Genomic DNA, 56321 nt, shown 5'->3' with positions numbered 1-56321 from the left:
AAGTCTAGCATGGGATGCAGGCTGCCGGGAGGCTTCTGCCGTGCTATCTTATAGACCTTTTATTTTTGCCGGATACGGAGCAATTATGGCCGCGAAACGAATTCTGCTGGGGATCACCGGTGGTATTGCAGCCTACAAGAGTGCGGAACTGGTGCGGTTGTTGAAGAAAGCCGGGCACCCGGTGCGCGTGGTGATGACCCGGGGCGCCGAGGCTTTCGTAACACCCTTGACCTTTCAGGCCCTCAGTGGCGAGCCGGTACGCACTTCACTTCTGGACCCGGAAGCGGAACAGGGCATGGGGCACATTGAACTGGCCAAATGGGCGGATCAGGTGGTCATTGCCCCCGCGACTGCCGACTTTATTGCTCGCCTGGCTCAGGGTATGGCGGACGATCTGTTAACCACGCTTTGCTGTGCTACCGAAGCCCCCATCGTGGTAGCGCCTGCGATGAACCAGGCCATGTGGAATAACAGCCGGACCCGGCGCAACATCGGATTGCTGGAATCGGATCCGCAAGTCACGCTCTGGGGGCCGGATCAGGGCTCCCAGGCCTGTGGGGATACCGGGCCCGGCCGTATGCTGGAACCCCAGGAATTGTTTGAGCGCATTACCGCAGTCTGCAGCGGGCCTCTGTCGGGCAAGCGGGTCGTTATTACCGCCGGTCCGACCCGTGAGCCGATCGATCCGGTTCGCTACATCAGTAACCACAGTTCCGGGAAAATGGGGTATGCCATCGCAGCCGCCGCCAGGGATGCCGGCGCTCAGGTGGTGCTGGTCAGCGGTCCGGTGTCGATCCCGGAACCCACCGGTGTGGACGTGCGTGCGGTGGTTACCGCCGATGACATGCTGAGTGCCGCGGGGCAAGCGGTGGATGAGGGCTGCGATGTTTTCATCGCCACCGCTGCTGTAGCCGATTACCGGCCGGATAACTGTGCCGGTGACAAAATCAAGAAAACCAGCGAGGACATGTCACTGGCGCTGGTGCGCAATCCCGATACCCTGGCCACCATCGCGGCCCGTCCCGATGCGCCGTTCACGGTGGGCTTCGCTGCCGAAACCCGCGACGTGGAACACTATGCCCGGGATAAGATGCAGCGCAAGAAGCTGAACATGATTGTGGCCAACGATGTATCGACGCCCGGGATCGGATTCAACAGCGATGATAATGCCGTCACGGTGTTCTGGCGTTCGGGGCAGCAGGTCCTCGGGCCGGAAAGCAAAGCAGCCATCGCTCGCCAGTTGGTGGCACTGATTGCCGAACAGATTCAATGACAGACCTTCGCACAGGAAATTCCATGACACGACAAACTTTCCAGGTCCGCATTCTGGACCCACGCATCGGGGACAGCATTGCGTTTCCGGAATACGCCACGGCCGGATCGGCAGGGCTGGACCTGAGGGCCTGCCTGGACGAACCGTTAACCTTGAAGCCCGGAGATACCCAGCTGATCAGGACCGGGCTTTCCATCCATATTGCCGATCCATCACTGGCGGCCATGATTCTGCCCCGCAGCGGTCTGGGGCATAAGCACGGCATCGTACTGGGTAACCTGGTGGGACTGATTGATTCCGATTACCAGGGCGAGCTTATGGTGTCCTGCTGGAACCGGGGGCAAAGCGACTTCACTGTGGATGTCGGGGAGCGTCTGGCACAACTGGTGCTGGTGCCAGTTGTACAGGCCGATTTCGAAGTGGTGGAGTCGTTTGATGCCAGCGTCCGCGGCGCCGGTGGTTTTGGGTCAACGGGGACCCTCTGACGGGGTAACGGAGCCGGTAACAGTCTGTAAACGCGGAGACATTGCCCGACGTCTATACTTGGGTAACTCAATGCCGCGGGCGAATAATATAAGTACAGGATGGACTATGAAGCTGGGTAGGAAGAAATCGGACGAAGCTGCCACGGAGACAGCGGGTCAGCCGGCTGGCAAGCAGAAGCTGAAAAGCCGGGAAGCCAAAGGGCCTCGCTTGAAGCGGCTGGGAGCCGTGGCTGGTGTCCAGGCTGCCGCAGTGCTTTTGGCAGGACTGCTGGCAGCAGCCCTGCTCTATCTGCTGGTGCTGGGTCCAGCGGAATTGCGCCGCGCTGACAGTCTGGCGGCACAGGAGGTTGTTGCAGCTGCCAGTCGGATGAACCAACACCTTGCTGTCTTGCAATCTGCAGTAGAAGGCCTTGCTGTCCAGCGCCATGTACGTGAGGCCCTCGACAGCGGTGAGGGGATAGATGCCGTGGCTGAGGAACTCGGCCGCACCCTTCCGGACGTCCGGGCCGTTCACCTGTTTCCCTACGGAGATATCCCGCGCAGGACTGGTGGCTCTGACACCCTCGGTTTTGCCGGCCTGGACCTGGCACGCCGGGCTGAATCCGGCAAGCCGCTTCACCCCGACGCCTTCCCGCGGGACGGCCAGTGGTACTTCCAGATGGCAGCCGCCATCCGCAAGCCCGAAAACCGCGCCATGGCGGGCAGCATGCTGGTGGTCTTTGATGCGTCCGAATTGCAGCCGTTGCTGGCGGTGAATAATCGTGAGCTGGGCGGAAAAATGGCGCTGGTACAAAGTGTCAATGGCTCTTCCCGTGTGGTGGTCAGCAGGGGTACTGGTAGTGGCGATACGGTGGAGCAGGCACTGGCTGCGCCGGGGTGGTCTCTCAGCTACCAGCCCGCTTCGTTGCCCGCGCCAGTGTTGAATGCCGTCCTGGCCATGATCCTGATCCTGGTTCCGGCCCTGGTCGCCGCCATTGTGGTCTGGGTAGTGCTGGGGAATGCCCAGCGCAGTCTCCGTCAGGATATATCGGTACTGACCCAGTGGGCCCATAAGGTGTTTAGTGGTGAGCGGCTCAAGTTGCCAGTATTGAAGTGGGATCTGGTGGCTTCAATGGGGGAGGTGCTGCATCGCTTGTCCCGGATGGTGGATAAGCGTGTGGTCAAGAAGGGGGAGTCCACGCGTTCCGGTACTCCGGAGGGAGAAGACAGCGCCACTGATGAGCCGTTGTTCCAGGACAAGGACATGCTGGATATCGACATGCTGGACGGTGACGATGATGTCCTGGGCCTCGGAAGTGGCGCTGATGACGATGATTCGAATGCCCCTGCAGTGGAGGAAGTGACTCTGCCCCAGGTCGACATATCAGCAGGCATCTTCCGTGCCTATGACATTCGGGGTATTGTCGGCGAAACCCTGTCGGAGGAGATCGTTCAGGTTATTGGCCGGGCCATCGGCAGTGAAGCAGCAGAGCGTGGCATAGACAGCCTTTGTATTGGTTATGACGGGCGGCATTCGAGTCCGGATCTGGCCGACGCCCTGGCACGGGGCATTATGTCTGCCGGATGTAACGTGATTCACGTGGGCGCCGTACCCACACCGGTGTTGTATTTTGCCACCCATCACCTGCAAACCGGGTCTGGTGTCATGGTGACTGGAAGCCATAACCCCGCCAACTATAACGGCCTGAAAATTATGCTGGGGGGAGACACACTCTCCGGGGACGCCATCCAGAAGCTTTACCAGCGCACCCAGACCGGAGACTTGGTCAGCGGTCAGGGCGCACAATCGTCGGAAGATGTACGTCGTGCCTATCTGGACAGGATCGTCGGGGACATTGCCGTCGCCGCGCCATTGAAAGTGGTGCTTGACGCTGGCAACGGTATTGCCGGTGAACTCGCACCCATATTGGTGGAAGAGCTTGGCTGTGAGGTGATTCCTCTCTACTGTGAGGTGGATGGCGATTTCCCCAATCATCATCCGGATCCGGGTAAGCCTGACAACCTGGTGGACCTGATTGCACGGGTGAAGTCTGAACAAGCGGATATTGGGCTTGCATTTGATGGTGATGGGGATCGCCTCGGGGTGGTCACCAACAGTGGCAAGATTATCTGGCCTGACCGTCTGTTGATGCTGTTTGCCAGGGATGTCGTGTCCCGCAATCCTGGCGCCGATGTGTTGTATGACGTGAAGTGCAGTCGGCGTCTGGCAGGGGTGATTTCCGAGGCGGGCGGTCGCCCGATCATGTGGAAAACCGGTCATTCCCTGATGAAGGCCAAGATGAAGGAAACCGGAGCTCTGCTGGCCGGAGAGATGAGCGGGCACATCTTCTTTGGTGAGCGCTGGTATGGATTTGATGATGGTCTTTACTCGGCGGCGCGTCTGCTGGAGATCCTCGGGGTTGAGGATCGTCACAGTGACGAGGTGTTCGAGGACTTCCCGGAAGATATCAGTACCCCGGAACTGAATGTCGAAGTCACTGAAGACAGTAAGTTCCAGTTGGTGGAGCGTCTGGGCAGCGAGGGTAAATTCGGTGATGGTAGCATCAGCACCATTGATGGAATCCGGGTGGATTACGCCGATGGCTGGGGCCTGTGTCGTGCTTCCAACACCACACCGGTGTTGGTGCTCCGGTTTGAGGCAGAAACCGAAGAGGCTCTGGAGCGGATCAAGAGCGTTTTCCGCGACCAGCTGAAGATAGTCGCTCCTGACCTTCGTGCAGACTTTTAATTGACAAGAGTATCAAGGCAACAATATGGCACTGGATCGTGAAACAGCAATGCAGGTGGCATCCGTTCTGAGTAGAGGGTTGCCCTATATTCAGCGGTTTACTGGTAAAACCGTCGTCATCAAGTATGGCGGCAACGCCATGGAGAACGAGGACCTGAAGAGCAGCTTTGCCCGGGACGTGGTCCTGATGAAGCTGGTGGGTATTAATCCGATTGTGGTGCACGGTGGTGGGCCCCAGATCGGCGGCCTGCTGGAACGGTTGAATATCCAGTCACGCTTCGTCAACGGCATGCGGGTGACGGACAGCGAAACGATGGATGTCGTTGAGATGGTTCTGGGCGGCCAGGTCAACAAGGAGATCGTCTCACTGATCAATGCTCATGGCGGCACTGCGGTGGGGCTGACCGGTAAGGACGCCAACCTGATCCGGGCGCGTAAGCTGGAGGTGGTCAATAGCTCCGCCGAGCTTGAGCGTCCGGAAATCATCGACATTGGTCATGTGGGTGAAGTTGACAGTGTGAATGTTGAAGTGATTGAGATGCTGACCCGTAGCAACGTCATTCCAGTAATTGCACCGATAGGTGTAGGACCCGATGGCGCCTCCTACAATATCAACGCCGATCTGGTGGCAGGTAAGGTGGCTGAGGCCATGAAGGCGGAGAAACTGATCCTGTTGACCAATGTCTCTGGTCTCAAGAGTAAGGAAGGCAAGGTCCTGACCGGACTGACGGCCCAGCAGGTCAACGATCTGATCGAAGATGGCACCATCCATGGTGGCATGCTGCCGAAAATCCGTTGCGCTCTCAACGCGGTGGAAAATGGCGTGCGCACGTCACACATTATTGATGGGCGGGTTGCCCATGCGACCCTGCTTGAGATATTCACGGATGAGGGTGTGGGAACTTTGATCTCCCGCAATTGAAACAGCCCTCAGAGCTGGCATGTGGTGGTGCAGTCTGGCGGGCCAATCCCGGTCGGACACAAGGATAAATGAATGAAACGCCTGCTGACCTTTATTGTTGTTGTGGTTCTGCTGGGCTGGCTGTTGTTCAAGGCGGCGGTCTGGTGGCTGGCTGACCAGCGTCTGGCTGAAGCCAGGGATGCGATGGAGAGCATCGGGGTCATTGAGCGGGGCAGGATCAGCTCCGGAATAGAAGGACGTCTGTTGTTGATCGGTGCCAGTTATCAGGACTTCCGCCTGGCACAGTCGGTGGACATCGGCCGGCTGGTGTTTGATGCAGGCTCGCCGCTGGCACTCCTGATGGTTCTGGCGGACCCTGGCCGTGTGCCGGCCGCCTGGTCCCTGCGGGCCGAAAATGTCGAATTGAGCCTGGAAGCGACGATGTTCCGTAACTGGGTCACCACTTCCGGAGAGGCGACCCCGGCGTTGTTTGCCCCCGTGTGTGGTCCCGACCATCGCCAGCAGTTGGGGAGCGGAGACCTTGTCCGCATGGGCGTGAATGGCATCGCCGGTGAAGCCCTGATCCGTCAAACTCCTGAACGGTTGTATCTGGAACTGACGACTGCGAGCACCGGTAGCCTGGAGATCAACTGGCCCGGGGCGCGGGTGGACGTCATGAATCGCGAACGAATGGTGCAGGGCGGTGACGGTCCGATGACCGTGACCCTACGCGACGGTGGTCTGATGCGCCGGGTTGCAGCCTACTGTGCCCGTGAGTCCTCGGTGGCGACCACCGAATGGACCAGTATCGTCATGGATGCCTTCCGCCAGGCATTGAATGCCCGCGGCTACGAAGCCAGTGCCCAGTTGCTGGCACTATACCGGCAGTGGTTGACCGAGGGTGGTGAACTGACGTTAGTGCTGGATCCCGAACAGCCAATCGTTGGCGTACCCGTGCAGCGTGTCGAGCAGGAACGCCCCCTCGGGCTGCGGGTCAGTTACAATGGTCAGGCGGTGCCGGATGTCTATTTGAAGGAGGTTGAACCACCGGAGCCGGTGGTTTCCGAGAAGGCATTGCAGCCTGTAGTACCGGAAGACACGAATAACCGGATGGCTGGTTGGTACCCTGCGGAGGTGGCGAAAGCCGGCCGTTGGATTGGGCACACAGTGAGAGTTACGCTGTCCAATGACAATGTGGTTGAGGGCCGGCTGGTTAGTGTAGGCGAGCAGACCCTGGAGGTTGCCCGAACGGTCGGTGGTGGCGAAATCGCCTATCCAATGATGATTCGTGCAATCGATATGTTTGAGGTCTGGCAGCGTGGCCAGACCCGGTGACCCCTGAACGGGCCAGGAATTCTGATATGTCTGAGTCCACGAACAAAGCCGACGTGGTTCCCGGTATCCGCGAGATGCTGACCCGACTGATTGCCCTGCCATCCATCAGCAGTGCAACACCGGACTGGGATCACAGCAACGAGGCGGTAGTAAGAACGTTGGCGGAATGGCTGGAGCCGCTGGGGTTCTCGGTGGAGCTGATGGAAGTGCCTGGCATGCCAGGCAAGTTCAACATGATTGCCACCCTGGGCAGTGGGCCGGGTGGGTTGGTGTTGTCCGGGCACACCGATACCGTGCCTTTTGACGATAAGCGCTGGCAGAGCGACCCTTTCACCCTGACCGAGCGTGATGATCGATGGTACGGATTGGGTACCTGCGATATGAAAGGGTTTTTTCCGCTCGCCATTGAGGCGGCTCGCGAGTTTGCCGACAAGAATCTGAAGCAGCCGCTGATCATCCTGGCTACGGCGGATGAGGAAAGCTCGATGAACGGTGCCAGGGCCCTGGCGGAAGCGGGGCGCCCTCAAGCCCGTTACGCGGTAATCGGGGAGCCGACCAATCTCAGGCCGGTACGAATGCACAAGGGCATCATGATGGAGCGGCTGGCGTTCGAGGGCCAGTCCGGTCATTCCTCAGATCCCTCCCTTGGCCGCAACGCCCTGGAAGGAATGCACGAAGCGCTGGGAGAGCTATTGTCCCTGCGCTCTTTCTGGCAGGAGAAATACCGGAACCCGAATTTCAGGGTTGAGGTACCGACCATGAACCTGGGATGCATTCATGGTGGCGATAATCCCAACCGGATCTGTGCCAACTGTGAGTTGCATTTTGATTTGCGGCCCCTGCCGGGGATGGATATGGCATCCCTGCGCCAGACAATCCTCGACAAACTGCAGCCGGTTGCTGAGCGTCGCGAGCTGTCCATGGTGTTTGAGCCGTTGTTTGATGGCGTGCCGCCGTTCGAAACGCCCGCGGATGCGCAGCTGGTCAGGGCCTGTGAGAAATTGACCGGTCATACCGCCCATGCCGTGGCGTTTGCTACCGAGGCACCCTGGCTGCAGAAGCTGGGGCTGGAAACACTGGTCATGGGGCCAGGATCGATTGATCAGGCGCACCAACCGGACGAGTTTCTGGAACTGTCGCAGCTTGATCCGACCGTACGTATCCTCAACGGATTGATCAAACAGTTTTGCCTGTAAGATGCAGGTCATCAGGAGAAACGATTGAAATCTAACGACTGGCTGCATGGGTTCCGCCATTCTTCCCCTTATATCAACACCCATCGTGGGCGCACAGTGGTGTTGACCATCGGCGGGGATGCGATCGCCCATGAAAACTTCATCAACATTATCCATGACATCGCGCTACTGAGCAGTCTTGGTGTGCGTCTGGTGGTCGTGTTCGGAGCCAGGCCTCAGATTCAGCAGAGGCTGGATGAAGCCGGGGTTGAGTCGTCATTTCATCGCGATCTGCGAGTAACCCGGGAACAACAATTGCCGCTGGTGTTGCAGGCGATCGGCGGGCTGCGAGCATACCTGGAAAGTCAGCTGTCCATGGGGCTGGTAAATTCGCCCATGCACAATGCCCGCATTCGCGTCAGTGGTGGCAATTTTGTGGCTGCGCGCCCGGTTGGCGTTCTCGACGGTGTCGATTTCGGGTATACCGGTCGCGTTCGTCGGGTGGATGTAGCCGGCATCGAGAAGCTGTTAGAGCTCGGTCATATCGTCCTGTTGCCGCCTCAGGGGTATTCCCCCACCGGAGACGCCTTCAACCTGTCCTACGAGGACGTCGGCAGTCAGGTGGCGGCGGCCCTGCAGGCTGAAAAGCTGATCATGTTCATCGACGATCAGGGGCTACTGGAGTCTGATGGCTCACTGATTCGCGAATTGTCCGCACGACAGGCCAATGAACGGCTGGCCGCAGGCGCTGTCACCGGCCACGATGCGGCATTACTGAAGGCCGCCTGCGACGCCTGCGTCAAAGGCGTGCGGCGGTCCCACATCATCAGCTACGTGAATGACGGTGCGCTGCTGGAGGAACTGTTCACCCGTGATGGTTCCGGTACGCTGGTCAGTGGTGACCATTACGAGCAGATCCGCCAGGCCCGGGTGGAGGATATTGGTGGGGTGCTGGAACTGATTCAGCCACTGGAAGAGCAGGGCATTCTGGTGCGCCGCTCGCGGGAGATGCTGGAAACAGAAATTGACCGGTTCGTGGTCGCAGAGCGGGACGGCACCATTGTCGGGTGCGCCGCGCTGTATCATTATCCTGATGAAGGCGCGGGTGAGTTGTCGTGCTTTGCGGTGGATCCGAACTATCGTCGTTCCGGGCGGGGGGACGATATACTCGCAATGGTTGAAAAGCTGGCACGCGGGCAGGGCGTTCAGCGGTTGTTTGTGCTGACGACCCAGACGGAACACTGGTTCCGGGAGCGGGGCTTCCAGCCCTCTACAGTGCAGGCGTTGCCGGGGCCAAAACTGGCGTCGTATAACACCCAGCGTAATTCAAAGGTATTCGTCAAAGCGCTGTGATAGCTGCTCGAGTATCTGTACACGTTGTTCTTCGTCCTGTTCAGACAGCGCCATGACCCGGTCAAAAAAGTCGTCAAAGCGGTAATCCTGTTCTTTCAGCAATTGTCGAAAGCCCGGGACGTACTGGTTGTATTGACGGAACAGGGCAATGTTGGCGTTGTTGAGTGACTCAAGCTGTTTCCCCAATGGCCCGGGCTCCTCCCAGTGCATGGCCCGCCGGTTGTATTCGCTGACCAGTTCCGCGAACAGCTGTTCTTTTTGCTGCCTCATGGCGTCCCTGGTTAGCTCTCCCTTGCGTTGGTAAAGGGCTTCGAGCTCCCGGGACGTTTTCTCCACCATGGCCAGGGTCTGATTACGCTGTGCCTGACGTTGCACTGCGGCTTCGAATTGTTTGCCCTCGCCCCGCTTCTCCAGCCACAGCCGAAGACCTTCCAGTTCCACGGCGGTAGCAAAGCTCTCGTTGAACGCGGTGTCTTCGTCGATGTAGAGCACTCGATGGGCCAGTTCATGGAATATCAGTGCGACCATGCGATCATCGGACAGGCTCGTGAATCCGCTGTGGAGTGGGTCGTCAAACCAGCCCAGGGTTGAATAGGCGGTCACGCCGCCGATGAAAGTGTCATAGCCGAGTTCTTGGAATTGACGCTGCTCTGTTCGTGCCCCGTCAAGGTTGAAATAACCCCGGTAAGCCTGGCACCCGAGTACCGGATAGCACCATTGATGGGGGGTGAGGGAGAATTCCGGTACCGCCACGAGGTTGACCACGACCCAGGGTCTACCCAGTTCGGAGTAGTCGGTATAGGCATCCCCTGTGGGCAGAGCGAGCCGATTCTCGGCGAAGCGTCGAGCCTGGTTCGCCAGGGTCAGCTTGCGTTTCAGTTCAGTATCGGTGTCGGGATCGGCCACCAGGTGGTCGATCGGCTGAGCGGCCAGCATTAACGAGACGTGACCACTAATCGCCTGGCTGTAGTAGCCAATGGTCGAACACCCTGGGAGCACGGTTACCAGTAGCAAAAGAAGATAGATCTGATTAAGCTGTATCATGGTTCACAATGTTATGGTGAGGCTGTCTCGCAACGGGGTTGTCCACTATATTACAGACATGTTCCCCGTATAGTAGCAGGTGGCTCTGGCCACCTTTTCAGGGACGCTGGTCAGGGTGGATGAGTCAATCACTCTGTCATTGCCGAATATCAGGTAGTTCATGGATCCCAGAGAACGTCGCACAAGCCCCCGACAGCCGATCAAACTTGCGGCCCAGCTGGACCTTGGGGCAGGGGAGGCGTGGCCCTGTCAGATTGCGGATTTTTGTGCTGAAGGGTTGTTTATTCGTTACTCTGGAGAAACGTCGCGCAAGCTGGAGCGCGCGATAGCCCGGGGTGCCCCCGACGAAATCACCGTTCGTTTCCGCTCCGCCGACGGGAACCGCCGTCACGAGTTGCATGTCAGTATCGTTCGACGCATTGAAGGCGCGATGGGGGTGCATTTTATCCGTGCCAATCCTGATGCTGTCAGTGCGATGCTGAAGCAGTGTGGTGGCAGCCGCCATCAGGAGCGCGCCGCCCTTCGCGCACCCAGTGATCGGGTGCAGTTTATCCTCCACCAGTCCGCCCGTGCGGTTGTCCAGTTTATTGAACCGCTGATGGATAGCTGTCTCGCGCAGATGATCGTGGCGCTGAAGCAGGCGGCTCAGAAAGCCTGCAGCGATCAGATGGCCAATGAGTACATGGATGCTTCCGGCCAGCTCCAGGCCCGGCAGCGGGTGATTTGGCACCAGATGGCACAAAGTCTGGAGTCACCCCTCAAACCCGCCCCCAAAGGATTTCCCGGCTCTGAACTATCGGTGGTGGATAAGGGGGAGTTCGAAGACTGGCTGACGATCCGGGTGATGGTCACCAAGGCCGACACCCAATACAGGGGGGAGCTGCTGCAGCTCAAGTTGCGACTGGACAAGTTAGGCATTGCCAATTCCACTGGTCACCACAATCCGCTGGGACCGTCGCTGGTCTGCGAATCATTTCATGCCGGACTGAGTCACCTGAAAGCCAGTCGTGAAGTGGAGAAAGTCTGTTTGAAGGTTTTCGAACAGTCGGTGCTGCAGCAGCTGAATCCGCTCTATCAAGAGTTGAATAACATCCTGATCCGTCATGGGGTCATGCCGGATCTGGACTTGAGTAAATATCTGTCCGAACGGTCCACGGAGAGTGATGATCGAGTCCGGGAAGTGGCCACCAGTCAAGCGAAGGCCAAGAATGAGTCCCGTCAGCATACGGCTTCAGTCACTTCGGCGGCGCTTGACTCCGGGCAACGGTCCGGGGGCGCCACTTCCGGTAAAACCGCGCCCGCCGAGTTTCGCAGTTACGCCAATGCTGCGCAGACAGCTTTCGCCACGGTTCGTAACCTGATCGGAACGCTGGCGGCGAGTCGACAGGCCCGGGGAGACACCGAACCCCTGGCCTTCGCTCCCAATGCCCGACCACTGTCGGTCGGAGAATTACACCGGGAGCTGCAGCATTTGCAGGTAGAGTCGCCAGCGTCATCAGACGAGCCGGGTTCACTCAGGGAACGCGTCGTCGAACACATCAGGGACAGCGGCGATGTTGCCCTCAACGACGAGCAGCAGGAGACCCTGGATGTGGTCGATCGCTTTTTCCGCAGTGTGGTGGAAAGCCCAAAGCTCAGCGATTATGCCCAAAGCCGTGTGCGTCAACTGGAAGTGCCGGTGTTGAAGGTGGTGATGCGGGATCCGGCGTTTTTCGACGACCAGGAGAGCCCTGTTCGCGGCGTTATGAACCGGTTGGCCCAGCTCGGTGTCAAGGGTGGACGTATAAACCCCGTAGTGCAGCGTCGGGTTGACGAACTGATCCATCGCATTGTTACTGATTTTGAACAGGATACCGGTGTCTTTGAAGCCACGGTCCAGGAACTGGATACCCTGATTGACCGTCAGAATCTGGTTTATCGTCGCAATGTAGAGCGGGTCACTGCAGCTGCGGAAGGTGCGCAGAAAGTGTCTGACTCCAAGGCGGCCGTTACGGAGGTGCTCAACCGGAAGCTGGCCGGGCGTAAAGTGCCCAAGGCGCTGTTGAGTTTGTTGGAGGGCGGATGGCGTGACCTGCTTTCACTGACCTGGATTCGTCAGGGACCGGACAGTCAGTTGTGGCAGGACTATCTGTCCGTGATCGACTTGCTGCTGGCGTTCGCGGATGATCCCCGTGCGGGTATCAATCTGCCCGAATTGTTGCGGGTGATTCAGGACGGTTTGTCTTCTATCTCAAGTAACCATATGCCCTCATCCCAGATTCGGGAAGAGTTGAAACAGTTCCTGGTGCGCAGAACCGATAAACCGCCGGAAATGGTTGAAATGCCTCCCGTCCAGACCGAAGACGACAAGCGTAAGGTGCTGTCCGAGCGGGAACGGCGCAGTCTTCAGCGCTGGGTCCAGCGTGCCCAGCAATTGCGTACCGGCGACTGGCTGAGGGATCAGGAGGATCCCGAAGATCCCCAGTACATCCGCCTGGTGTGGATTGCCCGGGGTTTCAGTCGTTTCGTATTTGTGAATCACCAGGGTATGAGAGTGGTGGAGCTGGACCTGGATGCCCTGGCACGACAGATGCGCAAGGGGGTTGTCGTCCCCGACGCTCAGTATGAGCGACCATTGGTGGATGAAAGCCTGGATCGAATGGTCCGCAAGGTCTATGACCAGTTATCCTGGGCCTCCACCCATGACGAATTGACCGGGCTATTGGGGCGTCGGGAGTTTGAGCGGATGCTGGACCAGCAACTGGCCCGCCATGAAGACGAACGGGCCCTGGTCCGATTGGATCTGCGACAGTTCCGGTTGCTGAATGATACGGCCGGTTATCAGGCCGGTGATGATGCGCTCCGCAAAGTAGCGGACCTGCTCCGTGACCGGGTGGGTGATGGCATGCCACTGGCGCGCTTGTCCGGGAATGAATTTGCCTGGCTGCTGCCGGCAGAAAGCGCATTGGCAACCGCTCAGGCCATTGTGGCTGATATTGAAGCCACGGAATTTGCCTTTGACGATCGCTGCTACAAATTATCGGCCAGTGTCGGACTGGTGCCGGAGTTGCCGGCACTGACGGCTGCTGAGCGTTGGCTGCGGGCGTCCGAACACGCCTTGAAGGCTTCTAAAGCGCAGGGGAATGGCAGGGTCATTGAGTATTCTCCGGATGCCACGGATCAATCCCGGCAGGAACAGATTGCCGCAAAAGTGGCCAGTCTGGGCAACCTGGATGAAGAACGCATGCTGTTGCGGTGTCAGAAGATCATTCCGTTGCATGCCAATACCCGCATGTTGTCGCAGTACGAAGTGCTGATCAGCATGTACGATGATCGTGGTGAGCTGATCACCGGCAGCGATTTTGTGCGTATGGCCGAACGTTATGATCGCATGCAGGTGGTCGACCGTTGGGTGGTCGGGCGCATGCTGGACTGGTTGCATGACAAGGCCCCGGACCCGGATCACCTTGGTGGGGTGTGTATTAATCTGTCCGGTTACTCTCTCAATGATCAGTCATTGCTGGAATTTATCTATGACAAGCTGAGTCAGAAGGAAGCGCCCATTGAGAGGCTCTGGTTTGAAATTACGGAAGCGACAGCCATCAATGACGTCAATCTCCTGGCGGAGTTCATGTCGGAGATGAAGGAGTTGGGCTGTCGTTTCTGCCTGGGCAATTTCGGTAGCGGTCCGGTGTCGTTCCAGTTAATGCGCAGTCTTCCTGTCGATCTGATCAAGCTGGACAGCGTGTTCACCAATCAGGTGGATATCAATGAAACCGACCGGGCGATGGTGCAGTCGATGGTGGATATGGCGCACTATATGAAACGGGAAGTGATCGCCTCTCAGGTTGAATCCCGTGAAGTTCTCGATATGCTGAGGCATCTGGGTGTGGATTATGCTCAGGGTTTTGTGATCGAAAAGCCTCGGCTGCTGGACAGCCTACACTAACGCCTGACCACGGTTTGCCATGTCGAAACGTCATCCTGTAATTGCGGTCACTGGTTCTTCCGGAGCTGGCACCACAACCACCGGCCAGATCTTCAGCCGGATTTTCGCCAGCGAGGGGCTGCGTGCTGCCATGGTCAGTGGTGACAGCTTCCACCGCTACACCCGGGAACAAATGGCCCGCCTGGCGGCCAAGGGGCAGTTCGGGGAGCGTAACCATTTCGCCCTGGCCGCCAACCACATCGACAAGCTTGAAGCCCTGTTATACGACTATGGCCATACCGGCAATGGCCAGTTTCGACAGTATGTCCATGATGAAGATCGTGCGCTGGTGGCAGCAGGATACAAACCAGGAACCTTTACCCCCTGGGGGCCGCTACCGGCGGATACCGACTTGCTGTTTTATGAAGGATTGCATGGTGGCGTCGTCGGTGATACCTACAACATTGCCCAATACGTTGACCTGCTGATTGGTGTGGTGCCGATCGTGAATCTGGAATGGATACAGAAGATTCACCGCGATACCAACAAGCGGGGCTATTCCCAGGAAGCGGTGGTGGAAACCATCATTAACCGTATGGACGATTACGTCCACGACATCGTGCCGCAGTTTGCCCAGACCCACATTAATTTCCAGCGGGTACCCCTGGTTGATACGTCCAATCCGTTTGTCGTGCGGGACGTGCCCACGGAGGATGAGAGCATGGTGGTGATCCGGTTCCGGGATGCTTCGGAAGTGGATTTCCCCTACCTGTTACAAATGATCGGCAATAGCAGTGTGTCCCGGCATGACACCCTGGTCATTCCGGGAACAAAGCTGGGGCTAGCCATGGATCTCATCCTGAGACCCATGGTGATGAGGTTGATGGCGCAAAAGCCCTTTGCGTGACGAGGGGAAGGGGGCTAACCAGAGCATTCCGCCCAGCAAGCCTTGGCGATCCGTTCAACCCGCTTCCGCATCCAGAGGCTACCGGGGTCCCGATCGTGCCGGGTGTGCCAGACCAGGTACAGGCTGAGAGGGTCAATCGCAATTGGCACTTCGGTAGACCACATGCCCCGGTTGAAGCCGGTGTCGTTGGTGGCTATCCGGGGCAGTGTGGCAATCATATCTGACTGGCGCAGTAGCCGGGGCACCGCAGGAAAGTGGTTGACGGCGACGGCCACCCGGCGTTTGAGGCCCCGACGTCCCAGGGCCTGGTCGACGAAGCCATTTACCTCCCCGGACAGCGACACCATCAGGTGACGAGCGCCGATGTAGTCGTCCACCGTCAGCGGTCGGCCCGCCAGAGGATGGTCTTGCCGCATGACGACGGTATGGCCACTGTCGAACAGCCAGTTACTGCGCAGGCTCCGATCGTGCTCCGTCAGCATGCCGAGGGCAAGGTCCACGTGCGCTTCACGGAGTTGGGTGAGGGCGCTCTCCTCGGTAAACGGCACCGCGTGCAGGTCCACACCGGGTGCTTGTTGCTCGAGTTCGGCTACCAGTGGTTGCCAGATCAGTTCCAGCATGGCGTCAGTGACCGCAACCCGGAACTGTCGTCGGGCATGAGCCGGATCGAAGCGGGTTACATTCACCGCGTTGCTCAGGTCGTACATGGGGCCGCGAATCTGGTCCCAGAGACTGCGGGCGTAGGAGGTCGGCCTGATGTTCCTGCCCTGCTTGACGAACAGTGGATCGTGCCAGGTCTCCCGCATGCGGGAGACCGCATTCGAGACCGCCGGCTGGGTCATTGCCAGTCGCTCGGCGGCACGGGTGATCGATCCCTCGGTCATAATGGCATCGAATACGTAGAGTAGCGTCAACTCCTGATTCTTCACCCGCCGAAATCTCCCTGAATGCGCAAGGTCAAGCCTCCACCCTATGCCAGGTATTTCTGGCCGGCAAGGGAAACTTCTGCAATGCATCATTTCAGGTGATGTGTTGTATGCGAAGAAATCATTGGTCGTCCGCCCTGGTGAATGGGCATCCTGTGCTTGTCCAATCAACCGAAATGAGGGCAAGAGTGTTATGACCAACACCATTCAACACCTGAACGACAGCAATTTTAACGACACTATTAAGGGCTCGGCCAAGCCGGTTCTGGTGGATTTCTGGGCCGAGTGGTGTGGACCCTGCCGCGCCATCGCCCCGCTGCTGGAGGAGCTGGCCGACGAGTTCACCGGTGAACTGAGCGTGGCCAAAGTGAATGTGGACGAAAATCCGGACCTGGCGGCAGCCACGGGTATCCGGGGCATTCCCGCCCTGGTGATCTATCGTGACGGCAAGGCTGCGGCACAGCACACAGGCACTGCGGGGCTCGGCCAACTGCGGAGTTTTATTTCCGGGGCGCTTTAAGGGTGTATTGAGCCGTGTCAATTCAGAGAATTGATCTAGTATGGTTATATTGGCCTTGACCGGTTCACGAGGTGGGCTGGCAAGGGATTGTACATTGGGCGAGAAGGAGGGGCTAAATTGAACCTGAAATGATTGTCTTTAACGTATTGGGTTTTTAGGGCAAATGGACACTAAAGGGATTTTAGAATGAGCGTATTGTCATTATTTTCTGCGAAAATCAATGGTGGTGACGGATTTGATTCACCGGCGCCTATAGTAGACCTTCCTGGATGGACTGTTTTCAAGCAGCAGCAAACGGAAATCTATGTAATCACCCACAATCTGGGGCTGTGTGATCCTGATCGGGACATGCACGTTGTCGTGACGCCGATGAGTCCGCACTGTATCGCGGTTGTTGAGAGTGTGGATGAGAATTCCTTCAGGGTTTCTACCTGGCGAACGAATGAAGCTCCAATGCAAAGCGATTTCATGTTCATTGCCAAGCTAACAATTTAAGCTGGCATCCCGGCTCCGGGGACGGAAAAACAATGGATTGGTGAGCCATGGACTACACTTCCCCTAGGGAGGTGTAGTCCATGGCCAATCGTACATTGTGGGCCCAGCGGCTTGTGGCGTTGTTTTTGCTGGGCTGCCTGTTGTTCAGCTACCCCCTGTTGGCATTGTTCGATAGCCGCGGAGAGGTGTTCGGCATTCCGCTGCTGTTTGCCTATCTGTTTGCCGCCTGGGCGCTGCTGATCGTATTGATGATCTGGGTAGTCGAAGGCTCCAGGCGATGAGGGAGCGTTGCCCATGCCGCTGGGTGGCTTGATACTGCTGACCTCCTGCGCCTATCTGGGCGTCCTCTTCGCTATTGCCTATTGGGGCGACAAGCGGGCCGATGCTGGTCGGTCGATCATTGCCAACCCCTATATTTACGCCCTTTCCATGGCGGTGTACGCCACTTCCTGGACTTTTTACGGCAGTGTCGGCCGGGCGGCGGTCAGCGGTGTCGGTTTCCTGCCCATTTACCTCGGGCCAACCCTGATGGCGGCTCTGTTCTGGCTGGTGCTGCGCAAGATGATCCGCATCAGCAAGGCCAATCGCATCACCTCGATCGCCGACTTCATCGCCGCGCGCTATGGCAAGAGTGCGTTGCTGGGCGGGCTGGTTACCCTGATCGCGGTGGTGGGGGTGATTCCTTACATCGCCCTGCAGTTGAAGGCGGTGTCCAGCAGCTTCCTGATTTTCTGGCAGTATCCTGCCATCCAGATGCCCAGCCAGAGTGAGGCCATGGGGCCGCTGCAGGACACCGCGCTTTATGTGGCCCTGCTGCTGGCATTGTTCACCATCGTGTTCGGTACCCGCCACCTGGACGCGACCGAACGCCATGAGGGCATGGTGGCCGCGATTGCCTTCGAGTCCCTGGTCAAACTGCTGGCCTTCCTGGCAGTAGGCATTTTCGTCACCTTCGTACTTTACGACGGTTTCGCCGATATCTTCGACCGGGCCGCGCAGTTGCCTGATATCGGTCAGTTGCTGACTCTCGGCGGCCCGGCAGGTACATACAGCTCCTGGGCGGCGCTGATTTTCCTGTCGATGCTGTCGATCCTGTTCCTGCCTCGTCAGTTCCAGATCAGCGTGGTGGAGAACGTCAATGAGAACCACCTGGCCAAGGCGATCTGGCTGTTTCCCCTGTACTTGCTGGCGATCAATATCTTTGTGCTGCCCATCACGTTCGCTGGGTTGATGCACTTCTCCGCCGGTACGGTGGACGCCGATACCTTCGTGCTGACCCTGCCCATGGTCCATCGGCAGGAGGCCCTGGCGTTGCTGGTTTTCGTCGGTGGGCTGTCTGCCGCCACCGGGATGGTCATTGTGGAAACCATCGCGCTGTCCACCATGATCTGCAACGATCTGGCGATGCCGCTGCTGCTGCGCTGGAAGGCCCTCGGGCTGGCCCAGCGCCGGGATTTGTCACGGCTGCTGCTGGGCATCCGCCGTGGCGCCATCCTGCTGCTGATGCTGCTTGGCTACATGTATTACCGGGCCGCTGGCGAGGCTTATGCCCTGGTCTCTATCGGCCTGGTGTCCTTCGCCGCCGTGGCCCAGTTCGCACCGGCGATGTTGGGCGGCATGTACTGGAAACAGGGTAGCCGGGCCGGAGCCCTGTGGGGCCTGTCCCTGGGTTTCCTGCTGTGGGCCTATACCCTGTTGCTGCCGGCGTTTGCCAAGTCCGGCTGGCTGCCATTGAGCTTTATCGAGCAGGGGCCGTTCGCGATTACCTGGCTAAAGCCTACGGCCCTGTTTGGTCTGGATGGCGTGGACGAACTTGGCCATTCGCTGTTCTGGAGTCTGTTAGTTAACCTGGGTGCCTATGTCGGGGTGTCGCTGTTTGGACGTCAGAGTAGCCGTGAGCATGCCCAGGCGCTGCTCTTCGTTGATGTCTTCAAGTCGGCAGGGCGGGGCGCCAGCCTTTGGCGCGGCAGCGCTTCGATGACCGAAGTTATCGCTCTGGTGGGGCGTTTCTTGGGGCCGGACCGTGCTGCTGCAGCTTTCGCAAACTACGCCAGCCGGCGAGGCCAGCGCTCCAGTGCAGACCTAGTGCACTTCGCCGAGCAGCAGTTGGCCGGTGCTATCGGGGCGGCCTCGGCACGGGTAATGCTGGCGTCGGTGGTGCAGGAAGAGCCACTGGGCATGGAGGAAGTACTGGGCATTCTTGATGAGACTTCTCAGGTTATCGCATACAGTCGCCGCCTGGAGCAGCAATCGCAGGAGCTGGAGACCGCCACTCGCGAGTTGCGGGCGGCCAACGAACGGCTGCGGGAGCTTGACCGACTGAAGGACGACTTTATCTCCACCGTAACCCATGAGCTGCGCACGCCGTTGACCTCCATCCGCGCCTTCTCCGAGATCCTGAACGATAATCCGGACCTGGAGCAGGCACAACGGGCGCAGTTCATTGCCATTATTGTCAAGGAGAGCGAGCGCCTGACCCGCATGATCAACCAGGTACTGGACCTGGCCAAACTCGAGGCAGGACGGGTGGAATGGCACGCCTCTGAAATCGACCTGGCGGAAGTAATCGACGATGCCCTGGCCACCACCAGCCAACTGATGCAGGAGCGGGGCGTGGACATACAGCTCGACCTGCCACCGCGTGTGCCTCCGGTCATCGCGGATCGTGACCGACTGTTGCAGGTGCTGCTTAACCTGATCACCAATGCCATCAAGTTCTGCGACCGCGAGTCGGGTCGTATCGGCATTGCCGTGCAGGTGCTGCCGGAAGCGTTGCAGGTGGATGTGCGCGATAATGGTCGTGGTATCGACGCGGCGGATCAGGACACCATCTTCGAGAAGTTCCGCCAGGCCGGGGACAATCTGACCGAAAAACCCCAGGGTACCGGCCTGGGGCTACCGATCAGCCGGCAGATTGTCGAGCATTTTGGTGGCCGGCTTTGGGTGCACAGTGAGTCTGGTCGCAGTGGGACTGGTAAGGGCGCGACCTTTTCCTTTACTTTGCCTCTGGGGCAGTCGGATGTGGCCGTGCCAGGCCCCGGCCACGAGACGGAGGACAAGACATGAGCAAGACCGTGTTGATTGCCGACGATGAGCCGAATATCGTCATCTCCCTGGAGTTTCTGCTCAAGCAGGCTGGCTACCGGGTGGTGGTGGCGCACGATGGCCAGGAAGCGCTGGAGGCGATCCGGCGCGAGAGCCCGGATCTGGTGTTGCTTGATGTGATGCTGCCGCGCCTGAGCGGATTTGATGTGTGCCAGAAGATCCGCGAGAACCCGGACTGGCGGGACATGCGGGTGCTGATGTTGACCGCCAAGGGCCGTGAGGTGGAGGTCAGCAAGGGCCTGGCGCTGGGCGCGGATGCCTATATCACCAAACCGTTCTCGACCCAGGAATTGCTGGCGGAGATCGCCACGCACCTGGGGGGGAAATAGCCGATGCGTCCGGCGGTACGTCTGGCGCTCTGGCTGATGGCACTGATTGCGCTGCTGGCCGGCCTGCTGGCACTCGCCGGAAGCTTTCTCTGGGCTGACCTGGATGCCACGGAACGGGCCGCGCTGACTGCGCTGGTATCCGGGCGAGGCATGTTGTTGGTTGTGCTTGGCGTGCTGGTCCTGGTGCCCTTTGGTGTACTCCTCCGGCAGTGGCTGGTGGCCTACCCGGAGGCGGTGATCCGCCTGCGCGAAGACGTTGATATCATTCACCGGGCCCATCCCGAGCACCGCGTGGCCCTGACCGGCAGCGGCGATATGCGCCGTCTGGGTGAGGCGGTGAATGCCTTTGCCGAGGCCCATTGCGCGTTGCAGCACGAGGTGGCGAGCCGTATCGAAGAAGCCAACGCCCGTCTCGAGCAGGAAAAAAACCGACTGGCGGCGTTGATGTCGGAGCTGTCCCAGAGTGTGCTGATGTGCAACAGCGAGGGCCGCATCCTGCTGTACAACGGCAGTGCCTGCCAATTGCTTGAACCGCACGCAGGCGGTCCGGCACGGGCGCCAGTGGGCCTGGGCCGCTCGATTTTCGGCATACTCGACCAGCGGCTGATCGTGCATGCACTGGAACGGATCCGGCAGCGCCTCCGGCAGAATTGCCAGGATCCGGCGGCCCACTTCGTTACTGCCCGTGGCGACTATCTGCTGCGGGCACAAATGGCACCACTGCTGGATCATCAGGGCGAGTTCATCGGATTCGTGCTGATCCTCGAGGACATCACCCGCGAGGTGGCACTGGACAGCCGCCGCGATGCGTTGCTGCAGCAGTTGACCGAAGGTACCCGGGCGGGATTGGGCAACATCCGCGCTGCCGCTGAGACCATGGAGCGCTTCCCGGAAATGGATGCAGGACACAGGCTCCGGTTCGGTGAAGTGATCAGCGATGAGGCGCAACGGCTGTCCAGTCACCTGGAGCAGGCGCTGAGTCGGCACGCGGACCTGTTGCACCCTCAGTGGCTGCTCGAGGACATGCTTGCCACCGACCTGCTGGTCGCCCTACAGCACAGCTTCGCCACGGTCGGGGTCACGGCTCGCTATCCCTCCGATAATGACCGCTACCCGGAAAGCGATGAGTCGCTCTGGCTGAACCTGGACAGCTACTCCCTGGTGCAGGCGATGACCCAGTTGATGGCTACCCTGGCCGATGCCCTGGACATTCGCGAGGTGACGATCGAGGTGGCCGCCGACGGTAATTTTGCGCGTCTGTTGATCGCCTGGGAAGGGCCGGCGCCGGAGCCGGAGCATCTCCACGAGTGGGAGCAGCGACCTTTCAGGTCTGTTGCTGAGGGCCCTGCTGCTGCGTCCCTGCGAGAGGTGCTGGAAAGTCATGGCGGTGAGATCTGGTGCCAGGGTGATACGGTGGCCGGATACAGTCGCCTGTGCCTGCAATTGCCGGCAACCCGGTCGGAAGCGGAGGTGCCCGTGCCCGCGCGGACTCCCGGGCGGCCGGTGTACTACGATTTCGACCTGTTCAACCAGCCGGGACAGAGTACCGAACTGGACGAGCGGCCGCTGCGGGAGTTGACCTATACGGTGTTCGACACCGAAACCACCGGACTAGCGCCCTCCGAGGGCGATGAAATCATCTCCATTGGTGCGGTACGTATCGTTAACGGGCGACTGCTGATGCAGGAATGCTTTGAGCAGTTGGTCGATCCGCACCGCCCCATTCCACGGGAATCACAGCTGATACATGGCCTCTCGCCCCGGATGCTTACCGGTCAACCGGGCATCGCCGAGGTGCTGCCGCTGTTCCAACGCTTTGCCGAGGACACAGTGCTGGTGGCCCACAACGCTGCCTTCGACATGCGTTTCCTGCAGCTCAAGGAGGCACAGACCGGCATCCACTTTATCCAGCCGGTGCTGGACACTCTGCTGCTGTCAGCCCTCGTGCAGCCAGCTGAGGGACACGGTCTGGAACAGATTGCTGCCCGCCTCGGGGTAAAGGTGGTAGGTCGGCACACCGCGCTGGGCGACGCCATGGTTACCGGCCATGTACTGCTGAAATTGATCCCGCTGCTTGAAGAGCGAGGTGTCCATACCCTCAAGCAGGCGCGGGAGGCATCCAGAAAGTCGGCCTACGCCAAGCTTGAATATTAGCGAGTAGGCCGGAGTGTCCGGTTCAGGCGGTCAGGCGCCCGTCCCGGTAGTCCCGCAGGGTCTGCTCAATTTCCTCACGGGTATTCATCACAAACGGACCATACTGGACGATCGGTTCGTTGATCGGCTTACCGGCTATCAGCAGCAGGCGAGCTCCGTCGGCTCCGGATTCAAATCGCACCTGATCGCCGTCGCCGAGGATAGTAGCTGCCGCCAGCTTCAGTGGCTTGTCTTCAACCTCGTGCTCAAGTCTGGCCCTACCCTCGTAAAGGTACACCATCGCGTTCAGCTGGTCGCTGACGGGTAGGGTGATGGCTTTGCCGGGCTCCATATGGATGTCCATGTACAGGGGGCGTGTGCTACCGCCGGAAATCGCGCCCGCGACCATGGTGCCGTCGACCTCGATGTCACCCGCAATCAGCTTCAGCCGTGCACCTTCCAGATGGACATCGGGAATCTCCTCCGGCTGGATGTCCCGGTACCCCGCCGGCTTCATTTTCTCGGCGGCCGGCAGGTTCAGCCAGAGCTGGAAACCGCGCATCTGGCCGGATTCCTGCTGGGGCATTTCAGAGTGCACAATGCCACGACCGGCGGTCATCCACTGCACGCCACCGTTTTTCAGGTTGCCTTGATTGCCGAGATGGTCCTCATGGAGCATATGACCCTCGATCATGTAGGTCACGGTCTCGAACCCGCGATGAGGGTGAGACGGAAAGCCGGCAATGTAATCCTGGGGCTGGTCGGAACCGAATTCGTCCAGCATCAGAAACGGATCCAGTCGAATATTCTGGTGCTGGCCGATGGAGCGCCTGATGCGTACGCCGGCGCCGTCGGAAGTCTCCAGGGCAGGGATGGTTTGTTTGATGGTTCGAAAGGTCATGGTGTCCTCCTTGTGTTAATAAGACTATTAAACGCCGGAGGTCGAGGAGAATAAAACGGAGATTTTCGGGGTGGGACATCAAAAAAACTGAATGACCGGCGGAAACCGTCCCGCCGGCCATGGGAGGGGGTACTTACTCCACGTTGCGGGAGTAAAAAATCTCCAGCATTTCACGGCGCAGGCGATCTTCGATGGACTGTGCTTCTTCCTCGCCCAGATCACTGGCATTGACACCGAACACGTAGTTGTCGAGTTTGAACTCCTTCAGCATCATCTTGGTGTGGAACAGGTTCTCCTGGTACACGTTTACGTCAATCATCTGATAGGCGTTCTGGGTATCCTCGGTCAGGTAGTTCTGAATCGAGTTGATGTCGTGATCGATGTAATGCTTGGTGCCGTCCACATCGCGGGTAAAGCCACGCACACGGTAGTCCACCGTGACAACATCGGAATCGAAGCTGTGAATCAGGTAGTTCAACACCTTCAGCGGTGAAATCAGGCCGCAGGTCGACACGTCAATATCTGCCCGGAAGGTGCTCACACCATCGTGGGGATGGCTTTCCGGGTAGGTGTGTACGGTGACATGGCTCTTGTCCAGGTGTGCGACGATGGCATCCGGTAGCGGGCCCGGAGATTCTTCGTTGTCGGGCTCTTCACCGTTGGTGAGCTCATGCTCGGCAATCAGCATGGTTACCGACGCGCCGTGGGGTTCATAATCCTGGCGGGCAATGTTGAGAACATTGGCGCCAATGATCTTGACCACATCGGTCAGGATCTGGGTCAGGCGCTCAGCATTGTACATCTCGTCGATGTAATCAATGTAAGCTTCCCGTTGATCCTCGGTCTGCGCGTAACAGATATCGTAAATATTAAAGCTAAGAGATTTGGTCAGGTTGTTGAAACCGTGCAACTGGAGTTTGGTTTCCATGCTCAGCCCCTCCGGGAAGTGGAGATGAATGACTACAGAATGCCTGATCGGGCATTCTGCCGAGGCCGCCACCGACTACTGACCGGATTGTTCACCATTTGCGCAGACCGGCGGAGAAGGGTGCGTATTATGCACACCACGAATGTGGTTGGGTAGTCTTCGCAAACACATTTTAGCATCCGTAATTTCCGTGTCTGCTAAAGGCTATTCTGCTTCACGGATTTCGTGGCTGTGAGTGATCTCCACGCCGGCCTTCTCGAGCATGATTGAAGCGGAACAGTATTTCTCCGCTGACAGGCTGACAGCGCGTTTAACCAGGTTTTCTTTCAGTCCGTGACCGGTAACCACAAAGTGTAGATGTATGCGAGTAAATACGGCAGGGATGGCATCGGCCCGTTCTGCTTCCAGCTCGGCGTGGCAGGCGGTGACGTCCTGTCGGCTCTTATTGAGAATGCTCATGACGTCAAAGGACGAACAGCCGCCAAGTCCCATCAGCAGCATTTCCATCGGGCGTGCTCCAAGGTTCTCGCCGCCGTGATCGGGGGGGCCATCCATCTGAATGGTGTGGCCGGTACCACTGGTGGCCTTGAAGCTGGCATTTCCCGCCCAGTCTACAGTTGCTTTCATGTCGGTAAACTCCGCAATACATCAGGTATCTGGCACGGATGCTAGCACATAGACTAACGCTCGGCAGCAATCCCCTTCCCGGGCCGGTTACACAGATACACATGGTTTCAGGTTGCCGAAACCGGGCCTTCTTGTTATAAGTTGCGCTGATTTTCAAGAAAAATGATTAAACCCGCATGGAAAGCCGGGTACATAATAAACATCGGGACCCGCCAGTTTTTTTAGGAGGCACGACTCGCACTATGGCCACTATCGTCAAGCCGGTTGAGCAGAAAACCAAGCATCTGGATTATTTCCTGTCACAGTGTCACCGCCGGCGCTACCCCGCCAAGAGCACCATTATCTATGCCGGTGACAAGAGCGATTCACTGTTTTACATCGTCAAGGGCTCCGTTACCGTCATCATTGAAGATGACGACGGCCGCGAGATGATCATGGCCTACCTCAATGCCGGAGACTTTTTCGGCGAGATGGGTCTGTTTGACAACATGGATTCTCGCAGCGCCTGGGTGAAGGCCAAGACCGAATGTGAAGTGGCTGAGATCAGCTACACCAAATTCCGTGAGATTGCTCAGCAGGACCCGCGGGTTCTGTATTTCATTGGCGAGCAAATGGCCTCCCGCCTGCGCCAGACCACCCGCAAGGTCGGCGATCTGGCTTTCCTGGATGTCACGGGTCGTGTTGCACGGACCCTGCTGGACCTGTGCAAGGAACCCGATGCCATGACCCATCCAGACGGCATGCAGATCAAGATCACCCGTCAGGAAATCGGTCGTATTGTCGGCTGCTCCCGGGAAATGGTCGGTCGCGTCCTGAAAACCCTGGAGGACCAGGGGCTGGTACGGGTCAAGGGCAAGACCATGGTGGTCTACGGCACCCGCTGACCATGGGCCCGTGTTATCTAGGCGCGGGCCGCCTTCCTGGCAAATCCGTCAATCCAGCCGGCAATGGCGTCGGGCTGGGTCAGTAACACCCAATGGGGCGCATCGATCTCCTGCCGGCTCAGTTTTCCTGCCCATTTTTCCAACCCTTCGAATAGCTGCTCTTTCACGTAGTTGTCCTGGCCAGGCACGATCAGTTGAACTGGACATTGAGCCTGTCGGGGTTCTGGCCGTAGCAGCTTGGACATGAAATTGGCCCGGTAAAGTTTCACGCCGTAGCGGCCGTCATTGCGCTGAAAGCGGTTGTATTCCGCGTCGGAAACCTGCTCCCTGTTTTTCAGATAGTTTGGCCATAACTTGTCGAGACCGGCGCGCCATACAGTCTCCGGAAGCAGTGGCAACTGAAACATGGCAACGTACCAGGAACTGGCGAGCTGATTGAGTACCTTGCGGGTGCCGCCCTCACTGACCCGGGTGACGTTGTTACGTAACCAGAAGCCGACGTGATCCAGGCACGGCCCGGAAATGGTGGTGTACGACCTGATTCTTGATGTCAGCGGACCGGCGGTCACCGATTCCCAGCTTTGTATGGAGCCCCAGTCGTGGGCGGCAAGGTGAAAGCCCTGCTCTGGAATGACTGCGTCTACAACCGCTGCCAGATCCGCTGCGAGATGAACCATGCGGTAGGCACGGGTCTTGGCTGGCTTGTCGGATCGACCTGCGCCACGAACATCGTAGCGGACGACAAAATAACGGTCTTTCAGTTGGTCGGTTACTCTGTCCCACACGGAATGGTTGTCCGGATAGCCGTGCACAAGCACCAGTGGCGGAGAATCAGGATTGCCGTCGGTGGTGACGTACAGGTTGACGCCGTTATTGTTCACCCACTGGTGTTGTGTTGTCATTGCTTGCTCCTGTTGGCCGGTTGGCGCTGTCATACCATCACAGATTACCGGTCAGAGAGCAGGCTGGCCCGTGCCAAGCGGGCCAGACTCTTGGGTAAGTTGTCCCCGCGACGATTCAATCGACAATGGCGACGGTTTTGATCTGAAGCCAGACATCCATGTCCGGTACCAACTGCAACTGGTGGGCAGCCCGGCTGGTCAGCCGGGCCAGGAAAGGAGTGTCACCGGATTGCAGTCTTACCAGGGTTGTCCCCGGGCTCTGGTCGGTGGCGACCTGTTCCACCCGGGCTGGCAGCAGGTTCTGGATGCTCTGTTCGTGGTTGGGAGCCAGGGCGATGCTGATATCCCGGGCGAGAACCTGAAGTCTCACGGGCCTGCCGGACTCCAGTTGCGGCTCCTCCCTTACCCAGAGACTGCCGCCTTCAAAATCAGCGCGACACAGATGCCAGCGGGTGTCACGCTCACCAATGACTGCGTTGACAATCACCCCAGCATCTTCTTCCAGAGCAAAAGGCTGATCAGTGCGGGCCAGTGTCTCCTGTAACGGCCCTTCGGCGATCACCCGACCGTTGTCCATCATCACCACGTGGTCGGCTAATCTGGCCACCTCAGGTGCCGCATGGGATACATAGACCATGGGTATGTCGAGGGTTTGATGCAGAGTCTCCAGGTAGGGCAGGATATCCTGTTTGCTCTTGCGGTCCAGGGCAGACAAGGGTTCGTCCATCAACAGCAGGCGTGGACTGGTCAGCAGAGCCCGGGCAATGGCCACTCGTTGACGTTCACCACCGGACAGTTTTTCAGGCATTCGGTTCAGCAGGTTTGAAAGTCCCAGCCAGTCCACGGCCTGACCGAAATCGATCTGTCGTTGGTCGGCTGGAATGCGTTGGTAGCCATAGGTGAGGTTACGCTGGACCGACAGGTGAGGGAACAGGCTGGTTTCCTGGAATACGTAGGCCAGGGGGCGCTGGTGAACGGGCAGGCGGTGATGGTCATCCTGCCAGCAGTCACCGTTCACGGACAGGTAACCCTCTGCCTTCTGAAGACCTGCCATGCATCGAAGCAGCGTAGTCTTGCCACCGCCGGAGTGGCCAAACAGGGCCGTGATACCCTGTCCGGGGAGTTGCAGGTCCACGTCCAGTTGAAAGCTTTCAAAACCGCAGCGGAAACGGGCGAGAATGCCATTACTCTGGGTCATTTAACGACCCCACCAGCCAGACGACCGTTAATGGTGTGCAGGCCGACCAGTACCAGGAAAGCGAACAGCAGCATGCCTCCGGCCAACCAGTGCGCCTGGCTGTACTCCAGGGCTTCGACGTGATCGTAGATGGCCACGGACAGCACCCGGGTTTCTCCGGGAATGTTGCCGCCAATCATCAGCACTACGCCGAACTCGCCGATGGTATGGGCAAAGGTCAGGACCGCAGCGGTCAGAAAGCCTGGCCGCGCCAGGGGAACGGCAATGGTAAAGAAGCTGTCCCATGGCGAGGCCCGTAAGGTTGCGGCCGCTTCCAGCATTCGTTCATTCAGGCTGGCAAAGGCATTCTGTAAGGGCTGCACGGTAAATGGCAGCGAATAGATGATGGATGCCAGCACCAGGCCTTCGAAGGTGAACGGTAGTGTGCCGATCCCCAATCGTTCTGTCAGTTGACCAATAAAGCCGTCAGGACCCAGCATCATTAACAGGTAGAAACCCAGCACTGTGGGGGGGAGCACCAGGGGCAGGGCGACGACCGCGAACACCGGTTGACGCAGCCAGTGCCGGGTGCGGGCGAGCCACCAGGCAATCGGGGTGCCGATAATCATCAGTAGCAGTGTGGTGATGCCGGCCAGTTTCAGGGTGAGCCATACCGCTTGCCACTCAGGGCTCATAGTTGCTCCGTCGGATTCACCGGGTTTGCCGGTCATTATGTCAGGATCTGACAGTTATCCTAACGGTCTTTGCCGATGATTTCCCGGGCTTTTTCTATGGTTGGCAGCATGCTGTTGAGTGGGGAGGTGTACCGGCCTGCATGGAGGCAGGCCGGTGGTGGGCTTACCGATGCTTCCTGCGACGGGATAAGCCGATGCCTGTCAGTCCCAGTCCCAGTAGGGCCAGGGTGCCGGGTTCCGGAACGTCGTTGGGTAGGTCCACGGTGTCCAGGGTTTCACCCATGACATAGGAATAGCTCAGGTTCACCAGTTCCCCGGAAAACAGCGAGCCGATGTCGAATCCCAGTCCGATAACGTAATCTCCGTCACCATCGTTGACACCCGCAAGGTAGTCGTCCGGATTGGTAGACCAGGGTGCGGAGATCCCGGTGTTGTGTGCGATATCGGATTGTGTGTAAAGCCCGAGGGTCAGCCCGGTCATGCCGCCCTGGGAATTCACGAAGTCTTCCTCTGCCACGCCAGTCGTGCCCCTGGTGTTGGTGGTGTCGTAGGAGCCGTGGGTATTGACGTCCGGGTCGGGGTCGATGGCGCGAAGGAATTTCAGGTCGCTCAGATCCTGGATTGCCGTGATGGTAGTCAGTACATCAATGCGTTCATCGTCGTCATTGAATGAATAGTTGTGACTGATAGTGAACAGGTCACTGTACTGGCCTTCCCAGGAAACCTGATTGTCGGCGCTGCCACCGGAGAGATCCATTGGGCCTGTCAGGGTGGTGATGCTCCCGGACGAACTGGCGTTGTTATTTCCCACAGTGCCGGTCTGGGCTGACGTGACACCAAACCATTCCCACGGGGTGCCGGGAGTCAGGTAGTCCTCCGGACCCCAGTTGCGGGTACCGCTGGTGTCGTGGATGATGCCCGGATCCGTGCTGCCACCGGCACCAAGGGTGCCATTGTCACTGACCGCCGTGCGGACGAAATCGCCTTCCATTACGATCGGCGCCGCGACGGACGAACCCGTCGTCAGGAGTCCTGCGGCAGCCAGCGTGTGGGGAAGAAAGCGGGATAGGGTACTTAAGCGCATGTGTAACTTCTCCGTGTCATAGTATGTGCGTTTCATGCGCCCATCCAAAAGGCAAGTACTACGCCGATGCCTGTAGATCGTTTTTAAAACAGTGGGTTAATGTCATTTTGGTCCGCTTTCGCTGCTCCACATGTAAAATGGTCTGACACTCGGTTATTGGTTGTCGTTATTCCGACGACTCGTCTGACCGCTCCCACTCCGGTGGTCGCCATAGGTGCTGAAGTCGGGACTTCAATGCGCCCGGGTGAGCCATGTCCCGGAACATATCCCGGTACTCATGGGTCCACAAAACAATCAGGTTGTTGGAGTACACGGGGCGGGTGATGCCGTATTCCGGGGGATTGTGAGCATCTTCCGGTGTAAATGTACCAAACAGCCGGTCCCAGATAATGAGGGTGCCCCCGTAATTGCGGTCAATGTAGTCCGGGTTACGGCCATGGTGCACGCGGTGGTGGCTGGGTGTGTTGAAAACAAGTTCCACCCAGGACGGTAGCTGCCTGACCAGCGTGGTATGGATAAAGAACTGGTACACCAGGGACAACGCGTAAGCGACCCCGATCCATACCGGGTTAAAGCCAATGAGCGCCAGTGGCAGGTAGAACATCCACCCACCGTTGAAAATATTGGTGGCATTCTGGCGCATGGCCGTGGAAAAGTTCATTCGCTCCGAGGAATGATGAACCACATGTGCCGCCCAGAACCAGCGTATGCGGTGGCTGGCACGGTGCATCCAGTAGAAGCAGAAATCGACCCCAAGAAAGGTCAGAAATCCGCTCACCCAGTTCAGCTCCAGATCCATAAGACGGTAGTGGTAAAAAAGCGCGTAGACCGGAAACGCGATGATGCCGGCGAATAACGCTTCTGTGATCTGGTATCCGGCGCCCAGAGCGAAATTGCGGATGGCCTCATGGGTGTCCATCAGCATCGGGTCATGCCGAAGCTTCAGGTATTCCCAGGCAGTGATGGCGATAAACACCGGTGTCGCGACCATGAAAATGAGTTGTCGTTCGTCTAGTGCCAGCCAGGGCGCCATCAGGTTCCAGAGCGGCAACAGGCCGCTGTTTTCCAGAACGCTGAGCATTATGTCGGTGATGGCCATAATCAGATCCGGTTATCCGTTATTGTATGTTGCCTATTCTTGCCTGCTTACGGCTTTTAAAATTGACGATGCATGCCGCTAAATTGATAATTCACGTCAATATTGTGGGCAATGGTCGGGAGTTTTCCCATGGCGAGAGTGGTAAGGGTAACCGGGGCCTGGACGGGGCTGTTGACCGACTGGCTGGACCAGCAGCACCTTGATGCGGGCCTCCTGAGACCAGAACTGGCACGCTGGTCTGCTCAGGATAATGTCCCGGTAGCTGTCTGGCGCGACCTTCTGGCACGGGGGCTGGCCTTGTGCCCGGACAGTGTTGCGCCAGAGCTGGGCGTGGGTAGCTGCGTGCGACCCGGTCATGTCGGGGTCCTGGGGTACCTGGTGCTGGCGTCGGACACGCTGGGTGAGGCCATGCTGGCGTACCAGCGCTATGAAACGCTGTTCTATGGCACCACACTGGCGGAAATTGATATTAAGGGTGGCCAGGCCGAAATGCGCTGGCCACGGTCGGACAATGAGCTGGGGCAGCAGGCGGACGGAGCCGCGATCGCGGCGCTGGTGACTTTCTTGCGGCGACAGCTGGATAACCCGCCACCTCCGTCCTCGGTGTCCTTCCTGGAATCCGTGGGCCCGGATGCAGCCCGCGCCTATGAAACTTTTTTTGGCTGCCCGGTCACATGGAATGACAGCCACGTGCGGGTCAGGTTTCCGCTGGAGTACCTGAATATTCCCATGCCACGGCGGGACCCCACATTGAAGGAACTGTTGGATCGGCAGGCCCAGGCGTTGCTTCGGGCCCTGCCCGGCAGCTCCGAAACCGAACGACAACTGCAGCAGGTGCTTTTAAAGCTGTTGGCCGATGGTGAGCCAACCCTGCAGCGTGCGGCCAAAGCCATGTACATGTCTCCCCGTACGCTCCAGCGCCGCCTGGCCCGCCATCAACTGAGCTGGCAGCAATGGCTGGATCGCAGCCGGGAGCAGTTAGCGCGGCAGTATCTCGCGGATGCCTCACTGAGTCTGACCGACATTGCCCTGTTGCTGGGATTTTCGGAACAGAGCGCATTCACTCGAGCCTATCGCCGGTGGGCGGGTGTCTCGCCCGGACGTGATCGCAGACAGATCAGCGGTTAGCCTGGTAGATCTTCTCCAGGGCCTGTAGCTGGGGCTGCCACTGCTCCAGCCAGTCGCGGATCTCCCGGGGGATGCGTTTCTCGCTGGGCCAGGGCACGGGGTATTGTTCCGGCTGGAACAGCGGAGCGAACAGACTTGCGGCGGTCAGATCGGCGCGGGAAAACGTATCACCCACGAGAAAGGGTTGTTGGCGGTAGGTTTCAGCCAACTCGGTTAACAGCGCTTCCATGGTCTGACACGACGTCGCGGCGGTTTTTTCGTTGATCTTCATCCACTTGCGCATGACCTCGTCAACCCTGCTGAAGGCCAGCTTCAGCAGGATGCGGTTGTAGAATGGCGTTTGTGCCGCCAGCAACGGTACCACTACCTTGGGCCGCTGCAGGAAATGGTGGTAGGAATAACACCGCACTGCCGGCCCCGCTTCCTCATCCAGGCGTTGCTCCCACGCCAGCGCCGCCTCCCTTGCCTCGGGGTCAGTCGGTGTCAACGCCCGCTCGGGGAAGGTGTCATCCAGGTAGTCCAGGATCGCTGACGAACCCTGGACGATGTGGCCGTCATGATCCAGCACCGGCACCGATGAGTCAGCGCCTGTGAGTTTGCGAATGGTATTGATGTGCTGGCCTGGCAACAGGCTGTGGGTCTGGTATTGCAATCCCTTGAAATCCAGTGCCCAGCGTACTTTTTCGCAGTAATGGGAAATGGCGAACTGGTAGAGCCTGATGGCCATTGCTAATGTCTCCTTCTGTGGGTGATCCAAGGATAATGGGGTTACCGCGATATAAGAAGCCCGTCGGGGTCAAATTTAGCTGGTCGTCAACATGTCTTCAGCGTAATGAAGGCCGTGGGCGATTTCACTTTAGAATTCAAGGTTGTTGAAGACTGATATCAGGGAAGGAGTTATGACATTGCAAAACATTGGATTGACCAGCCTGTTGGGTGCCGCGTCGTTATTGGCGGTCGGTTGTGCGTCTACCAGTAGTTCCCAGGAAAACGTTCAGATTCCGGCTGAGCGTATGTTCTGCGGCCAGGCTGCCATTGACCTGGATTATCGGGAAGATTCGGGGCAACTTATACTGACGCACGACGGCACCGATTACACCCTGGTGCCTTCCAGGAGTGCTTCGGGGGCGCGTTTCACCGGTGGGAACGATGCGGACACGGTTTTCTGGAGCAAAGGCAACTCGGCAAGCCTGACATTGAACGGAACCGAATTTCCCGAGTGTCTGGCGGCCGGAGCGCTATCTTCACCCTTCGTGGCCCGTGGCAATGAACCTTTCTGGCACGTCACGCTGGTGGGCAGGGAATTGACGCTGAGCCGTATGGGAGAGGCGACGGAAACTCTGTATTCCAGAATGGTGGAGCACGGGGCTACGGGCCAGACTCTCCGCGCCGAGCGTGAGGGGCTGGCGTTAACCCTGGATGTCGCGCCACAACTGTGCATGGATTCCATGTCCGGTATGCCGTATCCGAACCAGGTCCGGCTTACGGTCAATGGTGATACATGGGCCGGTTGTGGAGGCGACCCCGAACGCCTGCTACGAGGCACTGAATGGGTGGTGGAAGATATTGAAGGGGGCGGAATCATTGACCGCTCCAGGGTGACCATCCAGTTTCTGGCGGACAACCGGGTTGCCGGCAGATCTTCCTGCAACCGGTACATGGGGGCGTGGAATCTGACCGGCGAGGGGCTTGAGCTGGGTAAGATGGCCGGCACCATGATGGCCTGTGCTCCGGCATTAATGCGCCAGGAGGAGCGCTTTCTGAAGGTGCTGTCCGAGGTGCAGCGTTTTCGAATTGGTCCGCATGGTGAGCTGATTCTGAGTACGGCGGACGGTGATGCGCTGCGCGCCTTTCAGTCTTCTGGCAAGCCGTAAGTCGCCATTATCTCGCGGATTCGTCCGTTCTCCCGGAGCCTGGCTGTTCCTTCGGACAGCAGCGCGGCAAGTTGCCCGGAACGTTCATGTTCCGGTGAGAACGCAACATAGATGTCGGTTTTCTGAAGCAGGCCGGCATTACGGGGAGGGCGAATCCCGGCATGGTCTTTCAGCGCCCAGGTCATCACGTAAACATCTTCCGGATACACATCGGCCCGATGTTGGTTCAGCAGGTAGATCGCTCTGTTCAGGGGGGCTGGACCGGAAATCACCCACACTTTGGCCGGGTCGTCAGTGTGGCTCCGGATAAAGTCATCGAGTTCCATCGAATAGGAATAACCGTTGATCGCGAGCAGGGTCTGATCCGTCAACGACTCCAGCCCTCGATAGAGCCATTGGCTGTCAGCTGGTGTATACATGGCGATGTGTGAACGCCCCTGGGGTTCATCCGGGAACACGAAGTCCGGGGCGTCGGTGGTGAAGGCGCTAACCACGGCATCCAGCAATCCTTCGCGGGTCATCTGTAACGCCCTTGCCCAGCTGACGTTCAGGTATTTCACCTCGTACCCGGACGCTTCGAACACTTCCCGGGCTATATCGATCATATAGCCGTCCTGTGGCCCCTCTGCCAAACAGTTGTGGGGGCACCAGGGGTCAGAGCCGATAGTGATGACCTTACGATCGGGGCTGGCCATGGGCGTGCTGACATCTTCCCGGCTCAGTGCTTCTTTGGCCTTGGGGGCCTCTGAAGGAGAGCAGGCGATCAACAACGTTGCCAGCATCAAAATAAACACAGCCCTGAGCATGATAGCAGACCGTAAACACCGCGAACGGCGGCTCTGCTTCTATCATAGTCTGTTCCTGAATTGTTGTAATGGTGATGGTAAGGGGCACTGTCAAATAATTGCAGTATAACGCTGTCATGTTGGAGGGTCGCCAGAGAACGGAGCCCCCAAATGACCGAGCTGAAAGAATTGACCCCCCATGATGCCATCCCGCAGGAGCAGGCCACCCGCGATGCCCGTCAGCGCCGGTTGCTGCGGGCCTTCCTGCCCGAGCTGGTTTCCCTTGAGCGTATACTGGCGGAGGCGCCCGAGCAGGTGGTAGTCCAGGTGGTTGAGCGGGCGCAGGTGGGGGCGATGGAGTTACCGATCTATCGGGTGGACCTGGGAAACGCATCCGCTGACGTTCCGGTCATCGTCATGGTGGGAGGTGTTCATGGCCTGGAGCGTATTGGCAGTCAGGTGGTTATGGCCTGGCTGCGCAATCTGTTGGCCAGACTGGCCTGGGACGACCATCTCAAGGGCCTGTTGCAGAGAGTGCACATCACTCTCCTGCCGATACTGAATCCGGGTGGCATGTACCTGAACCAGCGCAGTAATCCCAATGGTGTCGACCTGATGCGAAATGCCCCGATTACCGCCCAGGACCGGAGTGCCTTCCTGCTTGGTGGGCAACGGCTGTCACCCCGTCTGCCCTGGTATACTGGCGATCCCGAGCAGGGCATGGAGCTGGAGAACCGGGCCCTGGAATCGGTTATCGACGATCTTTTACCGGGTCGTCCTTTCAGTGTCGCGCTGGACTGCCATTCGGGTTTCGGCTGGCAGGATCAGGTCTGGTTCCCTTATGCCTATCGCCGTCGGCCCATGCGCAACATCGCTTCGGTGCTGGCCCTGAAACTGATCTGGGAGCAGGCGTATCCGGACCACAACTACAAGTTTGAGCCCCAATCCCGCCACTACTTGACCCACGGGGACCTGTGGGATTATTTCTATAAAAAGGTGAACCGAGGCAACGCCGGGACTTTCCTGCCGCTTACCCTGGAAATGGGGTCGTGGCGATGGATTCGTAAGCGTCCCCGCCAGCTCCTGCGACTGGATGGCCTGTTCAATCCCCTGGTGCCCCATCGCCATCGGCGGGTGTTGCGAAGTCACCTGGCATTCATGGACTTCTTGCTCAGTGCCGCGGCCAGCCACGGGAACTGGTTGCCGGACGGTGCCGACGAGTCCATGCTGAGGGAGGCGGCAATCATGCACTGGTACAGGGACAACGAATAGACATGCACTGGATACTTCTGCGCGGTCTTACGCGGGAACAGGCTCACTGGGGAGACTTTCCCGATAGACTTCGGCAGTCGTTTCCCGACCACCGTTTTCACCCGGTGGATTTTCCGGGAACCGGCGTGCATTACCGGGAACCCTGCCCGGCGACGATGACCGCCATCCGCGAGAAAGTGCAGCAGCAGATCAGTCATATTCCCGGGCCATACAGCATCCTGGCGTTGTCCATGGGTGGCATGGTGGCACTGGACTGGGCCCAGCACGCCTCGGAAGGGGAAATCCAGAACCTGGTGTTGATCAATACCAGCTCGGGTTTCAGTCCGCCGTGGCACCGGATGCGGCCTGCCGCCTGGCCGAGGATTGTGCAACTGCTCACGCGACGGGAACTGTTCGACCGCGAGGCCGATATCCTCCGGTTGACCTCTAACGGCAAACCGGACTTACAGACCATGAAACACTGGTACAGTATTCAGCGTCAGCGCCCCGTATCCCTGCACAACGCCTGGCAGCAGTTGAAGGCGGCGGCCGCGTACCAGCCGCTGAACCGGCGACCACTGCCGGATGCGCTCTTGCTGGCCAGCAAGAGGGATCGTATTGTGCACTGGAAATGCAGCGAGAAGCTGGAACAGCGTTGGCAATGGACCCTGAAAGTGCATCCGGCAGCGGGGCATGATTTGCCCATGGATGATCCACAATGGGTCATTGAGCAGGTACGGAACTGGTTGATTGTCTGATATCGGTTGCTTGACGCAACCGTTCTTTCACGTCAGTCTCTTGGGTGATTACGACGCGTCCAACTTCACTGACGGAGCCAAGAACAATGAAAATCTTCGAGACAAAAACCGCCCCCAATCCCCGCCGTGTCCGTATGTTTCTGGCGGAAAAAGGCTTGCTGGATAAAGTCGAATTTGTGGAGATCGATATCCAGAAAGGGGAAAACCTGACCCCCGAGTACGTCGCCATGAACCCGATGAAAAAGGTACCGGTGATGCAGCTCGATGACGGGACCAGCGTGGCGGAGACCATGGCGATTTGCCGATACTTCGAAGAGAGTTATCCGGATACACCGACGCTGCTCGGTGATACGCCTCTTGAAAAGACCATGATCGAACAGTGGCTGCGCTGGATTGAGCTGTACTTTTTCCTGCCCACCGGCATGTGTTTCCAGCATACCAGCGGTTATTTCAAGGACCGCATGAACCCCATCAAGGAATGGGGGGAGGAGTGTGGGGTTGGCGTTGAGAAATTCATGCACTTCCTCAACAAGCATCTGGAAGGCAAAGAGTACATTTGTTGCGATCGCTTTACCGCTGCTGATATCAACGCTTTTACCACCGTTGCTTTTGCCAAGGTGGTGCAAATTCGCATCAAGCCGGAGCAGACTCACCTGCAGGCCTGGTTTGACCGCATCAAGGCCCGCCCCTCAGCCCAAGTCTGAGGGGAGGATAACGAAGAACCCATGGTACCTATTCAATGAGCCACTCCGAACACCTCGACTGCGCCCTGCTCGCTATCGACAACGCGAACCGTGAAGACCCGAATCGGGAACAGGTGGGAGGCGATCTGCTCCCGCGGGAATACGCCTACAGCCTGCATATGACGCGGTGGCTGTTCGCACTTGATCCGGCGCCAAGTGAGCGGATGCAGATCGCCTGCCGGGCCCAGCACGTCGAGCGTTGGACCATGCCCCGCAAGGATTACCCTGAGGGGCGAAAGGGTTATTACGAGTGGCGTCAGGCCTGCGGCCGTATGCACGGCCGGCGGGCGGCGGAGATCATGGCGGCCTGTGGTTATCCGCAGGGAGAGTGTGATCGGGTTGAGACGATTCTCACCAAGCGGGAATTGCGCAAGGACGCGGATACGCAGTTACTGGAGGACGTCGCCTGCATGGTGTTTCTGGAGCGTTATTTCGCCGACTTCTATGAAGAAAAGGCGGAGTACGATCGGGAAAAATGGCTGCGGATTGTCCGCCGCACCTGGGGCAAGATGTCGCCACGGGGGCATGAGGCGGCTCTGAAGCTGGCCGAGGGGATGCCCGCGCACCTGTTGGCGTTGCTGCAGGAGGCTTTGGCGGAACCTGAGGCCTGATTGGTGCACAGGCCAGCGGGTAGGTCGTGCCAAAATACGCTGTAAATACCTCCCTGTACGCTCGGGCTCCGCCATCCATGGCTCCGCACGATTTTGGCACGACCTACCCGCTGGCCTGTCTAAACTTCCGAGTTAGCCTTCTGGAAAAAACAGCTCTTGGAGTTTCTGACCCGGCTCGTCAGCCCGCATAAACGATTCGCCTACCAAAAAGCCGTAAATGCCCCGGGAGGTCATGGCTTCAACATCATCACGAGTCATGATACCGCTTTCGGTGATGGTCAGTCGGTCTGCAGAAATGCGCTCGTGCAGGTCGAACGTGGTGTCGAGGGACACGTCGAAGGTGTGCAGGTTGCGGTTGTTGATGCCGACCAATGGTGTTTTCAGGGTCAGCGCATCGTCCATTTCCTCGCCATCATGGACTTCCACCAGCACATCCAGTCCGATTTCGTGAGCGATGCCCTCCAGTTCCTGCATCTGGTCTTTAGTCAGGCAGGCGGCGATCAGCAGGATACAGTCGGCGCCGATGGCGCGGCTTTCGTAGACCTGATAGGGCGCGACCATGAAATCCTTGCGGATCACCGGCAGGCTGCAGGCAGCGCGGGCGGCTTTCAGGTAGTCTTCGTGGCCCTGGAAGAAATCCCTGTCGGTGAGTACGGACAGGCAAACGGCGCCACCCTGTTCGTAACTTTCGGCGATCGCTGCCGGTTCGAAGGGATCACGGAGGATGCCTTTGCTGGGAGACGCCTTCTTGATTTCGGCGATAACCGCTGGGGTTTTGGCCTCAATTCGGGTTCTCAGTGCATCGGCGAAGCCTCGTGCTGGCGGTTGGTCACCAGCCATGGCTTTAAGGTCGGAAACCGAAAGCTGGGGCTTCCTCTCGCCAATTTCCTCCCATTTCCGGTCGACGATCTTTCGCAGAATCGTGGGAGTTTTATCTAGATGTCTGTTACTCATTCTGGGCCTGCTAAAAGTTTGCCTAACTGATCAAAAGCACTGCGAAAAGTCAGCCAGCTCGGACATCTTGCCCGCTGCCAGGCCGGAACCCATGGCGTCCAGGGCCATGTCGACACCCGCTGTCGGGGTGTCGGCCAGACCGGCCACGTATATAGCCGCGCCGGCGTTCAGGGCGATCAGGTCACGGGCTTTTTCGGCCATTTCGTCATGGCCCCGCCCGAAGGCGGCGCGGATCAGCTTCAGGGATTCCTCGGAGGAATCCACGGTCAGACCGACCAGGGACTGGCTTTTGATGCCCAGATCTTCCGGGGTGAGGTCGTACTCGGTGATCTCACCGTCCTTCAGTTCCGCTACATGGGTGGGGCTGGCGAGGCTGATTTCGTCCAGGCCGTCCTTGGAGCACACCACCATGATGTGTTCGGCGCCCAGGCGATGAAGCACTTCGGCCATGGGGCGGCAGAGTTCACGGGTGAACACGCCCACCAACTGTCGTTTAACGCCCGCCGGGTTGGTCATCGGGCCAAGAATATTGAAGATGGTACGGCAGCCAAGTTCCTTGCGGGGGCCGATTGCATGCTTCATGGCACCATGATGGGCGGGCGCGAACATGAACCCGACACCGATCTGTTCGACGCAGCGAGCCACTTCCTCTGGTTTCATGTTCAGGTTAATACCGGCTTTCTCGATCAGATCGGCGCTGCCGCTTTTCGAGGACACCCCCCGGTTGCCGTGCTTGGCGACAAAACCACCGGCAGCCGCCACCACAAACGACGCAGCGGAGGACACGTTGAACAGATTGGCGCCGTCGCCGCCGGTACCGACGATGTCCACCAGAGGTTCGGCGGCGACCGTGACCCCGGTTGCCAGTTCGCGCATGACTTCGGTGGCGCCGGTGATTTCGTCGATGGTTTCACTCTTCAGGCGCAGCCCCATGAGAAAGGCGCCGATTTGCGCATCGGTGGCTTCGCCGTTCATGACGATGCGCATAACGTCCTTCATTTCCTCCCGTGACAGATCCAGGTTGGAGGCAATGCGGTTCAGTGCTTCTTTCATGTCCATGGATAGCTGGCCTCTTAAGCTGTTCTCAGAAAATTGCGCAGAAGTTCGTGACCCTGTTCCGTCATAATAGACTCTGGGTGAAACTGGACCCCCTCGATGGGCAGGGTTTTGTGGCGAACGCCCATGATTTCCTCAACGGAGCCATCGTCATTGCGGGTCCATGCGGTGACTTCCAGGCAGTCAGGCAGCGTGGTCTGGTCGATGACCAGACTGTGGTAGCGGGTGGCCTGGAGTGGGTTACTCAGGCCGCGGAAGACGCCCTGGTCCTTGTGGTAGACCGGAGACACCTTGCCGTGCATCACGCGTCCGGCACGAATGACATCGCCGCCATACACCTGGCCGATGGCCTGGTGGCCAAGGCAAATGCCCAGGATTGGCAACTTACCGGCGAAGTGGCGGATGGCTGCCATGGAAATGCCCGCCTCATTGGGGGTGCAGGGGCCTGGAGAGATCACCAGGCGTTCCGGATTCAGGGCTTCGATTTCCTCTACGGTGATTTCGTCGTTACGGTGTACCTGAACCTCCGCACCCAGCTCGGCCAGGTACTGCACCACGTTGTAGGTGAAGGAATCGTAGTTATCGATCATCAGCAACATAATCTGTTCCTCCGCCTCAGTGGTCGAAATCGTTGTAGGTCATGGCGACGGCGCGGAAGATCGCGCGGCCTTTGTTCATGGTTTCCTTCCACTCCAGTCGGGGCACCGAATCGGCCACTACGCCAGCTCCGGCCTGGATGTGCAGGGTGTTATCCTTGATGACGGCCGTGCGGATGGCGATGGCGGTGTCCATGTTGCCGTTGAACGAGAGATAACCCACCGCGCCGCCGTAGACGCCCCGTTTCACCGGCTCCAGTTCGTCGATGATTTCCATGGCGCGGATCTTGGGAGCGCCACTGAGGGTGCCTGCGGGCAAGGTGGCGCGCAGGACATCCAGGCAACTGGTGTTCTCTTTCAGGCGTCCGGTGACGTTGGAGACGATGTGCATCACGTGGGAATATCGTTCCACCACCATCTTGTCGGTCAGTTTGACGGTGCCGGTCTCCGATACGCGGCCGGCGTCGTTGCGGCCCAGGTCGATCAGCATCAAGTGCTCGGCCAGTTCCTTCGGGTCCGCCAGCAGCTCTGCCTCCATGGCCTTGTCCTCGGCATCGGTGGCGCCACGCTTGCGGGTGCCGGCGATGGGTCTCACTGTGACTTCTTCGTCTTCCACCCGTGCCAGGATTTCCGGTGACGAGCCGACAATGTGGAAGTCGTCCAGGTCGAGGAAATACATGTAGGGCGAAGGGTTCAGAACCCGTAGTGAGCGGTACAGGTTCAGTGGCGGCGACTCGAACGGAATCGACATGCGCTGGGAGATGACCGTTTGCATGACATCACCATCCAGCACGTATTCCTTGATCTTGTCCACGGCGGCTTCGAACTTTTCCTGGTTGAAGCCGGAAATGAAATCGCTTTCATCGACTGTCTTGCCGCGCAGGTTGTCCGGTGTTCGGGGGGCATCCGCGGTTTGCCGGTGAAGCCGTAACTCCAGCTCATTGATACGTTGCTGGGCCTGCTCATAGGCGCCCTCGGCAGCGGGGTCGGCGTGTACGATCAGGTGCAGCTTGCCGCGCAGGTTGTCGAATACGACGATCTCATCAGACACCATCAACAGGATGTCGGGAGTGCCAATCTTGTCTGGAGGGCAGCTTTGGCGCAGACGTTTTTCAATGTAGCGCACCGTGTCGTAGCCGAAGTAGCCAACCAGGCCGCCGTTGAAACGGGGCAGTTCCTCAAGATCCGGTGCCTGGAATCTCGCCTGGTATTGCTCGACAAAGGCCAGGGGGTCGTCGACTTCGGCTTCCTCTGTCACCTGGTTGTCACGGGTAATGGTGACCTGATGATCGTAAACTTTGAGGACTTCGCGGCAGGGTAGGCCGATGATGGAATACCGACCCCATTTCTCACCACCCTGAACGGATTCAAACAGGTAGGAATAGGGGCCGCTGGCCAGCTTGAGATAGGTGCTCAGTGGGGTGTCCAGGTCGGCCAGGACTTCGCGGTATACCGGGATGCGGTTAAAGCCGGCCCCGGCGAGCTCGGCGAATTGCTCGGGTGTCATGTAACGATTTCCTGAAATCTGATCTGCTTGTTAGCTGGTGCTGTTCCCGGTCTCTGTCCGTTTACAGTCCAGCCGATGGTTGCGGCCATCGCCGGGCATTGCCCAGCCGACCGCTGGCCTGATTCAGCCAGTGCGCCATCGCCACCATCGTGTTGCGCGCGTTGTGAGGATGCCTCGCGCTGCAATCAGATTCAGTCCCTGCACGGCAGGAATCTCCCGAAATGAAGTAATCAACGTAATATCCTTATGAGATTACAAAAGCTCAGCCAGTGAATCAACCACTGTGTCCGCCCCAAGGGAATCCACGGGTGGGCCATAATTGTAGCCATAGCGTACCGCCACACAGGGAATGCCCGCTGCCAGGGCGGCGTTGATGTCCGCTGCCGAGTCACCGACCATGACCGTGGTGCCGGGGGTTCCATCAAGGGCTTCCATGGCGTGGCGTAGGGGAGCCGGGTCTGGTTTTTTGACCGCAAGGGTATCACCACCGATGGTCAGGTCGAACCAGTGTTCCAGGCCCATGTGTTCCAGCAGTGGTGCCACGAACTGTTCCGGTTTGTTGGTGACCACCGCCAGCCGGCAACCCTGTTCGGCCAGTCGCCTCAGGCATTCCTCCACTCCATCGTAGACCACGGAATGCTGGCCGTTAAGCTGGGTGTAGGCCTGGTAAAAAATGGCGAGAGCATCGTTAAACAGGGCGTCGTTTTTGCTGTCGACCGGTTCCCAGTCGACAGAATTCGCCAGTGCCCGTCGCACCAGAATCGCAGCGCCGTTACCGACCCACTGGCGCACCTTGTCGATGCCCGCGGCTGGCCGGCTGAGCTGTTCCAGCATCTGATCGACAGCGGCGGCCAGATCCGGCGCGCTGTCCACCAGGGTACCGTCAAGGTCGAACAGGGCAACGCCGGGCCAACGGGCATTGAAAAGACCATTCAGGCTCATTGGTCTATGCTCTTTCTGGCCAGTTCCAATTCGGCGCGCATCTGGTCGATGGTGACCTTGTAATCGTCGGTGTTGAAGATGGCGGAACCGGCGACAAAGGTGTCGGCACCGGCTTCCGCGATCTCGCGAATATTGCTCACCTTCACGCCACCGTCGATTTCCAGGCGGATGTTGCGATTGCTGGTATCAATGCGCTTGCGGGCCTCCCGCAATTTGTCGAGGGTGCCGGGGATAAAGCTCTGACCACCGAACCCCGGATTCACCGACATCAGCAGGATCATGTCGAGCTTGTCCATCACGTGGTCCAGGTAGTGCAGTGGGGTGGCCGGGTTGAACACCAGGCCGGCCTTGCAGCCACCGTCCCGGATCAATTGCAGGGAACGGTCTATGTGAGCAGAGGCTTCCGGGTGAAAGGTGATGTAGCTGGCGCCGGCGTCAATGAACATGCGGATCAGGTCGTCCACCGGAGATACCATCAGGTGCACATCGATGGGGGCAGTCACACCATGCTTGCGCAAGGCTTCGCAGACCATCGGTCCGATGGTCAGATTCGGTACGTAGTGATTGTCCATGACATCGAAGTGCACGATGTCCGCTCCGGCTGCGAGAACGGTATCGACTTCTTCCCCCAGTCGTGCAAAATCCGCGGACAGGATCGATGGGGCAATCTGGTAAGGATTCATGACGGCTCTCTCAATGACATTGATAATGGCGTGGTCAGTAGGGACACTAGTCTAACAGTTTGATGATGTTTTTTCGCTGCGGAAGAGAAGGTGCGTGTGAGCAATTGGTACAAAAGATGGGTACTGCCTCTGGCGGTCCTGGCCATTGTCTTTTCAGGATCTGCGCTTGCGCAGGAGGTCGTCCGGTTGAATCTGGACGGTGACGGAACCGCGCAGGGGTGGTTCGAGCCGGAGTTGCGGGTTCCGGCCACCGGAGCACTGCTGATACTGGCGGATGAGGGGCAGTCGGCAAGAGCCAATCTGTTGACCGCCTTGGGAGCATCGCTTACCTCAGCAGGCTGGGCGGTGATGACACTGGGGCTTGATGCGCCGCCATACGAGGTTCAGCAGGCCCGGCGATACAGTGTTGATCCTGACTCCGGGGCAGGTGCTGGTGGTATGGCGGATGCGGCTTCAGAGGCGGTTATGATTGACGTCATGGATGATGGCAATCTGGAAGACCTTGAATCCGGATACTACGCCCGTATCCAGAGCCTGCTGGGCGCGGCGCAGACAGATCTTCAGCAGCGTGGTTACGACCGGGTGGTGCTGGCGGCGGTGGGGCAGGGAGCGGTCCATATGGCCCGCTTCGCCGGCGGTAGTGGCTTTAATGGCGAGATGGTGTGGATTGCACCGCGTTTTTATTCCGGTGACGAGTCTGCGTTGAGTGAAGCCCTTGCCGGTATGAATGACCTGTCGGTGCTCCACCTCTACAGTTCCCGGCAGGATCCAGAGCTTCTCTCCATGGCGCCAGACAGGCGCATGGTGCGTTTGAAAAAAGCCGGTGTTGGTCGCTATCAGACCCAGGCTGTTGCTATGGGGGCGAGTCCCGAAGTCCGCGATGCCAGGGCCTTGGCCAATCGCATGCAGGCCTGGTTAAGGGACAACTGACCTCGTCTCATACGTTACCGGGCGTGGTGACGTCTGATCAGTTCCCACGCTTGCTGATAGCGCAGCAGGCGATCTTTTGCCCGGGCGGTTTCAACGGCGTTCAGGGCTTGCTGCGCGAGCTTGTCCGGGTGGCATTCTGACACTTTCCTGCGATAAGCTCGCTTGATGCCCTCCAGGGGCTCGCGTCGGGTGACCCCCAGCAACTGGCAGGCCTGTTCGTAGCTGGTGGGTTGGGGCTGACTTTCCGGTTGGGTGATCCAGACCTTGCAGGCGTAGCTCTCAAGGATGTCGTCACTGACTTTTACCGGCAGTCCGAGCTGGTCGACGGCATCCTCGCAGCGATAGCGCCGGGGCTTGCGGGGTTTGCCATGAAGTTGGGCGGCGTGGCACAGGCAGATGGCGACCCGCAGCGCCGGTGATGGCCACAGGAAGTGCACCAGTCGTAGTCTCAGCGCGCAGAAGGTTGGCAGGTCGCTGGCGTTCTTGCCTTTCTGGAACCAATGGATGGCTTTGCGCCGCTGACGCCGGGACAGTTTCAGCGCCTTCATCAGGGATTCGGCGAAACCGACATCGGCTTCGGTGACGCGCCCCTCGGATTTTGCGATATAGCCCAGAAAGAAGAACAGGCTGCAGCGGCACCAGCCAGGCAAACCGGTACGTGTGATCAGCTCGCTGGCCTGGTGCCCACAGGATGACAGTTCCTTCAGTAGCGAGGAAAACTCGGCCTCGATTCGGGCCGGGAGCATGTTGCCGCGATCATTGGCTGCCATGGTGTACCCCTGACCCCGCACGGAGCAGGTTGTCCAGTTGGCGCAAGCGGTCGGGGGTGCCGATGTCCATCCAGGCGCCATCGTGACGAACGCCCCGGACCCGGTTCTCGGCCATGGTGGTGCGCAGGATTGGCGCCAGCTTTCGGGGGCCTTGAGGTAGCCCTTCGAACAGGCATCGGTGAAGCAGGCTGATACCAGAGAATGTCAGTTTGTCACCACCTTCGGAGACCACCCGGCCGTTGTCGCAAAGCTGGAAATCTCCGTCAGGATTATGGTCGGGATTTCTGGTGAGTATCAGCAAGGCATCGGCGTCCTCGGGCGGCGTCATGCTGGTCAGATCAAAATCGCACCAGATGTCACCGTTTATTACCAGGAACCAGTCATCACCGCCGGCGACCAGCATAGGTAGGGCCTGGATGATGCCGCCAGCAGTTTCCAGTGGCGAGGATTCCCGCGAGTACTCGATGCGTAAGCCAAACCGGTCACCGTCTCCGAGTGCGTGTTCGATCTGGTCGCCAAGCCAGGCATGGTTGATGATCACCTGTTCAAAGCCAGCGTGTTTCAGGTGTTCCAGGTGGTGCACAATCAGCGGCTTGCCACCGGCTTCCAGCAACGGCTTGGGGGTGGTGAGTGTCAGTGGTCGCATACGCTCACCCTTGCCGGCCGCCAGAATCATTGCCTTCACGGTGACTCCTTCCCCATGGCGCTCGAGGGTGCCGGGCCAATGACCTGTTCAATTCTTGGCATCACGGTATCCGATAACCACTCGTGGAAATGTCGTAGCGCGCCCTGCTTCGCACTGGCTTCAAGCAGGTAATGGACGGTGCGGGGAATATCGGCCAGGTAGCCGTCCTTACCATCGCGGATGGACAGGCGCGCGAAGATGCCGGATGCTTTCAGGTGCCGTTGCATGCCCATCAGCTCGAACCATTGCCTGAACGTATCCTGGTCCGCCTTGTGGAGGCCCGCGGTCAAACTGATCTGGCGGTATTGTTCCACCCAACGGGCAATGTCGGCCTCTGGCCAGCGGATGTAGCAATCCTTCAGCAGGGAGACCAGGTCGTAGGTGACCGGGCCGCGTACCGCATCCTGGAAATCGATGACTCCGGGAAGGTCTGAGTCCGGGCGAACCAGTAAGTTGCGGGAGTGATAATCCCGGTGCACGGTGACTTCCGGTTGGGCAAGGGCAGACTCCCGTAAGTAGGCAAAGGCTGTATCCAGCATCGCCCGATCCCCATTTGACAGTTCAAAACCAAGCTTCCGGGTCAGCAGCCAGTCGGGAAACAGCGCCATTTCCCGGTCAAGCAGCGCAGTGTCGTAAGGTGGCAGGGGATAGTCCGGTGCTTCTGTAAGCTGCTGGATGCGTAACAGTTCTGTCAGTGCGCCCTCGTACAGTCGATCTGCGGTGTCTGGTGTCAGCTCACCCAGCATAAGCCGGTCGCCAAAATCCTCCAGCAGCAGGAAACCCTGTTCCAGATCGTCCTCTAGCACGTCGGGTACTGCTACTCCCCGGGCGTGCCAGTGGCGGGCAATGGCCAGGAATGGGCGGCAGTCCTCATGTTCCGGCGGTGCGTCCATAACAATAAACGGGCACTGGCCGGTGGGCGTGTTGCCGATGACACGGAAATAACGGCGGAAACTGGCGTCTCCCGAAACTGCAACGGGAGCGGCCTGTTCGAAGCCGGAAATCTGTCGGACCCACTGGGTCATTTTCTGCAGGCGGGTATCCATGAAACGGGCGATTGTCCTGACAAGGTGAATGTTATTCAGAGGCTCCCTGAAAGAGCTGGAAGTTAGCAGATCAGTATAGAGAGGGTAAAACGGTTTTGCAGCAAAGTCGGGTTTCCGTTAACAAGGCGGGGAGCCCCGTGTAAACTAGGCGGCTGTTAAAAATGCCTGAGCCCTCAAGCCACTTGAAAGGAACCCGACCACCGTGCCAGTCCCAGCAAGGAACCTGCGAATACCGGCCCAACGGTTGCGGCACCCATGGGGGCTGCAACGAGTGTCCGGAGCGGGTGTCATGTTGCTGGTGTCAGCGTGGTCCTGCGCAGTAACCGGGGCTGAGGCGGCGCCCACCGCTGCGGAGATCGATTGGCGTCCGAGGTCTGAGTTGCCTGAGTCGGTCAGCAATACGCTGCCGGCATTCTGCGAGGGCGGCTACCTGCCGTCGGAAGCGTCGATGACGGTCCCCGGAAATGGCAGCGGGATGTTCGGAACCACGCCGGATTCGGAGCAGCCCCTGCATGCCAGTGGACTCTCTGCCCGTTACGAACTGGACTCCGAATTGTACCTGAAGGGCGACGTACAAATGCGTCAGGGACGGTTTTCGGTGACGGGCTCGGAAGCCCGCTATAACCAGCTGGACGGTACTGTGACCGTGGCAGGGCCTCTGGTCAGTCGGGGCGAGGCGTTTCTGCTCACGGGTGAACAGGCGGGCTACGATGTGAATAGCGGTCGCTTTGACATTAACACGGCCACCTTCCTGCTCCATGGCGCGGAGATGCGTGGCTCGGCGGAAACCCTGTCACGCATTGCCGAGGACCAGGTGTTGATCCGTGATGGGACATTGACCACCTGTGCGCCCAACCAGAACGACTGGTCCATCGTCGCCTCTGATATCCACCTTGATCAGGGGGAAGGTTTCGGGACCGCCAAACATGTTCGGCTCGAGATCAAGGACGTGCCGGTATTTTATTGGCCTTATGCCAGCTTCCCCATTGATGACCGTCGCAAGACCGGTTTTCTGTATCCCTCATTCGGAACCTCCAATGCGGGCAGCGGTGCCTACCTGTCGGTACCCTATTACTTGAACCTGGCGCCTCACTACGACGCCACCCTGACGCCGCAGTATATCCACGGCCGGGGCCTGTTTAACGAATTGGAAGGCCGTTACCTGAGCCCCTGGGGTGAATCGGTTCTTCAGCTCGGCTATATCGGCAATGACCTGGAATATCAGGACGAGTTTCCGGGCGAGGACGGAGAACGCTGGGCGCTGGATTTCACTACCCGTGCCGGCTTCGGTGGTGGCTGGACTGCTTATGGGGATTACTCCGTAGTCAGCGACGAAGATTACCTGAGTGACCTGAACCAGAACCTGGAAATCAATCAGACCACGCACCTGCAACGTCGCGGTGGGGCCCGCTATCAGGACGATTGGCAGTACTTCGAAGTGTATGCCAACGGCTACCAGACGGTCTCCGAGCGCATTGCCGAGCGCAATAAGCCGTATGCCCAATTGCCGGAAGTGATCTACGGCATGACTACCGACCTTGGGCCGGTGGAAACCAACCTCGACAGCCAGTACACCTATTTTTACCGGGACAACGCCGAATTGACCGGCCTGGACCGGGCCAACGGTCAGCGGCTGCGGGCCATACCGGAAGTGGCGCTGCCGCTGCGGGCGCTGTGGGGCTTTACCCGCCCATCCGTCAGCCTGGACTACACACGTTATGAGCTGGAAGACTACGAGCTGAAAAGTGCCGGTTTCGATCGCACCGTACCCGTGTTCGAGTGGGACTCGGGACTCTACTTTGATCGCCAGTCCAGCCTGTTCGATATTCCCTACAATCAGACGCTGGAGCCCCGTATGTATTACGCCTGGGCTGACGCCGACGCCGACCAGGACGACATCCCCGATTTTGATACCGCACTGCGCTCGTTCAGTTTTGACCGCTTGTTCCAACGTAACCGGTTCACCGGCGGTGACCGGGTCGGGGACGCGAATCAGTTGACGGTGGCCCTGACCAGTCGTTTCAATGACCTGGTCAGCGGGGCGGAGCGGGCCCGGTTCAGCATCGGCCAGGTACACTATTACGACGATAGGGAAGTGACGCTGAGCGGGCAGGGGGCGGATGACCGCAGCGATTCCCCGTTAGCGGGGGAAGTGCTGTTGCGGCCACTTGAGAACCTGGACATCCGCAGCTCCGGTTTATGGGATCCGGATACCCAGAAGACGGAGGAAGGGCGTAGCCAGCTTATCTTCCATTCCGAGGATTACCGATACCTGGCGACACTGGGCCACACCTACAGTCGAAATGAACTGGAACAGTCGGATATCGGGGCGGTTTTTCCTGTCACAGACCGTGTTAGTCTGATTGGCCGTTGGGTCTACGATTCTCAGCTGGATCGCACAGTCGGCTCACTGGCGGGTCTCGAATACAATAATTGTTGCTGGAGTGTTCAGGTGGTTCACCAGAACTACCTGACCGATGATGAGAAGCTGGAAAGCCGCATGCTGTTTCAGATTCAGCTCAAGGGGCTGGGTGGCAGCGGCGGCTCCTCCGACCGGATCTCCGAAGCCATCTACGGATTTGATGAGCGGGAACGCCGTCGTTTTGGCGGTGCGGCTACAAGATATGACTAAAGCAGCGTGTCGCGGGCGTTCCGCAGAAAGAATGTTCATTTATCAGAGGTGATTATGAAGGCGAACCTTCGCCATTGCGCAAAAACAGTATTGGTCCTCCTGGCGATGATGGTGACTTCGGTCGCGCAGGCTGAACGTCAGCCACTGGATCGGGTAGTGGCCATCGTAGACGATGGTGTAATCCTGCAGAGTGAGCTGGATAACCGCATTGATACCATCGTAGGGAGGCTGCAGGCTCAAGGGACCGGATTGCCACCAAGGGATATCCTTGAGGAGCGGGTGTTGGATCAGCTGATCACCGAGTCAATCCAGCTGCAGATGGCGGAGCGTGGCGGCATGCGGATCAGTGACAACGAGCTGAACGAAACCATGGCCGGCATTGCCCAGCGCAACAACATGACTCTGGCCCAGTTTGAACAGCAACTGGCGGCAGAAGGCGTCAGTTACCGGGAGGCCCGCGAGCAGATCCGCAACGAGATGCTCGCCCGCCGTGTGCAGCAGCGTCAGGTGGGCAATCGCGTGCGTGTCACTGACCGCGAGGTGGAAAACTACCTGCAGGCACTCTCCACCCGTGAACCCAGTAATGAGGAGTATCGACTGGCGTATATCTATATAGAGGTCGACAATCCGAACGATGAGTCAGCGGTTGCCGCGGCCCGTGAAAAGGCCGAACGCCTGCGCTCGGAGATTGTCAGCGGTCGTGACTTCCGCGAAGTCGCTGTGGCTGAATCCGATGCGGCCAACGCGTTGGAAGGTGGCGACATGGGCTGGCGGAGAAGAAGTCAGCTGCCGTCACTGCTGGAATCCGTCGTGCCGGATCTTGAAACCGGCGTGCCATCTCAGGTGATGGGTAACAACAACGGCTTTCATCTGGTGATGGTTCGCGATCGTCGTGGCGGTGAGAGCAATCAGGTGATCGAACAGTCGAAGGTGCGTCATATACTGGTGCGGACCAGCGAGACGGTCTCGGAGTCCCAGGCTGAAAGTGCCATCCGCGACCTGTATCAGCAGCTTCGTGACGGCGCCGATTTCGCCGTACTGGCTCGGGAGCATTCTGATGATCCCGTGTCCGGTTCCGATGGCGGAAATCTGGGCTGGGTCAGTCCCGGTCAGATGGTGCCTGAATTTGAACAGGCCATGATGGCAGCGGATGTTGGTGAGCTGAAAGGGCCGTTCCGGTCCCAGTTTGGTTGGCATATCCTGGAGGTACAGGATCGCCGTCAGAAGGACATCAGCGGCGAAGTTCGCGAATCGGAAGCCCGTCAGGCGATATACCGTCGAAAGTTCGATACCGAGTTGCAAAACTGGCTGCGGGAAATTCGTGATGAGGCGTTCGTTGAGTTCAAGGATGAATACGCGCAAGAGACTGAGGAATCGCAGCAATCATGACCGCCCCGGTAACCCTTGCCCTGACCGCCGGTGAGCCGGCGGGTATCGGCCCGGAACTGTGCCTGCAGCTGGCGGCCGAAGTGCGTCAGCCGGGCATTGTCGTGGTGGCTGCCAGGGAACTTCTGGAGGCGAGGGCTACGCAGCTTGGTATCGAGGTGATACTGGAGTCGTGGCAACCTGGTGACGTGGCGACCAGGGAACCGGGGCACCTCTCCGTGTACCACGTTGACGGATTGGCCAGTACAGAACCCGGTCGCTTGAATGCCGGCAACAGTCAGTACGTGCTCGAGACCTTGCGGATTGCCGCACAAGGGTGCCTGGATGGGGTGTTTGATGGCATGGTCACCGCGCCGGTCCACAAGGGTGTAATCAATGACGCTGGTATCGTTTTCAGCGGCCATACCGAGTTCCTGCAGGAACTCTGTGGCGTTGAACGGGTGGTGATGATGTTGGCCACCGAGGATCTGAGGGTGGCGCTGGTCACCACTCATTTGCCCCTGAAAAACGTAGCCGCGGCGATCACTCCGGAACGTTTGGTCCAGGTGATCCGAATTCTTAACGCCGATCTGCAAACCTTCTTTGGCATCGAACAGCCGCGCATTCTTGTTGCCGGCCTCAACCCCCATGCCGGTGAAAGTGGCCACCTCGGGCGGGAAGAGCTGGAGGTCATTGAGCCAACGCTCGACAAGCTGCGTGCCGAGGGCATGACCCTGACCGGGCCGTTGCCGGCAGACACCCTGTTTACCCCTCATTGGCTGGATAACGCCGATGCCGCCCTGGCCATGTACCACGACCAGGGTTTACCCGTACTGAAGTTCCAGGGCTTCGGCCGCGCAGTTAATATTACCCTCGGGTTACCCATCGTCCGTACCTCGGTAGACCATGGTACCGCCCTTGATCTGGCCGGCACTGGCACCGCGGATGCGGGTAGCTTACATGCCGCCATCAAGGTCGGTGAGCAGATGGCGATTCACCGAAAGTTGGCAAAAGAGAGCTAGTGTGAGCAACAAACCAGGCCATCAGGCCAGAAAACGGTTCGGGCAGAACTTCCTTCACGATCCCGGCGTGATCGAGCGCATCATTCGTGCCATCAACCCCAAACCTGACGACGCCATCGTGGAAATCGGTCCCGGCCTGGGTGCCATTACCGAAGAAATCCTGTCGGTAAACCCGGCATTGCAGGTGGTGGAGCTTGACCGTGATCTCATCCCGGTGCTGCGTACCAAGTTCTTCAACTACCCGGATTTCCGGATTCACGAAGCGGACGCCCTGAAGTTCGATTTCAGCCAGCTGGCCGGCGACAAGCCGCTGAGAATTATTGGAAATCTGCCGTACAACATCTCCACGCCGCTGATTTTTCACCTGCTCAGCTACTCAGGCGTCGTGCAGGACATGCACTTCATGCTGCAGAAGGAAGTAGTGCAGAGAATGGCCGCCGTACCCGGGGATAACAACTACGGTCGCCTGGGTATCATGACCCAGTATTTCTGCAGGGTTCAGCCGTTGTTTGAAGTTGGTGCCGGGGCATTCCGGCCGGCACCGAAGGTAGATTCCGCCATTGTTCGGATGGTGCCGCATACCGCTTTGCCACACCCGGCCAAAGACCTCGGTACGTTGCAATCTGTTGTCAGGACCGCGTTCAATGCTCGCCGCAAAACCCTGCGCAAGGCTCTGGCAGGGTTGGTGACTGTCGAGCAGCTGCAGAGTCTGGGCATTAATGACGGACTGCGACCAGAGAACCTGGGGTTGGCGGAATACGTAGCGATCGCAGACATGTTGGTTGACCGTAAAGCTGACAACCCGGTGCAGAACGGGGAGAGTGATGACTGACTATGCCATCGGCGATATCCAGGGCTGCTACGATCGCCTGCGGGACGTTCTGGACAAAGTGGACTTTTCGCCATCCCGAGATCGGCTCTGGGTGGCCGGGGACCTGATCAACCGGGGGCCGGCGTCACTGGAAACCCTGAGGTTCATTGAAGGACTTGGAGAATCCGGCGTCGTGGCTCTGGGTAACCACGACCTGCATTTGCTGGCGGTCGCTTTGGGTGGTCACCAGACCCGCAAGAAGGACACTCTGGATGGTATCCTGGACGCTCCGGATCAGGCTCGGCTGGTGGACTGGTTGCGGCAACAGAGACTCTGTATCCATGATTCTGCCCGCAACCTTTTCATGGCCCATGCAGGCCTACCGCATATCTGGACGCCAGAACAGGCGGTCGCACATGCACGGGAAGTGGAATCGGTCATTGCCGGTAGTGCTGCGGAGGAATACTTCACCCACATGTATGGCAATAAGCCCGAGCGCTGGGATGACAGCCTGACCGGGATGGACCGGTGGCGGATAATCACCAATTACTTTACCCGCATGCGCTTTATCACAGCAGATGGCACTCTGGAACTGGCCACCAAAGAGTCGGCGAACAGTGCCCCGGAAGGGTTTGCCCCCTGGTTCGAGTTTCCCCGCAGGGACAATGTCAAAGTGATCTTTGGTCACTGGGCGGCCCTGGAAGGCAAAACCGGCAAGGATCAGTTCATTGGCCTGGACACCGGGTGCGTCTGGGGCGGAGCGCTGACCATCATGAACCTGGACAGCGGAGAAAAGATTCACTGTGACTGCTAGGCATATTGATGTCATGCGCCCACCTCTGGTGATCGGTGCCCTGTTGGCACTGGTCGCGGTCATGGCCGGTGCTTTGGGTGCCCATGGCCTGAGGGACATGGTCAGCGCCCGGGGCCTTGAAGTTTTTCAGACCGCCGTCACCTATCAGGTATACCATTCGATAACGTTGATACTCGTGGCGATACTGATGGGGATGGGGTTACACCGCCGTCTGTTGGCGTTTGCCTCGGGATTTTTCCTGCTGGGTATCGTGCTGTTCAGCGGTAGCCTATACGTGCTGGTGCTGACGGACATTCGCTGGGTAGGGCCGATCACTCCCATCGGTGGTGGCTGTTTTATGGTGGGCTGGGCCCTGGTATTGATCGCCGGACTGCGGCGTCAGAGAGATTCACAGAGGTAAACATGCAGGTTCAGGTAAACGGTGATGGTTTAGAACTGCCGACCGAGGCAACCATCGCAGATCTGATTGAACACATGGCCCTGACGGGCAAACGGCTGGCCGTGGAGGTCAACGAAGACATCGTGCCCCGCAGCCAACATCCGGATTTCCGCCTGAGCGAAGGCGACCGGGTCGAAGTGGTGCACGCCATCGGCGGTGGCTGAGTAATGCCGCATTAATGTGGCTAACCCGGTCGACGACACTCCCAATATTCCATACAGCCTCAGGAAGGTTATGAGCGAACAACCGACTATTCAGCTTCCAGAAGACAAACCCCTCGAACTCGCCGGCCGTGTTTACCAGTCACGTCTGCTTGTGGGGACCGGTAAATATCGGGACCTCATGGAAACCGGCCATGCCATTGAAGCCAGCGGTGCGGAAATCGTCACCGTGGCGGTACGCCGGACCAATCTGGGGCAGAACCCCGACGAGCCCAACCTGCTCGACGTGATTTCCCCGGACACCTACACCATCCTGCCCAATACTGCCGGTTGCTTCACCGCGAAGGATGCGGTCCGCACCTGCAAACTGGCGCGGGAACTGCTGGACGGCCATGACCTGGTGAAACTGGAAGTGCTGGGCGAGGAGAAAACCCTGTACCCGAACATGACCGAAACCCTGGTGGCCGCCGAAGAGCTGATCAAAGACGGCTTCAAGGTCATGGTCTATTGTTCCGACGATCCGCTGCTGGCCAAGCGCCTGGAAGACATGGGCTGTATTGCCATCATGCCGCTGGGCGCGCCTATCGGATCGGGCCTGGGTATCCAGAACCGTTACAACATTCGTCTGATTGTCGAGAACGCCAATGTGCCGGTGCTGGTGGATGCCGGTGTCGGCACCGCCTCGGATGCGACCATCGCCATGGAGCTTGGTTGCGACGGCGTGCTGATGAACACCGCCATCGCCCAGGCCAGGGACCCGATCAAAATGGCCCGAGCCATGCGCCTCGGTGTGGAAGCGGGCCGTGAAGCGTATCTGGCGGGCCGGATGCCGAAGAAGCTTTACGCGAGTGCGTCCTCGCCCATTGATGGCACGTTCTTCTGATTTAGTGAACAATCCGGTAAAAAACTGAATAATACTGAGGGCCGGCGCCAAAGACCGGCCCCGAAAATAACCCAGTTACAGAGCGCTGAAGTCCTGTCATGACCGATCAAAAACCCAGTCGTCGGGAGGCGATCCTGCATGCGTTGGTAGAGTTGCTGGAAACCGATCCCGGAGCCCGCATCACCACCGCCGGCCTGGCCAAATCCGTAGGTGTCACCGAGGCGGCGTTGTACCGCCACTTTCCCAGCAAGCGCAAGATGTTCGAGGCGCTGATCGACTTCGCCGATGAAGCCGTCTTCAGCCGTTGCCAGACGATCCTGCAGGAGCAGGAGGATGCCCGCGCACGTTTGCAGCAGGTGGCCAATCTGGTTCTGGTGTTCGCCGAGCGCAACCCCGGCCTGTGTTGCGTGCTGACCGGCGACGCCCTGATGGGCGAAAACGAGGCCCTGCGCAAGCGCGCGTCCCAGTTCTTCGACCGCCTGGAAACCCAGGTTCGCCAGATCCTCAAGGAAGGCGAGATCCGCCAGGGCCTGCGTCCCCGCACCAGTGCCAATCGCGGCGCGGACTTTGTGCTGGTCTTCATCGAAGGCCGGATTCAACGGTTCGTCCGTTCGTCGTTTTCCCGCTTGCCCTCGACCGACTTCGACGAGAGTTGGGGGCTGGTTTCTGAAGGCGTCTGGGGCTGACTTTTGAGCTGCCTTCGGTAGCCTGCTAGCTTTGGGGGCGTGGCGGTGGCGGGAAGGACGTCCCCGGAACCGCTACGAGCACATCCATGTGCGCTTCTCTCAGGCCATCCATGGCCTTCGAAATTCCGGGGACGTCCTTCCCGCCACCGCCATTCCGGCTTCCCGGTTATCGCTACAATAACGCAAAGATACTGCTCGTATACATCTCACGGAATCGTCAGTGAAGTCGATATATCTCGTGGTTTCCATAGGTCAGGGTGGGCCTCCCCTTCACAG

53 protein-coding genes are annotated in these 56321 nt (G+C 58.7%); 32 read left to right on the top strand and 21 right to left on the bottom strand.

Annotation, left to right across the window (positions count from 1 at the left end; all coding sequences use genetic code 11):
- Window positions 1–85: 85 nt before the first annotated feature.
- From coaBC to argA, 7 genes are all read left to right on the top strand, one after another.
- Window positions 86–1273 carry a bifunctional phosphopantothenoylcysteine decarboxylase/phosphopantothenate--cysteine ligase CoaBC gene (coaBC, locus tag MARLIPOL_RS05455; RefSeq protein WP_012137095.1) on the top strand — a complete coding sequence of 396 codons (1188 nt, stop codon included), beginning with the start codon at window positions 86–88 and terminating at the stop codon, window positions 1271–1273.
- Window positions 1274–1296: 23 nt separating this feature from the next.
- Window positions 1297–1758: a dUTP diphosphatase gene (gene dut / locus MARLIPOL_RS05450; protein ID WP_012137094.1), complete on the top strand. Its 462-nt coding sequence runs from the start codon at window positions 1297–1299 to the stop codon at window positions 1756–1758.
- A gap of 106 nt (window positions 1759–1864) precedes the next feature.
- Entirely contained in the window at window positions 1865–4486 is a 2622-nt protein-coding gene (locus MARLIPOL_RS18900; RefSeq protein ID WP_012137093.1) for a phosphomannomutase/phosphoglucomutase, read from the top strand.
- A gap of 25 nt (window positions 4487–4511) precedes the next feature.
- Window positions 4512–5408 carry an acetylglutamate kinase gene (gene argB / locus MARLIPOL_RS05440; RefSeq protein WP_012137092.1) on the top strand — a complete coding sequence of 299 codons (897 nt, stop codon included), beginning with the start codon at window positions 4512–4514 and terminating at the stop codon, window positions 5406–5408.
- A 72-nt stretch (window positions 5409–5480) separates the two neighbouring features.
- Window positions 5481–6722 carry an LSm family protein gene (locus MARLIPOL_RS05435; RefSeq protein ID WP_012137091.1) on the top strand — a complete coding sequence of 414 codons (1242 nt, stop codon included), beginning with the start codon at window positions 5481–5483 and terminating at the stop codon, window positions 6720–6722.
- A 26-nt stretch (window positions 6723–6748) separates the two neighbouring features.
- The gene (gene argE, locus MARLIPOL_RS05430; protein WP_012137090.1) at window positions 6749–7918 is read left to right on the top strand and encodes an acetylornithine deacetylase; all 1170 of its coding nucleotides are present in this window, start codon (window positions 6749–6751) and stop codon (window positions 7916–7918) included.
- A 24-nt stretch (window positions 7919–7942) separates the two neighbouring features.
- Window positions 7943–9250 (top strand): amino-acid N-acetyltransferase, encoded by a 1308-nt coding sequence (gene argA / locus MARLIPOL_RS05425; protein ID WP_012137089.1) that lies wholly within the window; start codon window positions 7943–7945, stop codon window positions 9248–9250.
- Here argA and MARLIPOL_RS05420 read toward each other — a convergent pair.
- Entirely contained in the window at window positions 9224–10294 is a 1071-nt protein-coding gene (locus MARLIPOL_RS05420) for an aminopeptidase (RefSeq protein WP_036190390.1), read from the bottom strand. The two genes, argA and MARLIPOL_RS05420, sit on opposite strands and share 27 nt — an antisense overlap.
- A gap of 160 nt (window positions 10295–10454) precedes the next feature.
- Here MARLIPOL_RS05420 and MARLIPOL_RS05415 point away from each other — a divergent pair, with 160 nt between their 5' ends.
- Window positions 10455–14222 carry a DUF1631 family protein gene (locus MARLIPOL_RS05415; protein ID WP_012137087.1) on the top strand — a complete coding sequence of 1256 codons (3768 nt, stop codon included), beginning with the start codon at window positions 10455–10457 and terminating at the stop codon, window positions 14220–14222.
- A 19-nt stretch (window positions 14223–14241) separates the two neighbouring features.
- Window positions 14242–15108 (top strand): phosphoribulokinase, encoded by an 867-nt coding sequence (locus MARLIPOL_RS05410; RefSeq protein ID WP_012137086.1) that lies wholly within the window; start codon window positions 14242–14244, stop codon window positions 15106–15108.
- Between the two features lie 14 nt (window positions 15109–15122).
- Here MARLIPOL_RS05410 and MARLIPOL_RS05405 read toward each other — a convergent pair whose 3' ends face one another.
- Window positions 15123–16037: a LysR family transcriptional regulator gene (locus tag MARLIPOL_RS05405; RefSeq protein WP_012137085.1), complete on the bottom strand. Its 915-nt coding sequence runs from the start codon at window positions 16035–16037 to the stop codon at window positions 15123–15125.
- A 190-nt stretch (window positions 16038–16227) separates the two neighbouring features.
- Between MARLIPOL_RS05405 and trxA the strand changes: the two genes are divergently transcribed.
- From trxA to MARLIPOL_RS05375, 6 genes are all read left to right on the top strand, one after another.
- Window positions 16228–16554, top strand: a complete 327-nt coding sequence (gene trxA, locus MARLIPOL_RS05400) for a thioredoxin (protein WP_012137084.1) — start codon at window positions 16228–16230, stop codon at window positions 16552–16554.
- A gap of 186 nt (window positions 16555–16740) precedes the next feature.
- Window positions 16741–17049, top strand: a complete 309-nt coding sequence (locus tag MARLIPOL_RS05395) for a hypothetical protein (RefSeq protein WP_012137083.1) — start codon at window positions 16741–16743, stop codon at window positions 17047–17049.
- Between the two features lie 80 nt (window positions 17050–17129).
- Window positions 17130–17330: a hypothetical protein gene (locus MARLIPOL_RS05390; protein WP_012137082.1), complete on the top strand. Its 201-nt coding sequence runs from the start codon at window positions 17130–17132 to the stop codon at window positions 17328–17330.
- 13 nt (window positions 17331–17343) lie between these two features.
- A complete protein-coding gene (locus MARLIPOL_RS05385) occupies window positions 17344–20115 on the top strand; it encodes a sensor histidine kinase (RefSeq protein WP_012137081.1) in 2772 nt (923 codons plus the stop codon).
- Window positions 20112–20483 carry a response regulator transcription factor gene (locus tag MARLIPOL_RS05380; protein WP_012137080.1) on the top strand — a complete coding sequence of 124 codons (372 nt, stop codon included), beginning with the start codon at window positions 20112–20114 and terminating at the stop codon, window positions 20481–20483. The genes MARLIPOL_RS05385 and MARLIPOL_RS05380 overlap by 4 nt, the downstream gene beginning before the upstream one ends.
- Window positions 20484–20486: 3 nt before the next feature.
- The gene (locus MARLIPOL_RS05375) at window positions 20487–22637 is read left to right on the top strand and encodes a 3'-5' exonuclease (RefSeq protein ID WP_012137079.1); all 2151 of its coding nucleotides are present in this window, start codon (window positions 20487–20489) and stop codon (window positions 22635–22637) included.
- Window positions 22638–22659: 22 nt separating this feature from the next.
- Here MARLIPOL_RS05375 and MARLIPOL_RS05370 read toward each other — a convergent pair whose 3' ends face one another.
- The 3 genes from MARLIPOL_RS05370 to MARLIPOL_RS05360 all read right to left on the bottom strand — a co-directional run bounded on the left by MARLIPOL_RS05370 (window position 22660) and on the right by MARLIPOL_RS05360 (window position 25072).
- The gene (locus MARLIPOL_RS05370) at window positions 22660–23517 is read right to left on the bottom strand and encodes a pirin family protein (RefSeq protein ID WP_012137078.1); all 858 of its coding nucleotides are present in this window, start codon (window positions 23515–23517) and stop codon (window positions 22660–22662) included.
- 133 nt (window positions 23518–23650) lie between these two features.
- On the bottom strand, window positions 23651–24445 hold the full coding sequence (gene speD, locus MARLIPOL_RS05365; protein ID WP_012137077.1) for an adenosylmethionine decarboxylase: 795 nt from the start codon (window positions 24443–24445) through the stop codon (window positions 23651–23653).
- A 204-nt stretch (window positions 24446–24649) separates the two neighbouring features.
- Window positions 24650–25072 carry an OsmC family protein gene (locus MARLIPOL_RS05360; RefSeq protein ID WP_012137076.1) on the bottom strand — a complete coding sequence of 141 codons (423 nt, stop codon included), beginning with the start codon at window positions 25070–25072 and terminating at the stop codon, window positions 24650–24652.
- Window positions 25073–25314: 242 nt separating this feature from the next.
- On the opposite strand from MARLIPOL_RS05360, the gene crp reads away from it, so the two are divergent.
- On the top strand, window positions 25315–25956 hold the full coding sequence (gene crp / locus MARLIPOL_RS05355) for a cAMP-activated global transcriptional regulator CRP (protein ID WP_007153756.1): 642 nt from the start codon (window positions 25315–25317) through the stop codon (window positions 25954–25956).
- A gap of 17 nt (window positions 25957–25973) precedes the next feature.
- On the opposite strand, the gene MARLIPOL_RS05350 is transcribed toward crp, so the two are convergent.
- From MARLIPOL_RS05350 to MARLIPOL_RS05330, 5 genes are all read right to left on the bottom strand, one after another.
- Window positions 25974–26858 carry an alpha/beta fold hydrolase gene (locus tag MARLIPOL_RS05350; protein ID WP_012137075.1) on the bottom strand — a complete coding sequence of 295 codons (885 nt, stop codon included), beginning with the start codon at window positions 26856–26858 and terminating at the stop codon, window positions 25974–25976.
- 115 nt (window positions 26859–26973) lie between these two features.
- Window positions 26974–28056 (bottom strand): molybdenum ABC transporter ATP-binding protein, encoded by a 1083-nt coding sequence (gene modC, locus MARLIPOL_RS05345; RefSeq protein ID WP_012137074.1) that lies wholly within the window; start codon window positions 28054–28056, stop codon window positions 26974–26976.
- Window positions 28053–28730 carry a molybdate ABC transporter permease subunit gene (gene modB, locus MARLIPOL_RS05340; protein ID WP_036190387.1) on the bottom strand — a complete coding sequence of 226 codons (678 nt, stop codon included), beginning with the start codon at window positions 28728–28730 and terminating at the stop codon, window positions 28053–28055. Before modB ends, modC begins: the two co-directional genes overlap by 4 nt.
- A 163-nt stretch (window positions 28731–28893) precedes the next feature.
- Entirely contained in the window at window positions 28894–29814 is a 921-nt protein-coding gene (locus MARLIPOL_RS18770; RefSeq protein WP_036190384.1) for a PEP-CTERM sorting domain-containing protein, read from the bottom strand.
- 166 nt (window positions 29815–29980) lie between these two features.
- On the bottom strand, window positions 29981–30913 hold the full coding sequence (locus tag MARLIPOL_RS05330; protein ID WP_012137071.1) for a sterol desaturase family protein: 933 nt from the start codon (window positions 30911–30913) through the stop codon (window positions 29981–29983).
- Between the two features lie 129 nt (window positions 30914–31042).
- Here MARLIPOL_RS05330 and MARLIPOL_RS05325 point away from each other — a divergent pair, with 129 nt between their 5' ends.
- Complete coding sequence (locus MARLIPOL_RS05325; protein ID WP_012137070.1) at window positions 31043–32041, top strand: helix-turn-helix domain-containing protein; 999 nt, start codon at window positions 31043–31045, stop codon at window positions 32039–32041.
- Here MARLIPOL_RS05325 and MARLIPOL_RS05320 read toward each other — a convergent pair.
- Window positions 32031–32768: a glutathione S-transferase family protein gene (locus tag MARLIPOL_RS05320; RefSeq protein ID WP_012137069.1), complete on the bottom strand. Its 738-nt coding sequence runs from the start codon at window positions 32766–32768 to the stop codon at window positions 32031–32033. The two genes, MARLIPOL_RS05325 and MARLIPOL_RS05320, sit on opposite strands and share 11 nt — an antisense overlap.
- Before the next feature lie 172 nt (window positions 32769–32940).
- Between MARLIPOL_RS05320 and MARLIPOL_RS05315 the strand changes: the two genes are divergently transcribed.
- Window positions 32941–33915: an META domain-containing protein gene (locus MARLIPOL_RS05315; protein ID WP_012137068.1), complete on the top strand. Its 975-nt coding sequence runs from the start codon at window positions 32941–32943 to the stop codon at window positions 33913–33915.
- Here MARLIPOL_RS05315 and MARLIPOL_RS05310 read toward each other — a convergent pair.
- On the bottom strand, window positions 33894–34721 hold the full coding sequence (locus MARLIPOL_RS05310) for a substrate-binding periplasmic protein (protein WP_012137067.1): 828 nt from the start codon (window positions 34719–34721) through the stop codon (window positions 33894–33896). The genes MARLIPOL_RS05315 and MARLIPOL_RS05310 overlap by 22 nt on opposite strands.
- Before the next feature lie 150 nt (window positions 34722–34871).
- Between MARLIPOL_RS05310 and MARLIPOL_RS05305 the strand changes: the two genes are divergently transcribed.
- The 4 genes from MARLIPOL_RS05305 to MARLIPOL_RS05290 all read left to right on the top strand — a co-directional run bounded on the left by MARLIPOL_RS05305 (window position 34872) and on the right by MARLIPOL_RS05290 (window position 38063).
- Complete coding sequence (locus MARLIPOL_RS05305; protein WP_012137066.1) at window positions 34872–35972, top strand: M14 family zinc carboxypeptidase; 1101 nt, start codon at window positions 34872–34874, stop codon at window positions 35970–35972.
- Window positions 35973–35974: 2 nt separating this feature from the next.
- Entirely contained in the window at window positions 35975–36709 is a 735-nt protein-coding gene (locus MARLIPOL_RS05300) for an alpha/beta fold hydrolase (RefSeq protein ID WP_036190382.1), read from the top strand.
- Window positions 36710–36795: 86 nt separating this feature from the next.
- Window positions 36796–37413, top strand: a complete 618-nt coding sequence (locus MARLIPOL_RS05295) for a glutathione S-transferase family protein (protein WP_012137064.1) — start codon at window positions 36796–36798, stop codon at window positions 37411–37413.
- Between the two features lie 35 nt (window positions 37414–37448).
- Entirely contained in the window at window positions 37449–38063 is a 615-nt protein-coding gene (locus MARLIPOL_RS05290) for a DUF4202 domain-containing protein (protein ID WP_012137063.1), read from the top strand.
- Between the two features lie 132 nt (window positions 38064–38195).
- On the opposite strand, the gene trpC is transcribed toward MARLIPOL_RS05290, so the two are convergent.
- From trpC to rpe, 6 genes are all read right to left on the bottom strand, one after another.
- The gene (gene trpC / locus MARLIPOL_RS05285; RefSeq protein ID WP_012137062.1) at window positions 38196–39017 is read right to left on the bottom strand and encodes an indole-3-glycerol phosphate synthase TrpC; all 822 of its coding nucleotides are present in this window, start codon (window positions 39015–39017) and stop codon (window positions 38196–38198) included.
- A gap of 30 nt (window positions 39018–39047) precedes the next feature.
- Window positions 39048–40076, bottom strand: coding sequence for an anthranilate phosphoribosyltransferase (gene trpD / locus MARLIPOL_RS05280; protein WP_012137061.1), 1029 nt, complete (start codon window positions 40074–40076; stop codon window positions 39048–39050).
- A 14-nt stretch (window positions 40077–40090) separates the two neighbouring features.
- Window positions 40091–40672 carry an aminodeoxychorismate/anthranilate synthase component II gene (locus tag MARLIPOL_RS05275; RefSeq protein ID WP_012137060.1) on the bottom strand — a complete coding sequence of 194 codons (582 nt, stop codon included), beginning with the start codon at window positions 40670–40672 and terminating at the stop codon, window positions 40091–40093.
- Between the two features lie 16 nt (window positions 40673–40688).
- Window positions 40689–42176: an anthranilate synthase component I gene (gene trpE / locus MARLIPOL_RS05270; protein WP_012137059.1), complete on the bottom strand. Its 1488-nt coding sequence runs from the start codon at window positions 42174–42176 to the stop codon at window positions 40689–40691.
- A gap of 252 nt (window positions 42177–42428) precedes the next feature.
- Entirely contained in the window at window positions 42429–43118 is a 690-nt protein-coding gene (locus MARLIPOL_RS05265; RefSeq protein ID WP_012137058.1) for a phosphoglycolate phosphatase, read from the bottom strand.
- Window positions 43115–43801: a ribulose-phosphate 3-epimerase gene (gene rpe / locus MARLIPOL_RS05260; RefSeq protein ID WP_012137057.1), complete on the bottom strand. Its 687-nt coding sequence runs from the start codon at window positions 43799–43801 to the stop codon at window positions 43115–43117. The genes MARLIPOL_RS05265 and rpe overlap by 4 nt, the downstream gene beginning before the upstream one ends.
- A gap of 96 nt (window positions 43802–43897) precedes the next feature.
- Here rpe and MARLIPOL_RS05255 point away from each other — a divergent pair, with 96 nt between their 5' ends.
- Entirely contained in the window at window positions 43898–44731 is an 834-nt protein-coding gene (locus MARLIPOL_RS05255; RefSeq protein ID WP_186008460.1) for a DUF3530 family protein, read from the top strand.
- Between the two features lie 14 nt (window positions 44732–44745).
- Here MARLIPOL_RS05255 and MARLIPOL_RS05250 read toward each other — a convergent pair whose 3' ends face one another.
- From MARLIPOL_RS05250 to MARLIPOL_RS05240, 3 genes are read right to left on the bottom strand one after another with little or no spacing between them, the layout of a single operon-like run.
- Window positions 44746–45501, bottom strand: a complete 756-nt coding sequence (locus MARLIPOL_RS05250) for a co-chaperone DjlA (protein WP_012137055.1) — start codon at window positions 45499–45501, stop codon at window positions 44746–44748.
- On the bottom strand, window positions 45488–46186 hold the full coding sequence (gene murU, locus MARLIPOL_RS05245; RefSeq protein WP_036190379.1) for an N-acetylmuramate alpha-1-phosphate uridylyltransferase MurU: 699 nt from the start codon (window positions 46184–46186) through the stop codon (window positions 45488–45490). Before murU ends, MARLIPOL_RS05250 begins: the two co-directional genes overlap by 14 nt.
- The gene (locus MARLIPOL_RS05240; RefSeq protein WP_012137053.1) at window positions 46183–47232 is read right to left on the bottom strand and encodes an aminoglycoside phosphotransferase family protein; all 1050 of its coding nucleotides are present in this window, start codon (window positions 47230–47232) and stop codon (window positions 46183–46185) included. The genes murU and MARLIPOL_RS05240 overlap by 4 nt, the downstream gene beginning before the upstream one ends.
- A gap of 289 nt (window positions 47233–47521) precedes the next feature.
- Between MARLIPOL_RS05240 and MARLIPOL_RS05235 the strand changes: the two genes are divergently transcribed.
- The 9 genes from MARLIPOL_RS05235 (at window position 47522) to slmA (ending at window position 56045) form a co-directional block, all read left to right on the top strand.
- A complete protein-coding gene (locus tag MARLIPOL_RS05235) occupies window positions 47522–49864 on the top strand; it encodes an LPS-assembly protein LptD (RefSeq protein WP_012137052.1) in 2343 nt (780 codons plus the stop codon).
- 54 nt (window positions 49865–49918) lie between these two features.
- Complete coding sequence (locus MARLIPOL_RS05230; protein ID WP_012137051.1) at window positions 49919–51253, top strand: peptidylprolyl isomerase; 1335 nt, start codon at window positions 49919–49921, stop codon at window positions 51251–51253.
- Window positions 51250–52251, top strand: a complete 1002-nt coding sequence (gene pdxA, locus MARLIPOL_RS05225) for a 4-hydroxythreonine-4-phosphate dehydrogenase PdxA (RefSeq protein WP_012137050.1) — start codon at window positions 51250–51252, stop codon at window positions 52249–52251. The genes MARLIPOL_RS05230 and pdxA overlap by 4 nt, the downstream gene beginning before the upstream one ends.
- 1 nt (window position 52252) lies before the next feature.
- Window positions 52253–53083 carry a 16S rRNA (adenine(1518)-N(6)/adenine(1519)-N(6))-dimethyltransferase RsmA gene (rsmA, locus tag MARLIPOL_RS05220; protein ID WP_012137049.1) on the top strand — a complete coding sequence of 277 codons (831 nt, stop codon included), beginning with the start codon at window positions 52253–52255 and terminating at the stop codon, window positions 53081–53083.
- Window positions 53076–53876, top strand: a complete 801-nt coding sequence (locus MARLIPOL_RS05215; RefSeq protein ID WP_012137048.1) for a symmetrical bis(5'-nucleosyl)-tetraphosphatase — start codon at window positions 53076–53078, stop codon at window positions 53874–53876. Before rsmA ends, MARLIPOL_RS05215 begins: the two co-directional genes overlap by 8 nt.
- Window positions 53877–53889: 13 nt before the next feature.
- Entirely contained in the window at window positions 53890–54276 is a 387-nt protein-coding gene (locus MARLIPOL_RS05210; RefSeq protein WP_012137047.1) for a DUF423 domain-containing protein, read from the top strand.
- A gap of 2 nt (window positions 54277–54278) precedes the next feature.
- A complete protein-coding gene (gene thiS / locus MARLIPOL_RS05205) occupies window positions 54279–54479 on the top strand; it encodes a sulfur carrier protein ThiS (protein ID WP_012137046.1) in 201 nt (66 codons plus the stop codon).
- Window positions 54480–54549: 70 nt separating this feature from the next.
- Window positions 54550–55359, top strand: a complete 810-nt coding sequence (locus MARLIPOL_RS05200) for a thiazole synthase (RefSeq protein ID WP_012137045.1) — start codon at window positions 54550–54552, stop codon at window positions 55357–55359.
- 98 nt (window positions 55360–55457) lie between these two features.
- Window positions 55458–56045, top strand: coding sequence for a nucleoid occlusion factor SlmA (gene slmA / locus MARLIPOL_RS05195; RefSeq protein WP_012137044.1), 588 nt, complete (start codon window positions 55458–55460; stop codon window positions 56043–56045).
- Window positions 56046–56321 lie beyond the last annotated feature (276 nt).

Source organism: Marinobacter lipolyticus SM19 (genome assembly GCF_000397065.2).
Classification (GTDB): Bacteria; Pseudomonadota; Gammaproteobacteria; order Pseudomonadales; family Oleiphilaceae; genus Marinobacter; species Marinobacter lipolyticus.
The sequence above is the reverse complement of the archived record's forward strand: the minus strand, read 5'-3'. Positions and strand labels throughout refer to the sequence as shown.

Excerpts from the sequence above, each read along its gene's own strand:
- coaBC (WP_012137095.1), top strand. The coding sequence starts at position 86 with ATGGCCGCGAAACGAATTCTGCTGGGGATCACCGGTGGTATTGCAGCC.
- dut (WP_012137094.1), top strand. The coding sequence starts at position 1,297 with ATGACACGACAAACTTTCCAGGTCCGCATTCTGGACCCACGCATCGGG.
- MARLIPOL_RS18900 (WP_012137093.1), top strand. The coding sequence starts at position 1,865 with ATGAAGCTGGGTAGGAAGAAATCGGACGAAGCTGCCACGGAGACAGCG.
- argB (WP_012137092.1), top strand. The coding sequence starts at position 4,512 with ATGGCACTGGATCGTGAAACAGCAATGCAGGTGGCATCCGTTCTGAGT.
- MARLIPOL_RS05435 (WP_012137091.1), top strand. The coding sequence starts at position 5,481 with ATGAAACGCCTGCTGACCTTTATTGTTGTTGTGGTTCTGCTGGGCTGG.
- argE (WP_012137090.1), top strand. The coding sequence starts at position 6,749 with ATGTCTGAGTCCACGAACAAAGCCGACGTGGTTCCCGGTATCCGCGAG.
- MARLIPOL_RS05420 (WP_036190390.1), bottom strand. The coding sequence starts at position 10,294 with ATGATACAGCTTAATCAGATCTATCTTCTTTTGCTACTGGTAACCGTG.
- MARLIPOL_RS05415 (WP_012137087.1), top strand. The coding sequence starts at position 10,455 with ATGGATCCCAGAGAACGTCGCACAAGCCCCCGACAGCCGATCAAACTT.
- MARLIPOL_RS05410 (WP_012137086.1), top strand. The coding sequence starts at position 14,242 with ATGTCGAAACGTCATCCTGTAATTGCGGTCACTGGTTCTTCCGGAGCT.
- trxA (WP_012137084.1), top strand. The coding sequence starts at position 16,228 with ATGACCAACACCATTCAACACCTGAACGACAGCAATTTTAACGACACT.
- MARLIPOL_RS05395 (WP_012137083.1), top strand. The coding sequence starts at position 16,741 with ATGAGCGTATTGTCATTATTTTCTGCGAAAATCAATGGTGGTGACGGA.
- MARLIPOL_RS05390 (WP_012137082.1), top strand. The coding sequence starts at position 17,130 with ATGGCCAATCGTACATTGTGGGCCCAGCGGCTTGTGGCGTTGTTTTTG.
- MARLIPOL_RS05385 (WP_012137081.1), top strand. The coding sequence starts at position 17,344 with ATGCCGCTGGGTGGCTTGATACTGCTGACCTCCTGCGCCTATCTGGGC.
- MARLIPOL_RS05380 (WP_012137080.1), top strand. The coding sequence starts at position 20,112 with ATGAGCAAGACCGTGTTGATTGCCGACGATGAGCCGAATATCGTCATC.
- MARLIPOL_RS05375 (WP_012137079.1), top strand. The coding sequence starts at position 20,487 with ATGCGTCCGGCGGTACGTCTGGCGCTCTGGCTGATGGCACTGATTGCG.
- MARLIPOL_RS05370 (WP_012137078.1), bottom strand. The coding sequence starts at position 23,517 with ATGACCTTTCGAACCATCAAACAAACCATCCCTGCCCTGGAGACTTCC.
- speD (WP_012137077.1), bottom strand. The coding sequence starts at position 24,445 with ATGGAAACCAAACTCCAGTTGCACGGTTTCAACAACCTGACCAAATCT.
- MARLIPOL_RS05360 (WP_012137076.1), bottom strand. The coding sequence starts at position 25,072 with ATGAAAGCAACTGTAGACTGGGCGGGAAATGCCAGCTTCAAGGCCACC.
- crp (WP_007153756.1), top strand. The coding sequence starts at position 25,315 with ATGGCCACTATCGTCAAGCCGGTTGAGCAGAAAACCAAGCATCTGGAT.
- MARLIPOL_RS05350 (WP_012137075.1), bottom strand. The coding sequence starts at position 26,858 with ATGACAACACAACACCAGTGGGTGAACAATAACGGCGTCAACCTGTAC.
- modC (WP_012137074.1), bottom strand. The coding sequence starts at position 28,056 with ATGACCCAGAGTAATGGCATTCTCGCCCGTTTCCGCTGCGGTTTTGAA.
- modB (WP_036190387.1), bottom strand. The coding sequence starts at position 28,730 with ATGAGCCCTGAGTGGCAAGCGGTATGGCTCACCCTGAAACTGGCCGGC.
- MARLIPOL_RS18770 (WP_036190384.1), bottom strand. The coding sequence starts at position 29,814 with ATGCGCTTAAGTACCCTATCCCGCTTTCTTCCCCACACGCTGGCTGCC.
- MARLIPOL_RS05330 (WP_012137071.1), bottom strand. The coding sequence starts at position 30,913 with ATGGCCATCACCGACATAATGCTCAGCGTTCTGGAAAACAGCGGCCTG.
- MARLIPOL_RS05325 (WP_012137070.1), top strand. The coding sequence starts at position 31,043 with ATGGCGAGAGTGGTAAGGGTAACCGGGGCCTGGACGGGGCTGTTGACC.
- MARLIPOL_RS05320 (WP_012137069.1), bottom strand. The coding sequence starts at position 32,768 with ATGGCCATCAGGCTCTACCAGTTCGCCATTTCCCATTACTGCGAAAAA.
- MARLIPOL_RS05315 (WP_012137068.1), top strand. The coding sequence starts at position 32,941 with ATGACATTGCAAAACATTGGATTGACCAGCCTGTTGGGTGCCGCGTCG.
- MARLIPOL_RS05310 (WP_012137067.1), bottom strand. The coding sequence starts at position 34,721 with ATGCTCAGGGCTGTGTTTATTTTGATGCTGGCAACGTTGTTGATCGCC.
- MARLIPOL_RS05305 (WP_012137066.1), top strand. The coding sequence starts at position 34,872 with ATGACCGAGCTGAAAGAATTGACCCCCCATGATGCCATCCCGCAGGAG.
- MARLIPOL_RS05300 (WP_036190382.1), top strand. The coding sequence starts at position 35,975 with ATGCACTGGATACTTCTGCGCGGTCTTACGCGGGAACAGGCTCACTGG.
- MARLIPOL_RS05295 (WP_012137064.1), top strand. The coding sequence starts at position 36,796 with ATGAAAATCTTCGAGACAAAAACCGCCCCCAATCCCCGCCGTGTCCGT.
- MARLIPOL_RS05290 (WP_012137063.1), top strand. The coding sequence starts at position 37,449 with ATGAGCCACTCCGAACACCTCGACTGCGCCCTGCTCGCTATCGACAAC.
- trpC (WP_012137062.1), bottom strand. The coding sequence starts at position 39,017 with ATGAGTAACAGACATCTAGATAAAACTCCCACGATTCTGCGAAAGATC.
- trpD (WP_012137061.1), bottom strand. The coding sequence starts at position 40,076 with ATGGACATGAAAGAAGCACTGAACCGCATTGCCTCCAACCTGGATCTG.
- MARLIPOL_RS05275 (WP_012137060.1), bottom strand. The coding sequence starts at position 40,672 with ATGTTGCTGATGATCGATAACTACGATTCCTTCACCTACAACGTGGTG.
- trpE (WP_012137059.1), bottom strand. The coding sequence starts at position 42,176 with ATGACACCCGAGCAATTCGCCGAGCTCGCCGGGGCCGGCTTTAACCGC.
- MARLIPOL_RS05265 (WP_012137058.1), bottom strand. The coding sequence starts at position 43,118 with ATGAGCCTGAATGGTCTTTTCAATGCCCGTTGGCCCGGCGTTGCCCTG.
- rpe (WP_012137057.1), bottom strand. The coding sequence starts at position 43,801 with ATGAATCCTTACCAGATTGCCCCATCGATCCTGTCCGCGGATTTTGCA.
- MARLIPOL_RS05250 (WP_012137055.1), bottom strand. The coding sequence starts at position 45,501 with ATGGCAGCCAATGATCGCGGCAACATGCTCCCGGCCCGAATCGAGGCC.
- MARLIPOL_RS05240 (WP_012137053.1), bottom strand. The coding sequence starts at position 47,232 with ATGGATACCCGCCTGCAGAAAATGACCCAGTGGGTCCGACAGATTTCC.
- MARLIPOL_RS05235 (WP_012137052.1), top strand. The coding sequence starts at position 47,522 with ATGTTGCTGGTGTCAGCGTGGTCCTGCGCAGTAACCGGGGCTGAGGCG.
- MARLIPOL_RS05230 (WP_012137051.1), top strand. The coding sequence starts at position 49,919 with ATGAAGGCGAACCTTCGCCATTGCGCAAAAACAGTATTGGTCCTCCTG.
- pdxA (WP_012137050.1), top strand. The coding sequence starts at position 51,250 with ATGACCGCCCCGGTAACCCTTGCCCTGACCGCCGGTGAGCCGGCGGGT.
- MARLIPOL_RS05215 (WP_012137048.1), top strand. The coding sequence starts at position 53,076 with ATGACTGACTATGCCATCGGCGATATCCAGGGCTGCTACGATCGCCTG.
- MARLIPOL_RS05210 (WP_012137047.1), top strand. The coding sequence starts at position 53,890 with ATGCGCCCACCTCTGGTGATCGGTGCCCTGTTGGCACTGGTCGCGGTC.
- thiS (WP_012137046.1), top strand. The coding sequence starts at position 54,279 with ATGCAGGTTCAGGTAAACGGTGATGGTTTAGAACTGCCGACCGAGGCA.
- MARLIPOL_RS05200 (WP_012137045.1), top strand. The coding sequence starts at position 54,550 with ATGAGCGAACAACCGACTATTCAGCTTCCAGAAGACAAACCCCTCGAA.
- slmA (WP_012137044.1), top strand. The coding sequence starts at position 55,458 with ATGACCGATCAAAAACCCAGTCGTCGGGAGGCGATCCTGCATGCGTTG.